The organism is Azospirillum lipoferum 4B (assembly GCF_000283655.1).
Classification (GTDB): domain Bacteria; phylum Pseudomonadota; class Alphaproteobacteria; order Azospirillales; family Azospirillaceae; genus Azospirillum; species Azospirillum lipoferum_C.
The window spans coordinates 284,986-342,656 of sequence record NC_016623.1 but is presented as its reverse complement, the minus strand read 5'-3'; the positions used below and the strand labels follow the sequence as shown (position 1 = coordinate 342,656).

The window sequence follows — 57,671 nt, the reverse complement described above, 5'->3', positions numbered from 1 at the left end:
TCGCCTACCTGCTGACCGGCCGAGGCGTCCGCACCGACGTGATTCCGTGCGAGAAGGTGTTGACCCGGGCCATCGCCAGCCTCGGCACCGATGGCATCGACGCGGTGGTTCTGTCCTCCCTCAACCCTTCGGCGCTCGGTCATTCGCGCCGGTTGCTGCGCCGGCTGCGCCTGCATTTCGGGCCGCGCGTGCCGATCCTGCTCTGCCTGTGGAGTGCTCACCCCGAAGCCGAAGTGCCGGAACGCGCAAGTGCCGAGACCGATGCCGATCTGGTCGCCACCGGGATGGCCGGCGCCCTGGCGCAGCTGGAGGAATTGCAGATCGGCGCCACGGCGCCGGCAGTCGCCGAGCCGCAGGCCGATGCCGATTGAGGAAAGCCGACAGACCGAGGGCTATGCCGCCGCAGCCCACCTGTTCCGTCCGGCGCGCTTGGCGATATAGAGCGCATCGTCCGCAGCCTGGATGCAGTCGTCCGCAGTCCGTCCCGGCCGGTAGGCGGCGACCCCCAGGCTGAGCGTGACGGCGATGCTGTGCCCCTGATGAGCGATGGAATGATGGGCGATCAGCCCGCGCAGCTTTTCCGCCACCGTTTCCGCCTGAATCTGATCGGTGTCGGGCAGAAGGATCAGGAATTCCTCGCCGCCCCAGCGGGCGCACAGGTCATGCCCACGCAGGTTCCGGCGCAACAGCCCGGCAGCCTCCACCAGGACGTGATCGCCCGCGGCATGGCCGAAGGCGTCGTTGACCTCCTTGAAATGGTCGATGTCCAGCATGATCAGGGCGAAGCCACCGCCACCGCTCCGGCGGATTCGGCACAGCTCGGACTCCAGGCGGTCGACCATGTGGCGGCGGTTGGGCAGCTCGGTCAGCGGATCGGTCTGCGAGGCGGCGTGCAGCGCCTGGGCCATCTGCCGCGTGTCGGTCTGCATGCGGTCACTGATCTTGGCGATCTTGGTCAGCTGCCGCATCAGCTTCAGGTGTTCGTCCGCCAGGGCGCGGAATTCCGCCATCAGCGGATGGGCGGCGTAATCCTCGTTTTCCGCGAGGCGGGCGAGCCAGTCCTGGAGCTTCTGTTCCTGCAGCATCATCCCCACCGTCCCCCGCCGCAGTGCCCAACGCCTGGGCAGGCCCGTGACCCTCGCGTCACCGGATTTCACGTCACCGCTCATGACGCCGGTTCCGACATGGACGGCTCCTGCACGGGCGGCTCCGTCGGAACCCCGGCCGAAGCCGCCTGCGCGGGCGCGATGCAGGCGAGCGGCAGGCGGACCGTGAAGGCGGCGCCTTGACCCGGTTGGCTCGCCACCGAGATCCCGCCGCCGTGGGTGTCCACGATGCAGCGGGCGAGATGGAGACCCAACCCGGCGCCGGTGGTGCCGGCGGCGTTGGACGCCCGGAAATACTTGTCGAACAGCCGCGCCGCGTCGGCTGAATTGACGCCGATCCCCTCGTCCATCACCCGCACCGTCACCTGCCCCTCGCCGGTGGAGAGGTCGAGGCGGATCGTTCCCCCGTTCGGCGAGTACTTGACAGCGTTTTCCACCAGGTTGGAAAAAACAACGGCCAAAAGGTCGCGGTCGCCGGGAATGGGAACGGGGCGGTCGAAGCCATGCAGTTCGAACCGGTGCCCCGCCGCCGATGTCCCCATGTCCCGCACCAGACCGCCCAGCATGGCGGCGAGGTCGAACGCGGTGGGCCGTGCGACGGCGGTCCCCAGCCGTTCATCGGTCAGGCAGCGCTCGATCAGATGAAGCATCCGCTGCACCGCGTTGCGGATCTTTCCCACCCGCGGCATGGCCGAGCCCGGCAGCTTCGGTTCCAGCTCCAGCAATTGCGAGGCGCTGTCGATGATCGCCAGCGGCGTGCGGAACTCGTGGCTGACCATCAGCACGAACTGGCGCTGCTGGCGCGCCATGTCCTTGGTCTCGGTCTGCAGCCGGTCGCTGATCTTTGCGACCTTGCGGAACTGTCGCAACAGCTTGCCATGCCGTTCGGCCAGCTTCTGGAATTCCGCCAGCAGTGGATTTCCGGCATTGGCCGGATCCCCGGCCAATCGCTCGATCCATTGACGAAGTTCCTGTTCCTGCGACCGCATCGACATCTCTGGCGCTCAGTTCATCTCGGCTGATTGACGCGTTATCAATGGGCGAGGATCTCGAAGGGCAGGGAGACGTCTTCCGCGAACTCCTCCGCCATGTCGAGAGCGCGGTCGTTGTCGCTGTCGTAATGCCAGCGCACCGATACGGTCCGGCCCTTCTGATGGGCGACGTCCAGCATCTCCAGCACGTCGATCATACATTTGATGCTGCTGGTGTTCAGATAGCTGAGCCCGATGTCCAGCACCACTGCCGGCGCCGGTTCCTGCAAATACTCCTCAAGCCAGCTGAACACCGGCGCGTAGAAATCGAAGGAGTTCTCCGGGTAGGATTCCCCATCGATACGCAGAAGGCCGGCCACTGGATCGAAATCGATCAGGGGCGAGCAGGAGGTTGCCTCGATCCGCAAATTATCCATTATGCGTGTTCCGTGATTTCTTATAACTGGACTTCAAGGCTGAAGAAGAAATAGCGCTCATCCACCGCGCGCAGCGAATAGTCCAGCGGCCGGGTGGCCTTGCGCGCCATGTCGATCAGGCCCAGGCCGGCACCGCTGGCGCCCGATTCGCGCGGCTTGCGCGACTGTTCCTTGTAGGCGGCCTTCAGCCCCGCCTTGTCCAGGCTGCGCAGCCTCTCAAGCATCGCCGACAGGCCGGGAACATCCTCCGCCTCGACCAGATTGCCGGAGCTGACGACGTAATGTTCGTCCTCCTTGCCGATCACGACAATGCCGCTGTTGGCGGGGATCGGTCGGCCCAGCGATTCTCTCGACGCGGTGTAGTTGCGGACGTTCTGCGCCTGCTCCACATAGACGGAGAAGACGTCCATGATCGCCGATTTCTCGATCCGCTCATTTTCCAGGTGGTTGCGGACAGCCTTGCCCAGCTCTTCGATAACGCTGTGACTGAAGGGACCGCTGAAGCAGATCAGCAGCTTCTGCCGCGACAGCAGCTCCTGCAGGTTGAAGAGTTCGTTGCCTTTCATCGTAGCTTGACGACCTGCCTTACGGGTGGATGAACTGGGGGGAGGGGCCGGCGGCCCCGGAAGCCGCTGCGGCCGATGCCGGCGACAGCGAGAAGCCGATCAGCGTGATGTCGTCGCGCTGGGCGCGGTCGCCCTGATGGTCGGCCAGAGCCTGGGCGAAGGCGGCCTTGCGGTCCGCCATGGGGATGCCTTCGTGTTCCAGCAGCATGGCGTTGAAGCGCCGGTTGCCGAACCCGAAACCGCGGGCGCCGCCGGCCTGGTCGAGGAATCCGTCGGTGGTCAGGTAGAAGCTGCGGCCGGAGGCCAGCTCCACCCGGTGGGTGGTGAAGCGGTGGCCGATGTCCGACCGGCGGTAGCCCAGGCTTTGGGCATCGCCCTTCACCTCGCTGACCGAAGCGGTTCCGCCGCCCTGGTCCTCGACTCCCTCGGTATCGACGATGTGCAGCCCGATCCGGCCGCCGGCGAACAGCAGGTCGCCGCGGTCTGGCCGCACCAGGCACAGCCCGATGTCCAGCCCGTTGTCGAAACGCGGGTTGTCCCGCCCGCGGGCCAGCGCCGCGCGCACCATGCGGTTCAGCCGGCCAAGGATCGCCGCGGGATCGCTGTCGGGCGTGTCGGACAGCACATGGTCGAGGATGGCCGACACCGTCATCGTCATGAAGGCGCCCGGCACGCCGTGGCCGGAACAGTCGGCGACACCGATCAGGAAGCGGCCGTCCTCCAGTTCGCGGAAGATGTGGAAATCGCCGCCCACCACGTCGCGCGGTCGCCACAGCACGCAGACACCGTCCAGCCGCCGCGCCATCTCCCGCTCGTCGGGCAGGATGGCGGACTGCAGCAGGCTGGCATACTGGATGCTGTCCATGACCTGACGGTTCACCACGGCCAGCTGTTCGTTGGACTGGCGCAGCTCCTCCGTCCGCTCGGCGACACGCTGCTCCAGCCGTTCGGTGTAGTCGTGGACGGTCTCCGCCATGTGGTTGAAGGCGACGGTCAGCTGGCCGATCTCGTCGGCGCGGCGGTTGCGCAGCCGCACCCGGTAGTCGCCGGCGGCGATGGCGCCGGCCGACCGGGTCAGCCGGGCGAGCGGCGCCAGGACCAGCCGGTTCAGCAGGATGCTGATCATGCCGATGACGGCCAGCAGCGAGAAGAAGACCAGACCGGCCATCGGGGCCAGCGCGGTCATGGTGGCGCTTTCCGCCTCTTCCAGCGAGTAGGTCAGGCGCAGCAGGCCGACCATGGTGCGCTCGCCATTGCTGCCGGAAATGGCGATCTGCCGTTCGACGGTGGCCAGTTCCGCCCGCCCGGCCGGGCGTTCCAGCGCCACCAGCGGATCGCCGTGGCCGCCGCGGCCGCCCGAGGCTGCCCACACCTTGACGCTGCGCACCGCGGCATCCTCGGCCATCAGGCCGCGGATCATCCCTTCCACCGCGCGGGTGTCGAACTCCCAGACCGCCTGGCCCATGGCGGAGGCCTGGAGGGTGCCGACCAGCATGGCGCGATGGGTCACCGCCTCGCGCTGCTGGCGGCCGACCAGGACCGACGAGACGCCCATGGCGACCAGCCCGACCAGCAGGGTGCAGCCGACGATCATCAGGATGACGCGGGTCAGCAGCGACGATCCGCCGGCGCGGACGGCATCCTCGTCCGTGCCGCGGGGGCCGGAGCCGCGGAGCGTATAGGATTCGGTGTCGTCCCATCCCGTGACGCTCATCCACATCCTCCTGACCCGGCTGGCCGGGGCGCGTTCGTTCATGACGGTCTTCACGGCAGCCCCGGTCCGGTCGACCGGGAGTGCGGCAGTCCCACGCCCATCGGAAAATCCACCCCTGCGTGTAGTGCGCCGACAGTCATCGACAAGGGCCGTCGGGCATGATGCGTGTGGCGGATGAACCTATCCATAGCACGGTCGTTTGGGTCAGTCGTGAAATAACATTCGGCAATGGCGCGCTTCATCGTCGGAAAGCCCGGGAAAATAGGAGCGAACGGCAACCGGGGGCGACCAACCTCGTCCAATTGCAACGAACTGTGACGGGTATCGGCGGAACAGTGGCTTCAGCAGAGCCAAGCCGTTGCTTAAAAGGGGATTTTCGGTGTACGGCCGCACAGTTGCCCATGTTACCTTTCCGTCCGCCGCATCCCGTCAGGACGGTCGCGGCCTGGACCGCAACGGTGGAGGGCGAAGGATGGCGTTCGGTGTTCGTGCATTCGGTGCCGCAGGGATCTTTTCCGCCGCGCTCGCCGCCGCCCTTCACATGACGGTGTCACCCGCCGCGGCCCGTCCGGTGACGGTTCTGGCGCCGGAACTGCCGCCGATGATGACGACCGACGGCACCGGGCGGGAGGCCTCCATCATCGCCGAGACACTGGCGGCCTGCGGGCATGAGGCGCGGTTCAAGGTGGTGCCCTTCGGCCGTCATTGGAACGATTTCCGCGACGGTGCCCGGGTCGACGCCGTCACCACCGTGCCGGCGGGCATGGAGATGCCGGGCGCGCGCTCCGCCCCCTATATCCTGTACCAGAACGGCGCGTCGGTGCTGAGGAGCAGCGGCCTGACCGTGACGTCGCTGGCCGATCTGGCGGGCAAGCGGGTGATCACCTTCTCGGGCGCGCCCGATGTCCTGCCGGGCCTGCGCGATGCGATCCCCAGCTTCGGCGACTTCCGCGAGCGCGCCGACCAGATGGTGCATTCCAACCTGCTGTTCGCCGGCCGGGTCGACGCGGTTCTGGCCGACGGGCTGATCTTCGCCGAATACAATCGCCAGCTTCAGGACAAGGCGAAGGCGGGCGGCGGTCTGCCCTTCGACCCGGCCCAGCCGGTGCAGTTCACCGCCATCTTCCCGCCGACCCCCTACAGCATGGTGTTCCGCGACGAGTCGCTGCGCGGCGACTTCGACCGCTGCCTTGCGGAGCTGAAGGGGAAGGGCCGGATCGATGCCATCGACCGGGCCGCGGTGGCGCGCTACTCCGCCACGGTGGGCGACCAGTACCTGTCCCACAGGTGAAGCCGCGGAACCGATCTCGCGCAGCCCCGGTTCGGTCGGATCCTATTGATTGGGTTTGCGTATCCCGACCGGGGGTTTAATATACCCTCATACGAATGTGAATGGGGGCATAGGCGTCGTGGCCCGGATCATTGTGGTCGAGGACGAAGCCGACCTTCGTGACGATCTCGTCGAATATCTCGAACGCTGCGGATTCGAGGTGCGGGGGGCGTCGCGCGGTGCGGAACTGGACCGGTTGCTGGAAAGCGGCCCGGCCGACGTCATCGTGCTCGATGTCAACCTGCCCGATGAGGACGGCTTTTCGGTCGCGCGGCGCATCCGCGCCTCGTCCCATGCCGCCATCATCATGCTGACGGCACGGTCCAGCCTGATCGACCGGGTCATCGGGCTGGAGCTGGGTGCCGACGTCTATCTGGTCAAGCCGGTCGACTTCCGCGAGGTCGAGGCGCAGGTCAAGGCGTTGATGCGCCGGATGCAGAAGGGGACCGCCCCGCTCGCAGCACCGGAGCCGTCGCCCGCTGCGCCGGCGCCTGTGGCCGACGCGCGCAAGGCCTGGGTGTTCGACGACATCGAATGGCGCATCCAGCCGCCGACCGGCGCCGCCGTGCCGCTGACCGCGACCGAGTACAAGTTCCTCTCGCTGCTGGTCACCGTTCCCGGCGAGCCGGTGAGCCGCCAGGATATTTCGGTGGCGCTGACCGGCCGCGACTGGGATCCCTACAGCCGCTCCATCGATTCGCTGGTGCGCCGCCTGCGCATCAAGGTGGAGGAGCGCAGCGGCTGCGCCCTGCCGGTTCAGGCGGTGCACGGCGTCGGCTATGCCTTCGTCGGCCCGGTGGTCAGCAGCGTGGTCGAGGACAGCACGCTCTGATCCCCGCCGCCTGATCTCCAGCCCCTGATACCCGGTCTCGGCACTCGACTCCCGGGCCTCCTTCGGCGATGGTAGCGCCCGCAAGGAAGGGACAAGAGACCATCATGACCGACGCCACCGCTGCCTCCCAGAACGACGCCGCCGGGATCCCCGCCGCCTCCAACGGTGACGGCAGCGGGCTGTATCTGGTCGACGGCTCCGGCTTCATCTTCCGCGCCTTCCATGCGCTGCCGATGCTGACGCGGCCGGACGGCACGCCGGTCAACGCGGTGCTGGGCTTTTCCAACATGTTGCTGAAACTGCTGGCCGACGCCAGGGCGGAAGCGGTGGCGGTCGTCTTCGACAGCAAGCGCCTGAATTTCCGCAACGAGTTCTATCCCGACTACAAGGCCCACCGCCCGGAACCGCCGGAGGAGCTGAAGCCGCAGTTCGCCCTGATCCGCGAAGCAACGGAGGCCTTCTGCCTGCCCTGTCTGGAGCTGGAGGGCTATGAGGCCGACGACCTGATCGCCACCTATGCCCGTCTGGCGCAGGAGGCCGGCCGTAAGGTGACCATCGTGTCGTCGGACAAGGACCTGATGCAGCTGGTCCGCCCCGGTGTGGGCATGTTCGACCCGATGAAGAACAAGGCCATCGGCCCCGACGAGGTGTTCGAGAAGTTCGGCGTTCCGCCGGAAAAGGTGGTGGACGTCCAGGCGCTGGCCGGCGACAGCGTCGACAATGTCCCCGGCGTGCCCGGCATCGGCGTCAAGACCGCCGCCCAGCTGATCACCGAATACGGCGACCTGGAAGCCCTGCTGGCCAATGCCGAAAAGATCAAGCAGCCGGCCCGCCGCCAGAAGCTGATCGAGTTCGCCGAGCAGGCCCGCATCTCCCGCCGTCTGGTCCTGCTGGACGAGAATGTGCCGCCGCCCAAGCCGCTGGACGAGCTGCGCGTGCGCGAGCCCGATCACCAGCGCCTGATCGACTTCCTGAAGGCCCAGGGCTTCCGCAGCATCGTCTCGCGCGTCGAGATGGAGATGCTGAAGGACGGCCGCATTGCCGACGGCGCCGGGTCGTCCGCCGCCCCCGCCTCGGCCGCCCTCGCCTCGGCCGCCCCCGCGGCAAAGGATCCCGCCGCCGCGCCGTCCGACGAACCGGCGGAGCGCCCGGCCCGCAAGACGGTGCTGAATGTGCCGGAGGTGCGTTACGAGCTGGTGCAGGATGCCGACGCCCTGCGCCGCTGGGTCGAGCGCGCGCGGGAAACCGGCGTGCTGGCGGTGGATACCGAGACCGACAGCCTGACCCCGGCCACCGCCACGCTGGTCGGCGTGTCGCTGTCGACCGAGCCCGGCATCGCCTGTTACATCCCGCTTGCCCATGGCGCGTCCACCGCCGCCGCCGGTCAGCTGGACTTCGACGCCCCGCCGCCGCCGGTGCAGATCCCGACCGCCGAGGCGATGGCGATCCTGAAGGACGTGCTGGAGGACTCGTCGGTCCTGAAGATCGGCCACAACTTCAAGTTCGACCACCAGCTGTTCGCCCGCAACGGCATCGCGGTGTCGCCGGTGGACGACAGCATGCTGATCTCCTACGTGCTGGACGGCGGCGCCCACGGCCACGGCATGGACGAGCTGGCGGAGATGCACCTCGCCTACACGCCGATCCCCTTCAAGGAGGTCTGCGGCACCGGTAAGAACCAGATCACCTTCGACCGCGTGCCGCTGGACAAGGCGCTGGCCTATGCCGCCGAGGACGCCGACATCACGCTGCGCCTGTGGACGCTGCTGAAGCCGCGGCTGGTCGACGACCGCATGGTCACCGTCTATGAGACGCTGGACCGCCCGCTGGTCCCGGTGGTGGCGGACATGGAGCGGGCCGGCGTGCGCATCGACAAGAAGGCGCTGTCCGACCTGTCGCAGAGCCTGTCCGTCCGCCTCGCCGAGATCGAGAAGGACGTCCACGCCCTTGCCGGCCAGAGCTTCAACATCGGCTCGCCCAAGCAGCTGGGTGAGATCCTGTTCGACACGCTGAAGCTCGGCACCGGCAAGAAGGGCAAGACCGGCGCCTATTCCACCGACAGCAGCGTGCTGGAGGAACTGGCGGAGCAGGGCCACACCATCGCCCAGCGCGTTCTGGACTGGCGCCAGCTCGCCAAGCTGAAGAGCACCTACACCGACGCGCTGCAGGAGAAGATCTCCCCCGTCACCGGCCGGGTCCACACCGCCTTCGCGCTGGCGGCGACCAACACCGGCCGCCTGTCCTCCACCGATCCCAACCTGCAGAACATCCCGGTGCGGACGGAGGAGGGCAAGAAGATCCGCCGCGCCTTCGTGGCGTCACCCGGCCACAAGCTGCTGAGCGTCGACTATTCGCAGATCGAGCTGCGTCTGGTGGCGGAGATGGCGAACATCCAGGCGTTGAAGGACGCCTTCCGCGACGGCCTGGACATTCACGCCGCGACCGCCGCCCAGGTGTTCGGCATCCCGCTGGATCAGATGACGCCGGACATCCGCCGCAAGGCCAAGGCGATCAACTTCGGCATCATCTACGGCATCTCCGGCTTCGGCCTGGGCCGCCAGCTTGGCATCGCGCCCGGCGAGGCCAACGCCTTCATCAAGACCTATCTGGAGCGCTTCCACGAGCTGAAGGTCTGGATGGAGTCGATCAAGAGCTTCGCCCGCCAGCACGGCTATGTGGTAACGCTGTTCGGCCGCCGCTGCTACATGCCCGGCATCCAGGACAAGAACGCCGCCCGCCGCGCCTTCGCCGAGCGCCAAGCCATCAACGCCCCCATCCAGGGCACCGCCGCCGACATCATGAAGCGCGCCATGAACCGCATGCCCGCAGCCTTGGCCGCGGCGGGGAGCAGCGCGCGGATGCTGCTGCAGGTGCATGACGAACTGCTGTTCGAGGTGCCGGAAGCGGAGGCCGAGGACGCGGCGCGCATCGTGCGCGGGGTGATGGAGGGCGCCGCGCATCTCGGCGTGCCGCTGGTGGCGGAGGCTGGGATTGGGGACAATTGGGAGGAGGCGCATTGAGGGGGAGGCGACACACGCCCCTCATGCGCCGCGCGCAATGCATTGAGTCTGCATAGTTATGTGTGTTAGCCCGAACGGACCGAAAATATCCCTTTGATAAGGAGGGGTTAGCGTGCCGTCCGTTGCCCAGACTGTTGCCTTCGCTCCGGCTGAAACCCGCCGTGCCCTGGTCCATGCCGCATTGTCGCGAAGCCAGGGCGCGATCGCCAAGAAGATGGACGTGGATTCCATCGAAACTTCGATAGACCGTCTCAAGCGGGTGCTGTTTCCCTGGATGGTGCTGGACTTCCGCGCCGAACCGACCAAGACGAAAGCGCTTTGCATCTTCAAGATGTTCTTGGGCGACAAGGACGACGACAGCGCGGCTTATGCGAAGCTCGCCAGCAAAATGGAGACGGTCGAACAGAATTCAAAGCTGGCAAAAAGTATGAGCTGGTTCAAGCGGGTGAAGACGTCCAGCACCCGCACCGTCGACAGCAACATCTTCGACGACATGTTCCTGCTGCATCTGGAAAGCGATCCGAAGAACATACTGCGGTACCAGATGAACCAGGAGCTGTTCGCGCAGATTGTCCGGACGCCGCCGACCCTCAGCCATAGCAAGGAACTGCTGGCCGCCGTCCGCAAGATCCGTCAGACCTGCAAGGAAGCCGGGTTCACTCTGAAAAACCTCGGTTTGGGCGACAGCTTCACCTGATCCGCGGCTCCCACCCCTTGCCGGTTCTCGATTGCCCTGCGCAGCCTCGAAACCGGATACCGCTTTCGGCGTAACTCCGCCGGGCTACGAGGGGGCAGGGCATTGCAGAGGGATAGGAAAGGCCGGAAGGGCGGAGCTTCCGCCGGGCATGGGCGCTTGCTCCAGCTGACCTTGGCCGCGGCGCTTCTGCTAGGCTCCGCGGCCCCGTCCGCCCACGCCGCCGACCGCCTGCAGCGCCTCCTCGACCGCTTCATCGCAGAGGAAGAACTCGACGGCGGCGTCCTGCTGGTGTCCGGCCCCGACCTCCGGCGCGTCGTCGTCTCCGGCATCGCCGACCGGCGCGGCGAGCGGCCGGTGACGGAGGAGACGCGCTTCTACGTCGCCTCCGTCGGCAAGATGGCGACCGCCGCCGCCGTGATGCAGCAGGTGGAGGAGGGGCTGCTCTCGCTCGACCGGCCGGTGCGGGAACTGGCGCCGGACCTGCCGCTGGGCAAGGTCGCCAATGCCAACCGGGCGCGGCTGGTCCATCTGCTCGACCACAGCTCGGGCATTCCCGATTACATCACCGATGCCTATGAAGAGGACGAGGCGGCCAAGCCGGAACGGTTGCCGCGCAGCGGCGCTCTGCTCGCCTATGCGGCGGGGGAGGAGGCGACCGGGCCGGTCGGCGGGCATTACGAGTATTCCAACAGCAACTATGTCCTGCTCGGCCACATCGCGGCGCTGCGCGACGGCGTTCCCTTCGCGCAGGTGCTGCGGAGCCGGGTGCTGGAGCGGGCCGGGATGGGCTCGACCACCGTGGGGGCCGATCCGCGCGACCGCAGCCTTGCCCATGGCTATACCGAGGATGGCGACGTCAGCCGCCGGTCCTGGGCGGCGACCACCGGCGACGGGCCGCTGGTCACCACCGCCGGCGATCTGGAACGCTTCGTCTTCGCCCTGTTCCGCGACAACCGTTTGCTGAAACCCGAGACGGTCCGGCGGATGATGACCCCGTCGGAGAACGAGGAGGGGCAGGGGCTGGGCGTTGCGCTGTGGAAGGACCGCTGGGGGCGCGGCGTCGGCCATGACGGCCGCTATGACGGGTTCGAGGCCGATGTCCGCTATTACCCCGGCCGCCGTACCGCGCTGATCTTCCTGACGAACGGAAACCAGCAGAACGACGAGGCCCTGCTGGATGCCGTGGCGGAGGAGGTGTTCAGGCGGTGAACGGTCAGCCGTGCGTCACCGCCCCCGCCGGGGTGGCGGGAATCTCCGCCGACCGCTCCGTCTTCGCGCCGGCAAGCCGGCGCAGCAGGACGTAGAAGACCGGGGTCAGCACCAGACCGAACAGGGTGACGCCGATCATGCCGGCGAACACCGCCACACCCATGGCGTGCCGCATCTCCGATCCCGCGCCGGTGGAGGTCACCAGCGGCACCACGCCCATGATGAAGGCGATGGAGGTCATCAGGATCGGGCGCAGGCGCAGGCGGCTGGCCTCGATGGCGGCCTGGATTGTGCTGCGGCCCTGCTCCTCCAGTTCGCGGGCGAACTCCACGATCAGGATGGCGTTCTTGGCGGACAGGCCGACCAGAACCATGAAGCCGATCTGGGTGAAGATGTTGTTGTCGCCGCCGGTGATCCACACGCCGGCCAGCGCCGACATCAGGCTCATCGGCACGATCATCAGGATCGCCAGCGGCAGGGTCAGGCTCTCGTACTGCGCCGCCAGCACCAGGAAGACCAGGAGGATGCTGATCGGGAACACCCACAGCGCGGAGTTGCCGGCCAGGATCTGCTGATAGGTCAGGTCGGTCCACTCGAACCGCACGCCGCGCGGCAGCGTCTCCGCCGCGATGCGCTCGGCCGCCGCCTGCGCCTGACCGGAGGAGAAGCCCGGCGCCGGCCCGCCGTTGATGTCGGCGGCGGTGTAGCCGTTGTAGCGCACCACCATCTCCGGCCCGTAGCTGGGCGACACCCGGACCAGCGAGGACAGCGGAACCATGTCGCCACGGTCGTTGCGGGTCTTCAAGAGGCCGATGTCGCCGGACTCCGCCCGGAACGGCGCGTCCGCCTGCACCCGCACCTGGTAGACGCGGCCGAAGCTGTTGAAATCATTGACGTAGAGCGAGCCCAGATAGATCTGCATGGTGTCGAACACCTCGCCGACCGCCACGCCCTGCTGCTTGGCCTTCACCCGGTCGAGGTCGACGTCCAACTGCGGCACGTTGATCTGGTAGCTGGAGAAGGTCGGCCCCAGCTCCGGCGTCTGCATCGCCTTGGTGACGAAGGCGTTGACCGCCGCGTTCAGCGCCTCGTAGCCCAGCGCGCCGCGATCCTCCAGCTGCATCTTGAAGCCGCCCAGCGTGCCGAGGCCCATCACCGGCGGCGGCGGGAAGATGGCGACGAAGGCCTCCTTCAGGCCGGCATAGCGCTTTTGCAGGGTGCCGGCGATTGCGTTGGCAGACAGGGCGGCGTCACCGCGCTCGGCGAAGGGCTTCAGCGTGACGAAGACGATGCCGGCGCTGGAGCTGTTGGTGAAGCCGTTGACCGACAGGCCGGGGAAGGCGACGGCGCTCTGCACGCCCGGCTGCTTGAGCGCGATGTCGGTCATCTCGCGGATCACCGCCTCTGTGCGGTCGAGAGAGGCGCCGTTGGGAAGCTGGGCGAAGCTGATGAGGTATTCCTTGTCCTGGGCCGGGACGAAGCCCATCGGCACCGCGCGGCCCAGCAGAACGGTGGCGCCCAGCAGCAGCACATAGACCAGCATCATCATGCCCTTGTGCCGCACCACCCCGCCGACGCCGCGGCCATAGCCGGTGGAGGCGCGGTGGAACACCCGGTTGAACAGGCGGAAGAAGCCGCCGAACACCCGGTTCATGGCGCGGGTCAGCCAATCCTGCGGCTGGTCATGGCCGCGCAGCAGCACCGCCGACAGGGCCGGCGACAGGGTCAGCGAGTTGAAGGCGGAGATGACGGTGGAGATCGCGATGGTCATCGCGAACTGCTTGTAGAACTCGCCCGACAGGCCGGACATGGCGGCCAGCGGCACGAAGACGGCGACCAGCGTCAGCGCGATGGCGATGATCGGCCCGCTGACCTCCCGCATCGCCTTGTAGGTGGCTTCCTTGGCCGACAGGCCGGACTCGATGTTGCGCTCGACATTCTCGACCACGACGATGGCGTCGTCCACCACGATGCCGATGGCCAGCACCATGCCGAACAACGACAGCGCGTTGATCGAATAGCCCAGCAGAAGCATGAGGGAGAAGGTGCCGACGATCGACACCGGCACGGCCAGCAGCGGGATGATCGACGCCCGCCAGGTCTGCAGGAAGACGATCACCACCAGAACCACCAGCGCGACCGCCTCCAGCAGGGTGTGGATCACCGCCTCGATGCTCGACCGCACGAACTGGGTGGGATCGTAGACGATGCTGAAATCGACGCCGTTGGGCATGTCGGCCTTCAGCTCCGCCATCGTCGCCCGGACATTGTCGGCGATGCTCAGCGCGTTGGCGCCCGGCGCCTGGTTGATGCCCAGCGCCACCGCCGACTTGTTGTCCAGCAGCGAGCGCAGGCCGTATTGCGAGGCCGCCAGCTCCACCCGCGCCACGTCGCGCAGATAGGTGACGCCGCCGTCCTTGCCGATCTTCAGGACGATGCCGGCGAACTCGTCCACCGTCTTCAGGCGGCCCTGCGCGTTGATCGACAGTTGCAGCGGCGTGGTCGGCAGGCTGGGCGAGGCGCCGATGACGCCGGCCGCGACCTGGACATTCTGCTCGCGGATCGCCGCCACCACGTCGGACGCGGTCAGGCCGCGTTCCGCCACCTTGTTGGGGTCGAGCCAGACGCGCATGGAATAGTCGCCGGCACCCCAGACCTGCACCTCGCCGACGCCCTGGATGCGGCTGATCCGGTCCTTGACGTTCAGGATGGCGTAATTGCGCAGGTAGGTCATGTCATAGCGGTCGTTGGGCGACAGCAGATGCACGACCATGGTCAGCGTCGGTGAACTCTTCACCGTCGTCACGCCAAGCCGCTGCACATCCTCCGGCAGGCGGGGCAGGGCTTGGGAAACGCGGTTCTGCACCAACTGCTGCGCCTTGTCCGGGTCGGTACCGAGCCGGAAGGTGACGGTCAGCGCCATGTTGCCGTCGCTGTTGGCCTGCGACTGCATGTACAGCATGTTCTCGACGCCGTTGATCTGCTCCTCCAGTGGAGCGGCGACGGTCTCGGCGATGACCTTGGGGTTGGCGCCCGGATACTGCGCCCGGACGACGACGGAGGGCGGGACCACCTCCGGATATTCGGAGATCGGCAGCTGGAACAGCGAGATCGCGCCTGCCAGGAACAGCGCCACGGACAGGACGCCCGCGAAGATCGGGCGGTCGATGAAGAATTTCGAGATGTTCATGACGGCTCTCCCGGCGGGCGTGGATTACGGCGCCGTGGATGCGGTGCGGATGGGCTCCGGCGTGCCGTTCATCGCGACGGTGCGCGGGCTGACGCGGCTGCCGGGGCGGGCATGCTGCAGGCCGTTCACGACGATGCGCTCGCCGGGCTCAAGCCCGCTCTTCACCACCCGCAGGCCGGCCTGATGGGCACCGGTGACGATGGCGCGGTAGGTGACGGTGCCGTCCTCCGCCACCACCAGGACGAACTTCTTGTCCTGGTCGGTGCCGATGGCCCGGTCGTCCACCATCAGCGCATCGTGCGGTTTGCTGCCGCCGACCTTGATGCGGGCGTAGAGGCCGGGGACCAGCAGCCCGTCGGCGTTGTCGAAGCGGGCGCGCACGCGGATGGTGCCGGACGCCGCGTCCATGCGGTTGTCGACATGCTCCACCGCGCCGTCGCGGGAATAGCCGTCTTCGTTGGCCAGACCCAGCTGCACCGGCACGCCGGATGCGTCCTTCACCCCGGCGATGTGGGTCAGGTAGGTCTGCTCATCGACGTCGAAGGAGGCATAGATCGGCGAGACCGAGACCAGCGTGGTCAACGGTGCCGCCGCGGCCCCGGCCGCCACCACGTTGCCGACCGTCACCTCGGCGCGCGACACGCGGCCGGAGACGGGGGCGCGGACCTGGCTGTGCTCCAGGTCGATGCGGGCGATCTCCAGCGCAGCCTGGGCCGCCTTCAGATTGGCGGCGGCGGAACGGGCCTCGTTCTCCTTGCTCTCCAGAGACTGGCGGGAAATGGTGTCGTCGCGGACCAGACGCTGGGCGCGCTCCAGGTCCGCCGCGGTGAAGCGGACGCGGGCCTGGGCGGCGGCGACCTGCGCCTCCTGCCGGGCGACCTCCGCCGCGAAGGGGCGCGGATCGATGGTGAACAACACGTCGCCCTGGCGGACCAGCGCGCCGTTGCGGAAATGGACGGCGGTGATGGCGCCGGCCACCTGGGGCCGCACGTCCACCCGCTCCACCGCTTCGAGGCGGCCGGAATAGGACTGCCAGTCGGTGATCTTGCGCACCACGACGGGGGCGACGTCCACTTCCGGGGGCGGAGGGGCGGCGGCAGCCGTCTGCGGGGCGTCGGCATGGCCCTGGCTGACGACGATGCCGGCGGCCCCCGCCGCGGCGACCCCGGCGATCAGGAGAAGGGCGAGTTTCGAGCGTGACTTGGTCATGTGGTCTGTCTCCGGATAAGGAGGAAAATGTCAGGTACGCGCGGCGGGCAGCCGGCGGCGCAGGAAGTCGGTGACGGCCTGCAGCGCCGGCCGATGGCCGGGCAGGGCGTCGTGGGAGATGGCGGGAAAGCGGGTGACCTCGGTCGGCACGCCGGCGGCGATCAGGCCGGCGGCATACTGCTCGGCCTCGGTGCGCAGCATGTCGTTCTGGGCGGTGACGATCAGGGCCGGCGGCAGCCCGCCCAGCCGGCGCGATTCCAGCGGCGCGGCATAGGGGTGCAGCCGCTGCGCCGCCTCCGGCAGATAGGCGCGGTAGCAGCGGGCGCAGTCGGCGATGGTGCTGTCGAGCAGGCGTGTCTTGGCGCCGCCCTTGCCATCGGCATCGCCGATCCCGCCGCGGCTGGCGCGGGTCAGGCTGGGGTCCAGCATCGGGCCTAGCAGCGCCTGCGCCGCAAGACTCACCCCGCCCAGGTCGCGGGCCAGAAAGGTCAGGGAGGCGGCGACATGGCCGCCGGCATCATAGCCGACGACGCCCAGCCCGCCGCGGGCGACACCCAGGGACGGTGCCGTCTCGGCGGTCCACAGCGCCGCGCGGTAGGCGTCCTGTGCGGCGGTGGGGAAGGGGTGGGCGGGCGCCAGGGAATAGCCGACCGACACCACCAGCGCCGGGGTTCCGGCGGCGATGGCCGCCGCCGTCTCCTCCGCCTCCTCCAGCGAGCCGGAGGTGAAGCCGCCGCCATGCAGATAGAGCAGCGCCGGGACCGCGAGCCCGATCAGCGGCCGGTAGAGCCGCAGCCGGATGTCCTGGGCATGGCCGGCGATGGTCCGGTCATCGACCGCGAAGGGGCAGGGCGCCATACCCTCTGCCCCGCCGCGCTCCGTACCCGCCCCTTGTGTCCTCGTCGACCGACCCATAGCCGTCCGGTGCCGTGGCACCCCTCCCGCATTGCAGTGCGGTGGAGTGTGGCCCCCGTTGGCATGCGAATAAATACCGGGTCAGCGGCAACACAATTCGGCTGGGACGAACAATCGTCGTCCACTTGTCGGGAAAGGCCGGCGCAGGGCGATCCTCACCGCTCGTTGAAGCTGTCGGACAGGGCGAAGTAGATCGGCTTCAGCAGATATTCCAGCAGCGAGCGCTCGCCGGTGGTCATCTCCACCTGGGTGGTCATGCCGGGCAGGACCGGGTGCTGGACATCGTCGCGGCCGACATGGTTGCGGCTGAGAGCGATGACCGCCTTGTAGTAGGGGCGATGCTGCTCGTCCAGGAAGGTGGTGGCGGAGATACGCTGCAGCGTGCCGGTGACGGCGCCGTAGCGGGCGAAGTCGTAGGTCAGCACCTTGACCGTCGCCTCCTGCCCAACGTGGAGGTGGCCGACGTCGCGCGGGGTGACATGGGCCTCCACCGTCATCTCGTGGTCGACCGGGACGATCTGCATCAGGACGCCGCCCTCCGGCACCACGGCGCCGATGGTGTTGACGCGCAGATCCTGCACCAGCCCGCGCACCGGCGACAGCACGGTCAGCCGCTGGGAACGGTCGTCCAGCTTGGCGCGGGCCTCGCGCAGCTGGGCGATCTCGGCGGTGACGGTGCCCATCTCGGTCACCGCGTCCTGCGCCAGCTTGGCCGTCTGGTCGAGGATGCGGTTGCCGGCTTCGGTGATCGCCTGCTGCGTGGCGATGATCTGCCCCTCGATCCGCCGCTGCTCGCCCATCAGCCGGGACTGCTCGCGCTGGGTCTCCAGCGATTGCAGCTTCGACGACAGGCCCATCGATTCCAGCTTGTTGCGGATGTCGACCGATCCGGTGATGAAGGTGATCTGATCCTTGATGCTGGCGAGCTGCCCCTCATACAGCGCCAGCTCCGCCTCGCGCTGGGAGACCTGGGCGCGCAGCACGGCGATGGCGGTGTCGCGGGCCTGACGCTGGGTGTCGTAGATCAGGCGCTGATCGGCAATCTGTGCTTCGGATTGAGGGGTATCGGCGCCGGCGACGCTGGCGAAATCCGGCTCCCGCCCGGCGGCGAAGGCGCGCAGCCGCTCCGCCCGCAGCTCCAGGGTCAGCAGGCGGGCGTTCATCTGTTCCCGCTCCGCCTGGACCTGCTTTGGATCGAAGACGATCAGCGGCTGGCCGGCTTCCACCAGATCGGTCTCCTTGACCAGGATGGCGGACACGATGCCGCCTTCCAGATGCTGGACCACCTGGGCGTTGCCGGACGGCACCACTTGTCCGGCGGTCACCACGGCCTCCTTGACCGGCATCAGCGTGGCCCAGGCCAGCAGCGCCGCCATCAGCAGGACCAGCACGAGGATGGTGGCGCGGACCAGCGACAGCATCGCATCGTCGGCGCTGAGCGATTTGCCGGTGGGGCGGGCGAGGTCTGAAGCAGCGGCCATGATGAGGTTCACACGGGATCGGAGAGGAATGGGGAAGGCGGCGGATCAGCGCTGGGGCGTGGCGGCGACGCCGGGCGGGCGTTGCAGCCCGATCCCGCCCAGCAGCGCTCCCGCGATGCCGTTGGCGACGCTGTTGCCCCCCGCCGGGCCGGCACCGGGGCCTGAACCCGGACCGACGGGCCGGGGGCCGGGCAGGCCGCCGGCCGAGTTGGCGGGGGCGATCATGCCGGCATCCATGGTCAGCACCGTATCGGCCAGCGTCAGGTGGCTCGGCCGGTGGGTGACCAGGAAGATGGTGCTGTGCCCGCGCAGTGCCGAAAGCGCCGCATGCAGGGCCTTGTCGCCGTCGAAGTCCAGCCGGATGGCCGGCTCGTCGAGCAGCAGGATGCGCGGCCGGCGGATATAGGCGCGGGCCAGACAGATCTTCTGCGTCAGGCTGGGCGACAGGCGCAGCGACTGGTTGTCGCCGATGCGGGTGTCCAGGCCGCGCGGCAGCGCTTCCACCTCGTCCAGGGCGCCGGCCAGCGACAGCGCCCAGCGCAGTTCGGACACGTCGGCGGTCTGGTCGGCGAAGCGGAGATTCTGGGCGATGGTGCCGTAGAACAGGGCGCTGGCCTGCGGGACATAGCCGACCGACTTGCGCAGGTCGATCGGGTCCATCTGGCGGATGTCGACGCCGTCGATGCGCACGTTGCCGGCCTGCGGTGCATAGAGCCCCAGCATCACCTTCAGCAGCGACGACTTGCCGGCGCCGTCCGGCCCGACGATGGCGACGATCTGCCCCGGCTTGACCGTGAAGGACACGCCGACCAGCGCCGGATCGGCATCGTTGCGGTAGCGCAATGAGACGCGGGAGAAGGACACCTCGCCCTTCAGCCTGCGCGGCTGCAGGGTGGCGCAGCGTGGCTCGCGCTCCGGCCGGATGCTCATCAGGCCGTTGATCTGGCGGGCGTTCGCGCGCAGCTGCTCGATGCGCGGCAGCATGGACACGGCGGTCTGCAGCGGCACCATCACCCGCCACAGCAGCATCATCGACGCCATCAACGCGCCCGGCGTCATCGCGCCGGTGAAGACCTGGAGCGCGCCGACGCCGACGGTGGCCAATCCTGCGACCGGCACCACGAGGCCGGCCAGCGCCGCATGGGTGGCCGACAGGTTGGCTGCGGTGTGGCCCGACAATGCCGTGCGGGCGGACAGGCGGTCGTAGCGGTCGCGCCAATGGGCCAGCCCGCCGATGGCGCGCAGCGCCGGCATCTTGGCGACCATCTCCACGAAGAATTCCTGCCGCTCGGTGTCGGCGCGGGCGGTGGTTCCGGTGCGGGCGCGCACCAGCGGGTGGACGGCGGCGCCGATGGCGGCGGTGATCAGCACGGCGGCCAGCGGCACCAACGCCAGCGGCCCGCCCAGCACGGCCATGACGCCCAGGTAGAACAGGGCGAAGGGTACGTCGAACAGCGCTGCGACCTGCCCCTGGCTGATGAAGTCGCGGATCGACTCAAGGTCCTTCACCCGGGCGATCTGCGTGCCGATGGCGGCGCGCTCGCTCATGCCCACCGGCAGCATCAGGATGCGGTCGATGGTGGCGTTGCTGATGGTCCGGGCGATGCGCGATCCGGCATGGGCCAGCGCCCGGCCGCGGATCTGGCGCAGGGCGAAGTCGCCGCCGATCACCAGGGCCGCCCCCACCGCGATGGTGGCGAGCGTGTCGAAGGACCCGGTGGCGATCACTTTGTCGTAGATCGCCATGGTGAACAGCGGCGCGGCGACCGACAGCAGGTTGATGACGGCGCTCAAGCCCAGCACCGCCCACAGCAGCGGCACATAGCCGTGGATGACCGTGCCGACCCAGTTCTGCGTCCCGGCGCCGGCCGTGGTCTCCAGCGCGGTGAAGGCATAGGCGGTGCCCTTGCCGTAATTCAGCGTCACCGTCTCGCGCGACTGGCCGCTGAAGGCGACGACTCCATCGGCATCGGCGGACAGCAGCGTATAGACGCCGCCGTCGCGGCTGCGGAACAGGCAGGGCATCAGCGACGGGTCCGGCCGCGCGAGGTCGATGCGCAGGCTGCGCCCCTCGAAATGCAGGCGCTGGAGGACGTCGCACAGCTCCTCGACCGTCTGAACCTCGGAGAAGTGGGGCAGCGCCTCCGCCAGGGTCTGCGGGGCGCCGCGCCAGCCGAGCGCATCCAGCAGCGGCACCATGCAGGCGCCCACCGCCGAGGCTTCCGCCAGCCGGCGGCGCAGGATGTCGCCGTCGTCATGGGCGGCGCGGATGGGCTCGGCATCCGGTGCGCCGGACCCGCCGGCCACCGATGGCGCCGGGTTGGAGGCGACGAGGGCGGTTGGGCTGCCCATGGTCTCGTTGCCGGACGGGCCGCGGCTGACCGCATGGCCATCGACGATCTGCACCACCCGGTCGGCCAGCGTCAGCAGCGACGGACGGCTGGTGACCAGCAGAATGGTGACGCTGCCGCGCAGCTCTTCCAGCGCGCGGCGGAACAACTTGTCGGATTCGGTGTCGAGGGAGGAGTTCGGCTCGTCCAGCAGCAGCACCGCCGGCTCGCGGACCAGCGCGCGGGCAAGGCAGATCATCTGGCGGGCGCCGCGCGGCAGCGCCTCCTGCGAGGCGTCGCCGACGATGGTTTCGTAGCCCTGCGGCAGGCTGGCGATGCGGCGGTCGAGCCCGAGGCGCCGGCAGACCTCCATCGCCAGATCGGCCCGGCCGGGGTCGAACAACGTCAGGTTCTGCAGGATGGTGCCTTTGAACAGCTCCGGTTGCTCGCCGACATAGACGACGCCGCCGATGCCGATCATGGCGTCGGTTTCCGTGCTGCTGCGCACGCCCACCCGCACCGCGCCGGAGTTCGGCCGCAGCACGCCCAGGATCAGGCGCAGCAGGGTCGTCTTGCCCGTCGAATTGGTCGCCACGACGCCTAGAAACTCTCCCGGCCCGACGCTCAGCGACAGGTCGGTCAGGATCTCCGGCCCGCGGTCATAGGCGAAACGGACCTTGTCCATCTCGATCGTGCCGGGGACGAGCGGTTCCGCCACCGCGCCGGCGGTCGCGGCCCCATCCCCGACCCGCAGCGTGCCGCCGTCGGATCCGACCTCCAGCAGGACATGGCCGATGCGGCGCAGCGACAGCGACACCGACTGATAACGCACCCAGCGGTCGAACAGGGACTGCACCGGCTGGACACAGCGCCCGGCCAGCATCGAGCAGGCGGTGAGCACACCGGTCGTCATCATTCCGTCGATGACGGACACGCTGCCCAGGATGACCACCAGCATCATCGTCGCCTGCGACAGGGTGGTGGCGACGACGGAGGCGGACCCGCTCAGCCGGGCGACGGTGAAGTCCTCCTCGCTGCAGCCCTGCTGAAGGCGCTCGTGCCGGCGCAGCAGGCCGGCTTCCGCCCCCAGCCCCTTGACGGTGTGGACGCCGCTCAGCACCTCGCTGATGAAGTTCAGGCGCCGCTCCTCCAGCACATGGCGGTTCTCCAGCGCCCGGCGCATCCGCCGGCCCAGGACGGCGCCGACCGCCAGGAACAGCGCCAGCACCCCCAGCGGGATCAGAACAAGCCAGCCCGCCAGCAACGCGATCAGGCCCAGGTAGAGCGCGGCGAAGGGGATGTCGATGGCCGATTGCAGCGCTTGACCCGAGTAGAACTCGCGCACCATCTTGATGGCGCGGTAGACCTCGAAATGGGTGCCGATCCCCTGCTGGGAGAAGGCGTTCAACGGCATGCGCATCAGCCGGTCGATCAGCGATGCGCTCGACCGGTGTTCGATCCGGGCGCCCATCCAGGTGGTCAGCGCCGAGCGCGCCACCCGCAGGATCGCCTCCATCACCGCCGCCGCCCCGCAGCCGAGACCGAGCAGCAGCATGGTGCCGTAGGACTCGTTGGGCAGGATGCGGTCATAGACGTGCAGCAACGTCACCGGCAGTGCCAGCCCGAAGACGTTCAGCGCGAAGGAGGCCAGCACCAGCATCGCCCGGTCCCGGCGCGGACCCAGCATGCCGGACAGCAGGCGGCGCGCGGCCTTCTCCGCCGCGCGGTCACGGGCGGCAGAGGACTTTGCCGATGCGGACTTCGCCGATGCGGTCTTCGCCGATGCGGTCTTCGCCGACGCGGTGGCGGCTGACGGTTCGATGCGGGTGGCAGACGGGGATGCGGGCTGCAAAACGACCAACCTGGGCACAGGGTTAACCGAGCAGCCAATCAACAGCATAATTGCTAGTGATAGGTAAATCGACGAATAGCAATAAAAGGCAACCGAGCGACGAAGCTTCCTGCGCGCAGCCCTTTCGAAACTGCGCGGAAGGGGCATTAAACCATGATTCTCAAAAGGCTTTTAGTCGTGCGTATGCATATGAGTGTGGGGGCGGTGGCGGGCGTGATGTCAGCCAAGCTGTTGAAAATCATCACAGGAAGTTGCTTATCACAAGCAACAAAGAACGCTAGAACCTAGGGTCGTGACAAGTCACGTGGCGCGATTTTGCACCCGACTTATGGAGCGGTCCGATGGCTGAGGAAGCGGTTCAGGGCAACACCCCGGCGGTCGACGACCGCCAGATCCTGGACGATCTGACCCTCCTCCAGCAGGTCGACGCGACCCGGTTGGGCGGCGTGATCCACGAGGCCAGTTCCGTGGACCTGCAGCGGCCCGACGATACGCTCGGCTATGTCCAGACCGACTATCGCGGCGCCGAGGATCTGATGATCGGCGGTGCCGTACAGACCGGCGAGGTGGTCGGCGAGACGGTGGCGGTGGCGACCGACCGGGCGGCGATGGCGGCCCTGTTGACCGGCGATGTGCTGCGCACGGAAGGCACGCTGGGTTCCGGTCCGTCCGGACCCGACGGGTCGGGGCTGTCGACGGAGGAGAGCCGCGAAGCGACCGGCGATGCGGTCGAGCGGGCGGAGCTGCTCTCCAATGCACGCACGACCACCGCTTTCACGGAACTGCCGGCATTCCCGTCCGATATCCCCGTTCCCGAGACGCCCGAGCAGATCATCAGCGACGGGACCCTCCCCGCCATCGCGGCGCCCGTCCTTCTCCAGGACGGAGCGGCGGCCGCCGGCGACCTGCCCGCTGCGGCGACCGCGGCCCCGGTGTCGGACGCGCCGAATCTGACGGTGAACGGCGTGTCCGGCGACGAGGACACCGCCATCGCCCTGAACATCGATGCCGCCCTGACCGACACCGGCGGGACGGAGGTGCTGACCGTCACCCTGTCGGGCATTCCGGACGGAGCGGTCCTGCGCGACGCCTCCGGCACCATCCTTACGGTGGTGAACGGCACCATCCTGTTGATCTCCTCGCAGGTTCCCGGCCTGACCCTGACGCCGCCGCCGAACAGCGGCGACAGCTTCACCCTGACCGTCACCGCGACCAGCACCGACGGCACCGCAGCCCCGACCAGCGTCACCGCCACCCTGCCGGTCACCGTCAATCCGGTGTCCGACATCCCGACGCTGAGCGTCGCCGCCACGACTGGGGGTGAGGACACGGCGATTCCGTTGACCATCAGTTCGGCCCTGACGGACACCGACGGGTCGGAGACGCTGAGCATCACCATCGGCGGCATCCCGGCCGGCGCAGTCCTGACCAACGCGGCCGGCGAGACGCTGGCGATTGCCAACGGCTCCATCACGCTGGCACCGGGCCAACTCGCCGGGCTGGCGATCACGCCGCCGCTGAACAGCGATGCCGACTTTATCCTGACGGTGACGGCGACCGGCACCGATGGTACCGCTACACCAGCCAACACCAGCGCCCCGCTGCTGGTCACGGTCAACCCGGCCTCCGACATGCCGACCCTGGCCGTCCAGGCGACGAGCGGCAGCGAGGACAGTGCGATCCCGCTGACGATCAGCCCGGCCCTGACCGACACCGACGGGTCGGAGACGCTGACCATCACCATGTCCGGCATTCCGGATGGGGCGGTTCTGCGCAATGCCGGCGGCGCGCTGGCGGTGGTGAACGGCACGGCGACCCTGACTCTGGCACAGCTTGCCGGGTTGTCGATCACGCCGCCGAACAACAGCGATACCGACTTCACCCTGACCGTCACGGCCACCGCCACCGACGGAACCGCCACCCCGGTCAGCACCAGCGCGCTCCTGCGCGTCACCGTCAATCCGGTGTCCGACACGCCGACGCTGAGCGTCACCGCCGCGGCTGGTGATGAGGACACCGGCATTCCGCTGGTCATCGATCCGGCCCTGACCGACACCGACGGTTCGGAATCGCTGAGCATCACCATCAGCGGCATCCCGGTTGGCGCCAGCCTGCGCAACAATGCCGGCGACACGCTGACGGTCGGCAACGGCTCCATCACGCTGGCGCCCGGCCAGTTGGCCGGCCTGACCATCACGCCGCCGCCGAACAGCGACGGTGACTTCACCCTGACCGTCACCGCCACCGCGCGGGATGGCGGGGCCGATCCCGCCAGCACCGGCGCCCCCCTGCGCGTCACGGTCAATCCGGTCACCGATACGCCGACGCTGAGCGTCGCGGCGGCCACCGGCGGCGAAGACACCAGCATTCCGCTGACCATCGACCCGGCGCTGACGGATCTGGACGGGTCGGAAACGCTGACGATCACCATCGGCGGCATTCCGGCCGGAGCGAGCCTGTCCAACACGGCCGGCGACGCGCTGGTCATCGGCAACGGGACGATCACCCTGACCCCGGAGCAGTTGGCGGGGTTGAAGATCACGCCGCCGCTGAACAGCGACGTTGATTTCGACCTGACGGTGACCGCAACCGCCAAGGACGGCGTCGCCGCCCCGGTGTCGGTCAGCAAGACGCTGTCGGTGAGCGTCAACCCGGTGTCGGACACTCCGGCGCTGACCGTCCAGGCCGCGGCGGGCAATGAGGATACGGCGATCCCGCTGACGATCAGCCCGGCGCTGACCGATACCGACGGCACCGAGGCGCTGACCGTCACCATCGCCGGCATTCCGTCCGGTGCCACCCTCGCCAACGATCTGAACGGGGTGCTGACGGTCACCGCCGGCTCCATCACCCTGACTCCGGAGCAGCTCGCCGGGTTGAAGATCACGCCGCCGCTGAACAGCGATGTCGATTTCACCCTGACGGTGACCGCCACCGCAAAGGACGGGACGGCGGTCGCGGCGGCCAGGACCGAAGCGCTGCAGGTGACGGTGAACCCGGTGTCGGATACGCCGACGCTGACGGTCCAGGCCGCCGCGGGCAATGAAGACACGGCCATCCCGCTGGTCATCGACCCGGCCCTGACGGACACCGACGGATCCGAAACGCTGAGCATCACCATCGCCGGTGTCCCGGCGGGGGCGATCCTCAGCGCCGGCACCTCCGTCACTCAGCCGGACGGCACCACCGCCTGGACTCTGACTCCGGCCCAGCTGGCCGGCCTAACAATCACGCCGCCGTCGAACAGCGATGTCGACTTTACGCTGACCGTCACCGCCATCGCCAAAGACGGCACGGCGACCGAGGCGACCAGGAGCGAGACCCTGCGCGTCACCGTCGCCCCGGTCACCGACATGCCGACGTTGACCGTAACCGCTGCGACCGGCAACGAAGACACCGCCATTCCGCTGACGATCAATCCGGCCCTGACGGATACGGACGGCTCGGAGGTGCTGAGCATCACCATCGCCGGGGTTCCAGCCGGTGCGACGCTCAGCGCCGGAACATCCGTCATCCAGCCGGATGGCACCACCACCTGGACGCTGACTCCTGCGCAGCTGGCCGGCCTGACCATCACGCCGCCGTCGAACAGCGACGTCGATTTCACGCTGACCGTCACCGCCATCGCCGAGGACGGCACCGCCGTTGCCGCGACCAAGCGCGAGACGCTGCGCGTTACGGTCGATCCGGTGACCGATACGCCGACCCTCAGCGTCGCCGCTGCGACCGGCAACGAGGACGCCGGCATTCCGCTGACGATCAATCCGGCCCTGACGGATCCGGACGGGTCGGAAACGCTGACGATCACCATCGGCGGCATCCCGGCCGGAGCGAGCCTCAGCAACACGGCCGGCGACGCGCTGGTCATCGGCAACGGGTCGGTCACCCTGACGCCGGCGCAGCTGGCGGGCCTGAAGATCACGCCGCCGCTGAACAGCGACGTGGATTTCGACCTGACGGTGACCGCCACCGCCAAGGACGGCAGCGCAGCCGAGGCGACCAGGAGCGAGACACTGCGCGTCACCGTCGCCCCGGTCACCGATACGCCGACGCTGAGCGTCCAGGTCGCCACGGGCAATGAAGACAGCGCCATCCCGTTGACGATCAGCCCGGCCCTGACCGACACCGATGGGTCCGAGGCGCTGAGCATTACCATCGCCGGGGTTCCAGCCGGTGCGACCCTCAGCGCCGGCACCTCCGTCACCCAACCGGACGGCACCACCACCTGGACGCTGACTCCTGCACAGCTGACCGGCCTGACCATCACGCCGCCGCCGAACAGCGACAGCGACTTCACGCTGACCGTCACCGCCATCGCCAAGGACGGCGTCGCCACTGCCGTGCCGGTGAGCCAGACCCTGCGCGTCACCGTCGATCCCGTGTCTGACACGCCGACGCTGACTGTCCAGGCCGCCACCGGGAACGAAGACAGTGCGATCCCGCTGACGATCAGCCCGGCCTTGACCGACACCGACGGGTCCGAGGCATTGAGCATCACCATCGCCGGGGTTCCGACGGGGGCGACTCTCAGCGCCGGCACCTCCGTCACCCAGCCGGACGGCACCACCATCTGGACGCTGACTCCTGCCCAGCTGGCCGGCCTGACCATCACGCCGCCATCGAACAGCGATGTCGACTTCACGCTGACCGTCACCGCCATCGCCAAGGACGGCAGTGCAGTCGAGGCGACCAGGAGCGAGACTCTGCGCGTCACGGTCGATCCGGTCACCGACAGGCCGACGTTGACCGTCACCGCTGCGACCGGCAATGAAGACAGTGCCATTCCGCTGAGCATTACTCCCGCCCTGACGGATCTGGACGGGTCGGAAACGCTGACGATCACCATCAGCGGCATCCCGGCCGGAGCGAGCCTCAGCAACACGGCCGGCGACGCGTTGGTCATCGGCAACGGGTCGGTCACCCTGACGCCCGCGCAGCTGGCGGGCCTGAAGATCACGCCGCCGCTGAACAGCGATGTCGACTTTACGCTGACCGTCACCGCCACCGCCAAGGACGGCAGCGCAGTCGAGGCGACCAAGAGCGAGACTCTGCGCGTCACCGTCGCCCCGGTCACCGATACGCCGAGGCTGACGGTTCAGGCTGCGACCGGCAACGAAGACAGCGCCATTCCGCTGACGATCAATCCGGCCCTGACCGATACGGACGGCTCGGAGGTGCTGAGCATCACCATCGCCGGTGTTCCAGCGGGCGCGACCCTCAGTGCCGGCACCTCCGTCAGCCAGACTGACGGCACCACCACCTGGACGCTGACCCCGGCGCAGTTGACCGGCCTGACCGTCAGGCCGCCGCCGAACAGCGATGTCGATTTTACGCTGACCGTCACCGCCATCGCCAAGGACGGGGCGGCCGTCGCGGCGACCAGGAGCGAGCCGCTTCTGGTGACGGTGAACCCGGTGTCGGACGCGCCGACGCTGACCGTCCAGGCTGCCTCCGGCAACGAAGACACCGCGATTGCGCTGACGATCGATCCGGCCCTGACGGACGCCGATGGGTCCGAAACTCTGAGCATCACCATCGCCGGGGTGCCTTCGGGCGCAACGCTCAGCGCCGGCACTTCCGTTACCCAGCCGGATGGAACCACCACCTGGACGCTGACCCCGGCCCAGTTGGCCGGTCTGACCATCACGCCGCCGTCGAACAGCGATGTCGACTTCACGCTGACCGTCACCGCCATCGCCAAGGACGGCACGGCGACCGAGGCGACCAGGAGCGAGACCCTGCGCGTCACCGTCGATCCGGTCACCGACAGGCCGACGCTGACCGTCCAGGCTGTCACTGGCAACGAAGACAGTGCCATCCCGCTGACGATCAGCCCGGCCCTGACCGACACCGACGGGTCCGAGGCATTGAGCATCACCATCGCCGGCGTGCCTTCGGGTGCGACGCTCAGCGCCGGAACCTCCGTCACCCAGCCGGATGGCACCACCACCTGGACGCTGACGCCTGCCCAGCTGGCCGGCCTGACCATCACCCCGCCGTCGAACAGCGACGTCGATTTCACGCTGACCGTCACCGCCATCGCCGAGGACGGCACCGCCGTTGCCGCGACCAAGAGCGAGACGCTGCGCGTTGCGGTCGATCCGGTGACCGACATGCCGACGCTGACCGCTGCGGCGGCTGCCGGCAACGAAGACAGTGCCATTCCGCTGGTCATCACGTCGGCGCTGACGGATACGGACGGGTCGGAGACGCTGAGCATCACTATTGCCGGGGTTCCAGCGGGCGCGACTCTCAGCGCCGGCACTTCGGTTGCCCAGCTGGACGGCACCACCACCTGGACGCTGACCCCGGCCCAGTTGACTGGCCTGACCATCACGCCGCCGTCGAACAGCGATGTCGACTTCACGCTGACCGTCACCGCCATCGCCAAGGACGGCAGCGCAATCGAGGCGACCAGGAGCGAGACCCTGCGCGTCACCGTCGATGCCCTGTCGGACACCCCGACGCTGACGGTCCAGGCCGTCACCGGCAACGAAGACAGCGCCATCCCGCTGACGATCAGCCCGGCCCTGACCGACACCGACGGGTCGGAGGTGCTGACCATCCGCATCGGCGGTATCCCGGCCGGCGCCACGCTTGCGAACACGCTGAACGGCACCCTGACGGTCACCGGCGGGTCGATCACCCTGACGCCGGCGCAGCTTGCCGGGCTGACGATCTCGCCGCCGCCGAACAGCGATGTCGACTTCACGCTCAGCGTGACCGCGGTCTCGAAGGACGGCAGCGCGGTCGAGGCGACCAGGACCGAACCCCTGGTTGTGACCGTCAGGCCCGTCACCGATACGCCCACGCTGGACGTCGATCCGGCGAGCGGCAATGAAGACACCGCGATTGCGCTGAACATCACCTCCGCCCTGACCGATCTGGACGGGTCGGAAGCGTTGAGCATCGTCATCAGCAGCATCCCCACCGGCGCGACGCTTACCAACACGCTGAACGGCACGCTGACGGTCACCAACGGCTCGATCACTCTGACGCGGGAACAGCTGGCCGGTCTGACGATCAGGCCGAAGCAGGACAGCGGCGACGATTTCACCCTGACCGTCACCGCGACCGCCAAGGACGGGGATGCCACCGCGGTCGTCGTCCAGAAGACGCTGGCGGTGACCGTCGTCGCGGTCGCCGATACGCCGACGCTCACCGCCGGCAACGTCACCTACAATCTGGCGAGCGGCCAGAACGACACGCTGTCCGGAACCGCCGGCAACGATACGCTGTCGGGCGGGTCGGGCAACGACACCATCCAGGGCAGCGGTGGTGACGACGTCATCTATGGCGACGGCACCGGGACCTTCACCACCGCATTGTCGATCACCTCCACGCTGGCCGACACCGACGGGTCGGAGTCGATCTCGAAGGTGACGATCTCCGGCGTGCCGGCGGGTGCCAGCCTGAGTGCCGGCACCTTTGTGACGGAAGCGAACGGCACCACCACCTGGACCCTGACCAAGGCCCAGTTGACGGGCCTCACGCTGACCGCCAAGGAAGGTGACAGCACCCACCCGATCACCCTGACCGTCGTCGCCACCTCTGCGGAGTCCGAGAACAGCAGCACCGCGGACAGCGCGGCCAAGACGCTGACCATCAGCTTCACCAACACGCCGCAGGGCAACGACAGCCTGGACGGTGGCGACGGCAACGACACCCTGTTCGGCGGCGCCGGCAAGGATACCCTGATTGGCGGGCTGGGCGACGACAGCCTGGACGGTGGAACCGGCGACGACCTGCTGGCCGGTGGTTCCGGCAACGACACCATCGACGGTGGCGACGGCAACGATACGGTGACCTATGCCTCCTCCGCCGGTCCGGTGACTGCCAATCTGGCGACCGGTGTCGGCACCGGCGACGGCACCGACGTTCTTCGCAAGCTGGAGAACGTCACCGGCTCGGCCTTCGACGATGCGATCACCGGAAACAGCGTCGCCAACAGCCTGATCGGCGGCGCCGGCAACGATACCATCACCGGCGGGGCTGGCGCCGACACCGTGCGGGGCGGGGCGGGCGACGATCTGTCGATCTTCACCGTGGGCACAGACGGCGGCACCTCGTCCAAGCCCGACCTTCAGGACGGCGACACCGGCATCGATACCTTCCGGGTGATGCTGACCGCCAGCCAGCTGTCCGATCCGTCGATCCTGGCCGATTTGCGCACCCTGCGCGACCGGATCGAGACGGCGGCGGCCAGCCCGACGGCGGCGACCACCGACACGAATGTCGCCAGCACAGACATCCTGTCGGCCCTCGGCATCAAGGTGGCGGATTTCGAGAAGCTGGAGCTTTACGTCGATGGCCAGCCGGTCAGCGTCCGCACCGCGCTGAACCATGCCCCGTCCGCCACGGCGGCCATCACCTCGACGAACGAGGACAACGCCGTCACCGGCACCCTGCGGGCGACCGACCAGGACACGGTCAACGGCCGCACCGACGACACGCTGACCTACAAGGGGCCCGGCGATAACGGACAACCGGTGCGCCTGTCGCACGGCACCCTGGTGGTGAATGCCGACGGCAACTTCTCCTACACCCCGGACGCCGATTTCAGCGGAACGGAGACCTTCACCTTCACGGTGACGGACGCCTTCGGCGGCACATCTACCGCCGTGCAGACGATCACGGTCGCCCCGGTCGCCGACCCGTTCCAGATCACCACGCTCAACGCGCGCGGCAACGAGGATGCGGCGGGCGGCATCGCGCTCGCCCCCACCATCACGGTGAGCGACGTCGATGCCGCCAGCCCAGAGACGGTGGAAAGCATCACCCTGCTGATCCCGTCGTCCCAACTTGATGCCGGCGGCGCCAAGCTCTACCTCGACGGCGTGCTTCTGACGCGCAGCGGCCCCACCGGCGGCAATTACAGCTGGACGATCCCGACCTCGGCATTGCAGGCCGACGGTACCACCGCCGGGGTCTGGACAATCCGGGGCCTGAAGATCGTCACCGATCCCCATTCCGATGCCGACCTCGAATATACGCTGAAGGTCGGGACGATTGACGGCAGCGGCGCCACTGCGAGCCGCCGCGAGCAGACGGCGACCGGCACCATCACTGTGGACGCCGTCGCCGATGCTCCCACGGTCACGGCCGCCGCTGCGGCGACGGACGAGGACAGTTCGGTCCTCCTGACCATCACGCCGGCCCTGACCGATACCGACGGCTCCGAGTCCATCAGCCTGATCACCATCAGCGGTGTGCCGGCAGGGGTGAGCCTCAGCGCCGGCACGGTGGCGAACACCCAGCCGGACGGCAGCACCACCTGGACGCTGACCCCGGCGCAGCTGGCGGGCCTCCGCCTGACTCCGCCGCGCGACTTCTCCGGCACCATCACGCTGGGCGTCGTCGCCACCTCCAGCGAGCGGGAGAACGGCTCCACCGCCAATTCGGCCCAGGCGAACCTGACGGTCACCGTCACCGGCGTGGCCGACGCCCCCATAGTCACCCCGCAGGCCGCTTCGGGGACCGAGGACAGCGCCATCGCGCTGGCCATCGATGCCCGGCTGTCCGACCTGACGGGGGAGACGCTGGACCGCATCACCATCACCGGCGTCCCGGAAGGGGCGACGCTGTCCGCCGGCATCCACAACGCCGACGGCAGCTGGACGCTGACGCCGGCCCAGCTGAGCAACCTGACCTTCACGCCGCCGTCCAACTGGTCCGGCGCGGTGACGCTGAAAATCGCCGCCACCTCGGTGGAGGGCGCGACCACGGCCACCTCGACGCCGGTTTCCCTGGTGGTGACCGTCGCCGCGGTCGCCGATACGCCGGTTCTGTCGGCCTCCGACGCGGTCGGGCGCGAGGATACCGCGATTCCGCTGTCGGTGGTCGCCGCCCTGACCGACCGCGACGGGTCGGAGACCCTCAGCATCCTGGTCGGTGGCGTGCCGGCCGGCGCCACGCTGAACCATGGCCGCTACGATGCCGCCCTGGACAAATGGGTGCTGACCCAGGCCGACCTGACCGGCCTGACCATCACCCCGCCGGCCAATTCCAACACCGGCTTCAACCTGACCTTCACCGCCCGGGCGACGGAATCCTCGAACAGCAGCGTCGCCGATGCCGCCGCGGTGACCGTCCATGTCGAGGTGCAGGGCGTCGCCGACGCCGTCACGCCGAACGGCGCGCTCAGCGCCCGCGGCAGCGAGGACACGGCGATCAACCTGCGCCTCGGCGATCTGGTGATGCTGGACGATGACGGGTCGGAGCGGCTGTCGCTGGTCGTCAGCAACCTGCCGGCGGATTCCTGGCTGTCGCTGGCGGCTGGGCACGAGAGCGGGCTGGTCTATCTCGGCAACGGCCGCTGGTCGGTGGATGTCGCCTATCGCGACGAGCTGACCCTGACCACGAAGAAGGACTTCGCCGGCACCGTGTCGCTGAAGGTGGATGTCATCACCACCGACAGCAACGGCGCGCCGATCGTCACGGTGAATGGCGTGACCTCCGGCGGGGTGTTGAAGGACACCCGCGACCTGATCGTCACCGTCGATCCCAAGGCGGACGAGCCGCGGGTCTCCATCGGCGCCAGCGCGCAGGAGGACGCCGTCGGCGGCATTCCCCTGAGCATCTCGGCGCTCACCAGCGACGTGGACAATTCGGAGCATATCTCCGCCATCGTCATCTCCGGCTTGCCGGCCTGGGCGACGCTGACCAGCACGGATGCCGGCGCGCTGACCGCCAATGCCGACGGCAGCTGGACCGTCGATCCGGCCAAGCTCGGCAACCTGCGGCTGATCGTGCCGGCCAACACTGCCGACGACTTCACCATCACCGTGACGGTGACGGTGGTCGACGGCACCGACAGCCTGACCAGGACCTACGCCCCGAAGGTCGTCGTCACAGCGGTGGCCGACGCGCCGGTGTCGCATGCGGCCGACGGATCGGCGGTGCCCTACCATGTCGACGACCATACGGTGACGGGGGCCGTGCCGACCGATCTCGTGCTGAACCTGAACGCCTTCCTACAGGATACGGACGGGTCGGAAAAGCTGGCGGTCACCATCTCCGGCGTTCCGAAGGGCACGGTGCTGTCACGCGGCCTCGACAACGGCAACGGCACCTGGACGCTGACCGCGGACGATTATGCCGCGGCGCTGGCCGAAGGCGGATTGAAGCTGACCGTCAAGGATGTCAATGCCGCCGGCATCGCCCACAGCGTCGATTCCGGCACCAACATCGACACGGCCAGCGTGACGCTGACGGTCAAACCCTACAGCATCGAAAGCGAGGGCGACCGCAACACCAGCGTGTCCGACAGCTTCGTGCTGAGCTGGACCACCTCGACCGGTTCCAACGGCGGCGGCTCGACCGATCCGGGCGGTTCGAACGGCGGGAACAACGGCGGCGGCACCAGCCCTCCGCCGCCCCCGCCGCCCCCGCCCCCGCCACCACTGGACCCCAGCGTCGGCAGCGACCGGCCGGCCGCCGTGACCACCGCCGAGGATTCGGCGGTCGCCCTGGGCATCGAGGCCGGTCTGGCAAACTGGCAGACTGTGACCGCCGTCACCCTGTCCGGCATCCCGGCAGGGGCCAGCCTGACCAATACGGCCGGTGACACGCTGACCATCACCGGCGGCTCCATCACGCTGACCAAGGCGCAGCTGGCCGGCCTGACGTTGAAGCCGCCAGCCAACAGCGATGCCGATTTCAGGATCACCCTCGATGTGACGTCGGGCAGCAGCAACGCCCACACCACGCTGACGCAGGACGTGACCGTCACCGCCGTCGCCGACAGCCCGCTGTTGACCGTGCAGCCGGCCACCGGCAACGAGGACACGGCCATCGCGCTGAACATCGCCGCTGCGCTGGACGACACCGACGGCTCGGAAATCCTGGCCAGCGTCGTCATCGAAGGGCTGCCGGCCGGCGCCACGCTGTCGGCCGGATATCTGGATTCCACCACCGGACGCTGGGTGCTGACACCCAACCAGCTTGCCGGGCTGAAATTCACCCCGCCGGCCGACGCGAGCGGCACCTACCAGCTGAGCGTGACCGCCGTCGCGCGGGAAACGAGCAACGCCGACCGTGCGACTGCGACCAGGACCCTGACCGTCGATGTGGCGCCGGTCAGCGACGCCCCGTCCATCTCCGCGAGTTCGGTCACAGTGCAGGAGGACCACGCCGCCAGCCTGTCGATCTCCGCCGCGGTCACCGATCTGGTCGGCGGCGGCGAGGCGATCACCGCGCTCAGGGTGACGGTTCCGGCCGGCTTCACCCTTTCGGCGGGCACGTCGCTCGGCAACGGCGTCTACGACCTGTCCGGCCTGACACCGGCGCAGCGTTCCGCCCTGACCCTGACGCCGCCGGCCAACTTCGCCGGCACGGTGACGCTGACCGTCGATGCTGCCGCCAAGGACGGCGCGGCGGCGGAGGCCTGGTCGTCCAAGACCCTCAACGTGACCTACACCGCCGTCGCCGACGCGCCGAACGTCACCGTCCAGAACACGACGGGGGCGGAGGACACCGCCATTGCCCTGAACCTGTCGGCCAACCTCATGGATACCGACGGGTCGGAGACGATGGCGGTCATCCTGTCCGGCTTGCCCGATGGCGCGGTGCTGAACAAGGGCTCCAACAACGGCGACGGGTCCTGGACGCTGAAGCCGTCGGAACTGTCCGGCCTGACCGTCACGCCGCCGCGCAACTATTCCGGCGGCATGGACCTGACTCTGACCGCCACCAGCCTGGAAAGCTCCAACAAGAGCACCGCCACCACCACCGCCACCATTCATGTCGACGTCACGGCGGTGACCGACGCGCCCACCGTCATCGTCGCCAATGCCTCGGGCGACGAGGACACGGAAATCGTGCTGAACCTGAGGGCGTCCCTGGTCGATACCGACGGGTCGGAGACGATGGCCATCGTCCTGTCCGGCCTCCCCGCCGGCGCGGTGCTGATCGATGCGAACGGCAACAGGCTGACGCCCACCGCCGGCGCGGTCGACCTGACCGCGGCGCAGCTGAGCGGGCTGAAGCTGCTGCCGCCCGCCGACAGCGGCACCGACTTCAACCTGACCCTGACCGCGACGACGAAGGAGCAGTCGACCGGCGTCACCGCCACCACCAGCCAGCTGTTCCGCGTCAGCGTCGATCCGGCCGCCGACCAGCCCATCGTCACCGCGGGCGCATTGACCGGGACGGAGGACACCGTCCTGCCGCTGAACCTGTCGGTCGCCCTATCCGATATCGACGGATCGGAGCGCCTGGGGCTGGTGACCATCGCCGGCGTGCCGGCCGGCGCGCTGCTGTCGGCCGGCACCCGCAACGGCGACGGCAGCTGGACCCTGACGCCGGCCCAGTTGAACGGCCTGTCGCTGACCCCGCCGGCCAACAGCGACGTGGACTTCACGCTGACCGTCACCGCCGTCAGCATCGAATCCAACGGCAGCACCGCGACGAAGGTGGTGGCCGTGCCGATCACGCTGAACGCGGCGTCCGATACCCCGACCCTGACCGTCACCGCCGCCAGCGGAAACGAGGACTCGGCGATTGCGCTGACGATCAACCCGGCGCTGACCGACACCGACGGATCGGAGACGCTGAGCATCACCATCAGCGGCATTCCCGGCGGCGCCACCCTGACCAACAGCGCGGGAGAGGCTCTGACCATCACCGGCGGCAGCATCACCCTGAACCCCGGCCAGCTTGCCGGTCTGGCGATCACCCCGCCCCCCGACAAGGACGATGATTTCACCCTGACCGTCACTGCCACCGCCGCCGATGGAACCGCAACTCCGGTCAGCACCAGCGCGCAGCTGCCGGTCACCGTCGCGCCGGTGACCGACACCCCGACCCTGGATGTTCTGCCCGCGACCGGGGACGAGGATGCCCGGATCCCGATGTCGATCAGCGCACTGCTGGGCGACACCGACGGGTCGGAAACGCTGACGATCACCATCAGTGGCATCCCCAGCGGTGCAAGCCTGACCAACACCGCCGGCGACACTCTGACCATCGGTGGCGGCAGCATCACGCTCAATCCGGGACAGCTTGCCGGTCTGGCGATCAAGCCGCCGTCGAACAGCGACAGCGACTTCACCCTGACCGTCAAGGCCACCGCCAAGGATGGCGGCGCCACTGCGGTTCAGGTGAGCAAGACGCTGTCCGTAACGGTCGACCCGCTGTCCGACACGCCGACCCTGACCGTGGCCGCCGCCTCGGGCAACGAGGATGCGGCGATCCCGCTGACCATCGACGCCGCCCTGACCGACGGTTCGGAAACGCTGAGCATCACCGTCAGCGGCATCCCCGCCGGTGCGCAGCTGACCAACACCGCCAACGGCACGCTGACGGTCGTCAACGGCAGCGTCACCCTGACCGCGGCGCAGCTCTCCGGTCTGGCGATCAAGCCGCCGCCGAACGACGACGGCGACTTCACCCTGACCGTAACCGCCACTTCCACGGATGGCAGCGCCGCGCCGGCCTCCATCGTGGCGCAACTGCCGGTCACGGTGACCGCCGTCTCCGATGCGCCGACCCTGGCTCTGCTGCCCGCCACGGGGGTGGAGGACGGGACGATCCCGCTGTCCATCGCTCCGGCGCTGACCGACCTTTCGGAGACGCTCACCGTCACCGTCAAGGACATCCCGGCCGGAGCCACCCTGACCAACACGGCCGGGGACACGCTGACCCCGTCCAACGGGTCGATCACGCTGACGCCGGACCAGCTGGCCGGGCTGGCGATCAGGCCGGCGCCCGACAGCGGCACCAGCTTCACCCTGTCCGTCACCGCCATGTCGACGGACGGCAGCGCGGCGGCGGCGACCACCTCCGGCACGCTGGCGGTGACGGTGACCCCGATGGCCGACACCCCCGACCTGACCGTGGTCTCGGCTGTCAATGGGCATGAGGATACGGCGATTGCATTGACGATCACCGCAGCCTCCACCGACACCGACGGGTCGGAGACGGTTGGCGTGCGGATCGCCGGCATGCCCGCGGGCGCCAGCCTGAACCACGGCACCCACAATGCCGACGGCAGCTGGACCCTCACCACCGCGCAGTTGGCGGGCCTGACCTACACCCCGCCGACCGACGCGGCCGGACCGGTCACCCTGTCGGTCACGGCGACCGCCCGGGACGGGGCCGACAGTGCCGCGGTGACGCGGACCGTGACGGTGACGGTCGATCCGGTGAACGACAAGCCGACCCTGACCGCCGGCCACGCCACCACCGTCATCGCCGCCGATGCCGCCAGTCATCCGGCGGTGGCCGCCGATGCGACGGTCGCCGACGTGGACAACAGCGTCATGTCCGGCATGTCGATCCGCATCGCGGCCGGCTCGCAGACCGGCGACACGCTCGATCTGGCCGGCCTGACCATCGACACCGATCCGGCCACCGGCCACAGGACCCTGTCCGGCACGGGAATCGAGGTCAGCTGGAACGACGCCACCCACCAGCTGTCACTGGCCGGAAACGCCTCGACCGCCACCTACACCGACATCCTCCGCCATCTCGCCCTGACACCCGGCGGCACCGGCGCGCGGACGCTGGAGGTGACGGTCAGCGACGGCCAGGGGCTGTCCAGCGACCCGATGGCGCTGGAGGTGCTGGTTTCGGGCGATACTACGATGACCGGAAGCGCGGGCGCCGACATCCTCCATGCCGGCAGCGCCACGACCGGCATGTCGGGCGGCGATGGCGACGACCTGTTCATCTTCGCGCCGCGCAACGGCGATCTGACCATCGACGGCGGCGTCGGCGTTGGCTGGACCGATGTGGTCGAGGTCGGCGCCTTCGTCGCCAATGTCGGCGGCAACTGGCTGCAGCAGCTCGACGCCCAAGGGATTGCCTACACCGTCGACCCCTCGGGCCATGGGCTGACCTTCAACACCGACACGACGGTCACGCTGGAGGACCAGAACCATCACCAGCTGGTTCTGCAGAACATCGAAAGGCTGACCTACTGAAGCAGCGGTGCGGCGGGTGCGGACGGTCGGCGCGTCCGTCGCCTCAGGCGACCGGCGGGCGCTCCGCCCTGCCTTCCGCCTCGGGCTCTGCCTGCATGTGGGCGATGATCCGCTTCATCAGGCGGCCCAGCATCGCCCGCTCGTCCTCCGCCAGTCCGGCGATGGGCGGACCCAGCGAGTGGCGCAGCGGGTCGCGGTCGAGCAGCGCCCGGCCCTCCTCGGTCAGGTCGAACAGCCAGCCGCGCTTGAAACCCGGATGCGGTCGGCGGGCGAGCAGCCCCTTGTCCACCAGGGTGGAGACGGTGCGCGAAACCGGGGCGAGGTGGATCCGCTGGAACCGGGCCAGCGCCGTCAGGGTCCGTGCCGGTTCCGGCGAGTCGTGGAAATAGCGCAACGCCACCCACTGCGCCGGGAAAAGCCCGTCGGCGAAACCGATGCCATAGACAAGCCTGCTGACATGATCCAGCAGAGTGACCAGATCATCGTCGGCAGTCCACCCGTCGCCCCGTGGCGTTTCCAACACGCACGTCTCCCACTTCCAGCACCACGCCGAATCGGCCGGTCGCGAGCTTTGCCGGGGACTGTATCGGAGTCAACCCGCCAGCGGAAGCGGCCGTATTCGCGCAGGCGTAGTGCAAGGGGTGGTGAAGTTCGCCCGGATTATCTGTGAGGAAAATCCATTGCGACCGGTCGCAATTCTTTGGCGAAGCGTGGCTGTCGCCCCCACGTCTGTTCCTGTCGGGCATGCCGGCTTCGGCGATCTTGCCCAGCCAACCGATGGACCAGAGGGACATGACCAGTTTTCCCCACATGACCAACGCCTTCCTGTTCGACCTGGACGGGACGCTGACGGACACCGTGTATCAGCATGTGCTGGCCTGGAGGGAGGCCCTGGACGAGGAGGGCATCGCGCTGTCGGTGTGGCGCATCCACCGCAAGATCGGCATGAGCGGCGGGCTGTTCACCAACATGCTGCTGCGCGAGACCGGGCTTGCCATCGACCAGGATCTTCTCGACCGGCTGCGGCGGCGCCATGCGGACGCTTACAAACGGCTGGCCGCCGGAGTCGTGCCGCTTCCCGGCGCGCGGGACCTGCTGGACGCGCTGACCGGCATGGGCATCCCCTGGGCGATCGCCACCAGCGGACGGATGGAGACCGCGAGGCCCGCGCTGGAAAAGCTGGGTGTCGATCCCGGCCGCGCCGCGGTGGTGACCCGTGACGAGGTCCAATATGCCAAGCCGGATCCGGACCTGTTCCTGGCCGCCGCCGCCCGAATCGGCGTGGACATCGCGAGCGCCTTCGTCGTCGGCGACAGCATATGGGACATGATCGCGGCCAAGCGTGCGCGTGCGCTCGGCATCGGCCTGCTGTCGGGCGGCTATGGCCGGGAGGAGCTGGAACGATCCGGCGCCCTGCGCGTCTACGAGGATCCGGCCGACATGCTGACGCATCTGGACGAGGTCGGCGGGCGTCGCTGAGCCACCGCCGTCCGAATGTCGCTTCTCCCGCCGTAGAGCGGGCAAAAAAAGAGCCGTCGGGAAACCGGCGGCTCTGAAGTCCGAGAGGAACGTCCAACAAGTTGTGCCGCGATCAGACCACGGCGCATCCAGCGGTACGAAGACTAATATATTAATATCTCATTCGCTTGGCAAGCATGTTCGGCAACCGGTTGGTTTTTTGTGCAGCTGCCGCTCGACCGGGGCGCAAACGAAAAGCGCCCCCCGGCTTCCGGGCCGGAGGGCGTTTCGGATCGCGGAACCGCCGGATGCTCAGTCCGCCGTGCCGGTGGCGGGGCTCGGGACCGATGGGGCGGCGTTCTTGCCGCGCTCGCCCAGGACCAGGGCGACGATCACGAAGGCGGTCAGGTCGAACACGGTCAGGCAGGCGAACAGCGGCTCGTACCCGATGGTGGTGGCGAGCTGGCCGATGATCAGCGAGAAGATCATGCCGCCCATGTAGCCGGCCATGCCGCCGAAGCCGGTCGCCGTGGCGACGTCCTGCTTTTCGAAGGTGTCCGTGACCAGGGCGTAGAGCAGGCTCGACAGCATCTGATGGGCGAAGGCGCCCAGCGAGAACAGGAAGATGGCAGTGATCGGGCTGGCGGAGAAGCCGATCAGGGCCGGGCCGACCATGCACACCGCGCCGATGCCGACGCCGGCGATGCGGGAGTTGACCAGGGACATCCTGAAGCGCTTCACGAAGAAGGGCGACAGGTAGCCGCTGAGGATGCAGCCGAGATCGCCGAACAGGAAGGGCAGCCAGGCGAACAGGGCGAACTGCTTGATGTCCATGCCACGCGTGGTGACCATGTACAGCGGGATCCAGAAGCTGAAGGTCTGCCACGCCGGCTCGGTCAGGAAACGGGCGGCGGCGATGCTCCAGAACTTGCCCTTGCCCAGCACGCGCTTCACCGACGGCTTCGGCAGATCGACATGCTCCTGGCCTTCCAGGATGTAGGCGTGCTCTTCCTTCGTCAGGCGCGGATGGTTCTCGGGGTTGCGGTACAGCATGAACCACAGGGCCGACATGCCGATGCCGAGCAGGCCGGTGACGAGGAAGGCTTCCTGCCAGCCATAGGTCAGCGACAGCCAGATGACGAAGGGCGGGGCGACCATCGCGCCGATCGAACTGCCGGTGTTGAACCAGCCGGTGGCGATCGAACGTTCCTTGGCCGGGAACCACAGGGTGGAAGTCTTCACGCCCGACGGCATGGCGGCCGCCTCGCTGATGCCCAGCAGGCCGCGGAAGAAGGCCATCGACTGCCAGCCGCCGGCCAGCGCATGCATGGCGGCCGCGGTGCCCCAGACGAAGGCGAACATGGCGTAGCCGAGCTTCAGGCCGATCAGGTCGGTGATGTAACCCGCAATCGGCTGCATCAGGCTGTAGCAGAGCTGGAAGGCGCTGACGATGAAGGAATACTGCTCGGTGGTGAAATGGAGCTGTTCCTTGAGCGTCGGCGCCAGGATGCCCAGCGTGTTGCGGTCGATGTAGTTGACCACGGTGCCGAGCATCATCAGGGCAAGGATTTGCCACCGCAAACCACGGATCTTCTTCATTTTTTCCTCACAAGCCTGCTTCGGCAGGCGCCGGTGCGCAACGTACAGGCCCTGGACGGCTTTCCTTGGCCGGGATGCCTTGCCAGCGGGTGTTCGGTGCCGGGCGACGGGTACGCTTCCGCTTGATTTCAAGAGGGCGGGAGCAGCGTTGAAGGCGTTATATTAATATATCAGTGAAGGCATCAAGTGGTTTTCCCGGACCGCCTGCGGCCTCAGCGAAAATGTCGCAGGCTGATGGTGCGGTGCGCTGATTTCTTCGCAATTGCAGCATAATCGGGGCCGGTGCCGACGGCCTTTGCTTTGCTGCGATGCAACTTTTCCAGGGGTTGAAAGGCTGGTCTTTCTGTTCGGATTTCCGAGAAAGGACCGTCGGTCTTCCTCATCCGCATGTAGGATGGCCATGGCGGCCGGCGGTGATAAATGATCTAGATCAATGGGCTGTGCGCGCTTGGCGCCCGCGCGGACTGCAGGCTTCGGGGGCCCGCACCGGAGATTTCCCATAGCACCCCTGGACGGCGGCGCATGTTGCGGTGCGACAAATTGAGACCTTCCTTGCAAAAGTAATATATCAGACCGTTGTGCAGCGCAGAGCGGCGGCGGGCGGAAAATCCGTGACGGACTGACACGCGTCATTGCGTCGTTCCATCGGGCAGCAGACCCTTTCCCAGGTCGACCGCCGTTTCCTGCAGCGTTTTCCGCCGGCTGCCGCCACCGCCGGCCCAGTGCATCAAAGACGCCTCACGGAGACGACCGTCGCCACGCAGAAGGACTTTTCCGGCATGACCCAGGCCCCGACATCGACCGCTTCCACAGAGGCCGCTTCCACCCAGGCCGCATCGCGCTCCGCCCCGTCTTCCGCCCGGATCATGGACGGCAACGAGGCGGCGGCATCGGTGGCCTACCGCGCCAGCGACGTGATCGCGATCTATCCCATCACGCCGTCCTCGCCGATGGGGGAGTTCGCCGACGAATGGTCGGCGGCGCGCCGTCCCAACCTGTGGGGAAGCGTCCCCGACGTGGTGGAGATGCAGTCGGAGGGTGGTGCGGCCGGCGCCGTCCATGGCGCGTTGCAGGCCGGCGCGCTGGCGACGACCTTCACGGCGTCGCAGGGCCTGCTGCTGATGATCCCCAACATGTACAAGATCGCCGGGGAACTGACGCCCTTTTGCATGCATGTGGCGGCCCGCACGCTGGCAACGCACGCGCTGTCGATCTTCGGCGACCATTCCGACGTGATGGCCTGCCGGCAGACCGGCTTCGCCATGCTGGCCTCGGCGGATGTGCAGGAAGCGCACGACATGGCGCTGGTCGCCCATGCCGCCACCCTGCGGGCGCGGGTGCCGTTCCTGCATTTCTTCGACGGCTTCCGCACCTCGCACGAGTTCAATTGCGTCGAGACCCTGACGGACGAGGATCTGCGCGCGCTGATCGACGACGCCTGCGTCGATGCCCACCGCCGCCGCGGCCTGACGCCGGACCATCCGGTGGTCCGCGGCACCGCGCAGAATCCGGACGTCTTCTTCCAGGCCCGCGAGGCTGCCAACCCCTATTACGACGCCTGCCCGGCCATCGTGCAGGAGATGATGGACCAACTGGCCACGCGCACCGGCCGCGCCTATCGCCTGTTCGACTATGCCGGCCATCCGCAGGCGGAGCGGGTGGTGGTGGTCATGGGCTCCGGTGCCGAGACCTGCGCCGGAACGGTCAGCCGACTGGTGGCGGAGGGGGAGCGGGTCGGCTGCCTGACCGTCCGCCTGTTCCGCCCCTTCGCCATCGCCGACTTCGTCTCGGCCCTGCCGCCAAGCGTCCGGCGGATCGCCGTGCTCGACCGCACCAAGGAACCGGGCGCCGTCGCCGACCCGCTCTATCTCGACGTGGTCGCCGCGCTGGCGGAATCCCGCGCCGCCGATCCGGCGCTTGCCGAGCCGATGGTGATCGCCGGCCGCTACGGCCTGTCGTCGAAGGATTTCACCCCGGCGATGGCGAAGGCGGTGTTCGATGAGCTGAAGCGGGACCGTCCGAAGCGCCGTTTCACCGTCGGCATCACCGACGATGTCACCCACCACTCGATCCCCTGGGATCCGGCCTGGGGCATGGAGGAACCGGGCGTTTCCCGCGCGGTCTTCTTCGGGCTCGGCGCCGACGGCACGGTGGGCGCCAACAAGAACTCGATCAAGATCATCCAGGCGCACAGCGGAAGTCACGCCCAGGCCTATTTCGTCTATGACAGCCGGAAATCCGGCTCCACCACCGTGTCGCACCTGCGCTTTTCCAAGGATCCGATCCGCGCGCCCTACCTGATCGGCCAAGCGCAATTCGTCGCCTGCCACCATCTGCCGCTGATGGAGCGGGTGGAGGTGGTGGAGATGGCCGCCCCCGGCGCCACCGTGCTGCTGAACGCCCCCGGCACGCCGCAACAGGTGTGGGACGCCCTGCCGGCGGAGGTGCAGCGCATCTGCATCGAACGCAAGCTGTCGCTCCATGCCATCGACGCCGGCACTGTGGCGCGCGAGGTCGGGCTCGGCCGCCGCGTCAACACCATCATGCAGACCTGCTTCTTCGCCCTGTCGGGCGTGATGCCGGTCGAGGACGCAATCGCCGACATCAAGGCCGCCATCGTCAAGACCTACTCCCGCCGCGGCGAGGAGGTGGTTAAGCGCAACATCGCCGCCGTCGATCAGGCGCTCGCCCATCTCCGGGCCGTGCCGGTGCCCGATCACGTCACCGCCGACCACGACCGCCCGGCCCCGGTGCCGGAGACGGCGCCCGACTTCGTCAAGCGCGTCACCGCCATGATGATCGCCGGCCATGGCGACCGGCTGCCCGTCTCCGCCTTCCCGGTGGACGGCACCTGGCCGACCGGCACCTCCAAGTATGAGCATCGCAGCATCGCGGCGGAGGCGCCGGGCTGGAACGCGGACCTCTGCATCGAATGCAACAAATGCGTGCTGGTCTGCCCGCACGCGGCCATCCGCGCCACGGTGGTGCCGGAGTCGGCCCTGGCCGACGCGCCGGCCGGCTTCGAGACCATCCCCTACAAGGGCCGCGAGTTCCCCGGCGGGCGCTATCGCCTGCAGGCCTCGCCGGCCGACTGTACCGGCTGCACCCTCTGCGTCGCCGTCTGTCCCGCATATGAGAAGGGCGGTTCCGGCCGCAAGGCGCTGGAAATGCGTCCGATCCAGGCGTTGGCCGGCGAGCAGGAGGCCTTCGACTTCTTCCGCAGCCTGCCGGCCATCCCGCGCGAGTCGGTGCCGGCCACCGTCAAGCATACCCAGCTGCTGGAGCCGCTGTTCGAATTCTCCGGCGCCTGTGCCGGCTGTGGCGAGACGCCCTACATCAAGATGCTGACCCAGCTGTTCGGCGACCGCATGGTGATGGCGAATGCCACCGGCTGCTCGTCGATCTATGGCGGCAACCTGCCGACCACGCCCTACACCACCGATGCCAGCGGCCACGGCCCGGCCTGGGCCAACTCGCTGTTCGAGGACAATGCGGAGTTCGGGCTCGGCCTGCGCGTCGCCATCGACCAGATGGCCGAACAGGCGCGCGACACGCTGGCGCTTCTGTCCGCACAGCTGGAACCCGGTTTGGTGACGGAGCTGCTGCAGGCCGAACAGACCGACCCGGCCGGCATCGCCGCCCAGCGCGGCCGTGTCGCCGCCCTGATGGGGCAGCTCGCCGCGGTGAAGGACCCGTTGGCCCGCCGGCTGGAGCAGTTGGCCGACTATCTGGTCCGCAAAACGGTGTGGATCGTCGGCGGCGACGGCTGGGCCTACGACATCGGCTATGGCGGGCTCGACCATGCGCTGGCGTCGGGGCGCGACGTCAACATCCTGGTGATGGATACGGAGGTCTATTCCAACACCGGCGGCCAGCAGTCGAAGGCGACGCCGATCGGCGCCTCCGCCAAGTTCGCCACCGCCGGCCGGTCGGCGGCCAAGAAGGATTTGGGCCTGATGGCAATGGCCTACGACCATGTCTATGTCGCCCGCACCGCCTTCGGTGCCCGCGACAGCCACACGCTGAACGCCCTGATGGAGGCGGAGGCCTACCGCGGTCCGTCCCTGGTCCTCGCCTACAGCCATTGCGTCGCCCATGGCTTCGAGCTGTCGCACGGGCTGGAACATCAGAAGCTGGCGGTGGACAGCGGCCACTGGTCGCTCTACCGCCGCGACCCGCGCCGGCTCGCCGACGGCAAGACCGCCCTGCAGTTGGACAGCGGCGCCCCCTCCGCTGGCCTTGCGGCGTTCATGGCCGGCGAGTCGCGTTTCAGCGCGGTGGAGCGCAGCAACCCCGAGCGCTACCACGCCCTGCTGGACGAGGCCGAGGCGGAGATTCGCCGCAAGCGCCACCTGTTCGAACATATGGCGGGGTTCAAGGAGTAGTTGCGGCGGATGCCCCCTCCCTAACCCTCCCCCGCTTTGCGGGAGAGGGGACTGTTGTCGCCTTGGCAACCGCTGCACCCTGACAAGCGTCCTACCCCCTCTCCCGCGGATCGGACCGGCCTTCGGCCGGCCGAGAGCGGGGGAGGGATGGGGAGGGGGCAGTCCCGCAGCACCCCCCAACCACATTGCCGCACCCTTTTCCCCTTGCGCCCAAGATTAATATATTAGTATATTTTTTCATCGCCCGTGCCTGTTCCGATGGCGCCGGCCCAGCCTTTCTGCTCCTGTAAGGATGCCCAGTCATGCGTTCCCTGACCCGTGACCAGCTTGCCGGTGGCGCGTTCGACGTCGCCCATACCGGCGGTGCGCCGACCCTGCCCGTGACCATCCTTCAGGTCGGCGATGGCAATTTCCTGCGCGGTTTCGTCGATTGGATGGTCGATGTCGCCAACGGCCAGGGCCTCTGCAAGGCCGGTGTCGCCATCGCCCAGCCGCTCGACCAGGGCATCGCCAACCTGCTGAAAGCGCAGGACAACCTCTATACGGTGCTGCTGCGCGGCATCGAAGGCGGGCGAGAGGTCGAATCCCGCCGCGCCGTCTCCTGCGTGTCCGAGGCGCTGAACCCTTATGCCGACTGGGCGCGGATGGTGGAGCTGGCCTGCTCGCCGGCTCTGCGCTTCTTCGTTTCCAACACGACGGAGGCCGGCATCGCCGACCGTGAGGAGCCCTACACCCCCGGCACCTGCCAGGACAGCTTCCCGGCCAAGGTCGCGGCCCTGCTGCATGCCCGCTACAAGGAGCTGGGCGGCAGTGCCGACAGCGGTCTCGTCTTCCTGCCCTGCGAGCTGATCGAGGCCAACGGCGCCAACCTGAAGCGCATCGTGCTGGCCCATGCCAAGCGTTGGGGCCTGGAGGCGGGCTTCGCTGACTGGGTGGAGGTGCACAACCATTTCCTGAACACGCTGGTCGACCGCATCGTCCCCGGCTATCCGAAGGACGAGGCCGCCGCGCTCAGCGCCAAATGGGGCTATGAGGACCGGCTGGCCGTCGCCGCCGAGCCCTTCCATGTCTGGGTGATCGAGGGGCCGGCCCATCTGGCCGAGGAACTGCCGCTGCACAAGGCCGGCCTGAACGTGGTCTGGACCGACGACCTGCAGCCCTACCGCACCCGCAAGGTCCGCATCCTCAACGGCGCCCACACCGCCAGCGCACTGGCCGCCTATTGCGCCGGGCTCGACACCGTCAAGTCGATGATGGACGACCCCACCGTGTCGGCCTATCTGAACACGGTGATGTTCGAGGAGATCGTCCCCTATGTGCCGCTGCCCGAGGCGGAGCGGCAGGACTATGCCCGCACCATCATGGAGCGCTTCGGTAACCCCTATATCCGGCACGAGCTGATCTCCATCACGCTCAACTCGGTGTCGAAGTGGCAGGTGCGCGTGCTGCCCAGCCTGAAGGATGCTGTGGCCCGCAACGGGCAGGCTCCGGCCGGCCTGTCCTTCTCGCTGGCGGCGCTGCTGCGCTTTTACCGCGGCACGCTCGCCAACGGCGCCTGCACCGGCGAGCGCGACGCGGGATCCTACCCGATCAGCGACAATGCCGAGGTGATCGCCGCCATGAGCGCCGCCTGGGCTGCCAATGCCGGCGATCTGCCGGCGCTGGTGGCGGCGATCCTGTCGGACGTCCGGCTGTGGAAGGAAGACCTGACCGCCATCCCCGGCCTGGCCGCCCGCGTCGCCGACAGCCTTGCCGCCATCGAGGCGAAGGGCATGAAGGCCGCCATGGCCGATCTGGTTGGCGCGGAATTGGTTGCCGGCTGATCCGGCTCGCGTGATTGCAGAGCGGGGCGTGACCGTTTGGACGCGTCCCGCAAGGCACGACTTCGATGACACCGACATTGACCCTTCGCATCGCAGAATTGGAGCTCGACGCGGCGGTGCTTCGCCATCGCCTGTTGCATATCCCCCTGGCTCTGCAGGAAGATTGCGGCCTGTGGGCGAGCCACAGGACGATCGGGCGACAGGCGTTGACCCTGTTCCGGGCCGTCCGGCAGGAAACCCGCGACAGTGGCGACGAGACCGAATGCGATCAGGCGCTCAGCCGGATCGAAGCGGCCTATCAGCTCGTCCATGACGCGATCCAATCCCTGTCCGAGCTGGCTCTCGCAGACCTGCCGACCCGCCACTGACGGGCAGCGATTTACGACGCGTGAGGAAGACCGACGATGCAGACGACCGAAACGAGGAAGCGGACACGCCGCGGCACCCAACGGGTGACCATGACCGACGTGGCGAACGCCGCCGACGTGTCGCCCAGCACCGTGTCGCTCTATCTCCGCCGCCCGGGGGCGGTATCCCGCCATCTCGCCGAGCGGATCGCCCGCGTCATCGACGAGATGGGCTATGTGCCCAATCTGGTGGCCGGCAGCCTTGCCGCGGCGCGCAGTCGCACCGTCGGCGTCATCCTGCCCTCCATCCTGAACTCCTTCTTTGCCGAGACCTACAACACGCTGCAGGGCATGTTCCAGGCGGCGCATTACCAGACCCTGCTGGGCGTCAGCGAGTTCAGCCCGGAGGAGGAGGAAAGCCTGATCCGCGCCTTCCTCGCCTGGTCGCCCGCGGCGATGGTGGTGACCGGCTTCCACCACACCGAGCGGACGCGAGCCATGCTGGCGTCCTGCGGGGTGCCGGTGGTGGAGATGTGGGACATGCCGTCCCATCCGGGTGAGGCGGTCGGCATCAGCGTCGGCTTCTCGCATTTCGAGGTCGGCCGCATGCAGACCAGCCACCTCTATGACCAGGGCAGCCGCAAGGTCGCCTATATCGGCGCCGCCGCCCATCAGGACCTGCGCGTGCGAAGCCGCACCGACGGTTATGATGCGGAGGTTCTGCGGCGCGGCCTGCACGAGCCCATCGACTTCACCGTGCCCGACGCCGCCACGACGGAGGTCGGCCGCTGGCTGATCGACGAGATCCTGACGCGCCACCCCGACATCGACGGCGTGGTCTGCTCCAACGATGCGCTGGCGCTGGGCGTTCTGTTCGAGGTGACCCGCCGCGACCTGCGGGTGCCGGAGGATCTGGCGGTGGTCGGCTTCGGCGATCTTCCCTTCAGCAACTCCTGCCCGCCGCCGCTGACGACCGTCCGTCCGCCCCAGCGCGAGATCGGCCGCCTCAGCGCGACGCAGATTCTCGCGGCATTGGATGGTGCCCGCATCGCGCCCCAGCACCACAATCTCGACTGCGAACTGGTGATCCGCGGCAGCACCCGGCCGGTGGGGAAGCGGTAAGGGACCGGGAAATCTCCGTCTTTGAAGAGGGCGAAAGAGCATTTTCCATATGCTCCTGCGCGTGCGGTTGACGCTGTTTGTTATCATTAGGATAATAAGCAACATAAAACACAACCCGCAAAGCAGGATGGACTGGCTCATGGCGCTCGGACTGCATTCATCACGTCGCAACTTCCTTGTCGGCGCCGGCCGTTTTGCGGGGGCGGCCGCCGCGGTGCGACTGATGCCGGGTTCCGCCTTCGCGGCGGAAGCGGGTGGGGCGTACTGCCCGCCGCCCTCGGCATGGTCCGATCTGGCGAAGGCGGTGAAGGGCGGGGTGCTGCGGCCGGAGGATCCGTTCTTCGCCGATGTCTGCCGTCCCAACAACCTGCGCTACGGCGCCACATTGCCGGCCGGCATCGCCCGCTGCGCAAGCGCCGCGGATGTCCAGGCCTGCATCCAGTGGGTGAAGCAGCAGGCCATGCCCTTTGCCGTGCGCTCCGGCGGCCATAGCTACGCCGGCTTCTCCACCACGCCCGGCCTGCTGATCGACATGACCAGGATGGCGGGAGCGGAACTGCTTCCGGGCAAGGACGGGCTGGTCAAGGTCCTGGGCGGCACGCTCAACTCCGCCGTCTACAAGCAGATGGAACGGCTGGGCCGCACCATCACCCATGGGCGCTGCGATTCGGTCGGTGCCGCCGGTTTCCTGCTGGGCGGCGGCATCGGCTTCAACATGCGCAAGTACGGCATGGCCTCCGACCTGCTGAATGCGACCGAACTGGTGACGGCCGACGGCAGCCACGTCAAGGCCGATGCCGGCACCGACTCCGCCCTTTATTGGGCCTGCCGTGGCGGTGGCGGCGGCAATTTCGGCATCAACACCTCCTTCACCTTGGAAACCCGGCCGGCGGAGGCGGTGACGGTCTTCAACCTGACCTGGACCGACAAGCTGCCGAAGGTGCTGAAGCTTCTGCTGATCGAACTGGCGACTGCGCCCGACGATTTCGGCAGCAAGATCAACGTCACCATTCCCAGCCGGCAGGAGCAGTGCGACAAGGTGCCGGTCAGCGTCTCCATCCTCGGCCAGCTCCACAAGTCGAAGATGACGCTGAAGGAAATCTTCAAATCCACCTGGGAATGGATCGACTGGTCCAAGTCGAAGGTGATGGAGGACGTGCCCTATTGGGCGGCACAGGACTTCCTGGTCGAGACGACCTTCCCTTACTATTATCAGGAAAAGTCCAGCTACATGAAGGCGGCGGACATCGGCGACGAGGCCATCGCCGCGATGTTCGACTGGGCGGCAAAAATGCCCGCCACCTCGATGCCGGTGGCCTTCAAGTTCTTCCAGGTCGGCGGCGCCATCAACCGGGTCGGCCCGACCGAGACCGCCTATGTCCACCGCGGCTATGATTGGCTGTTCTCGGTCGAGGCCAACTGGTGGCGGCCGACGGATTCGGCCCTGCTGATCGAGCAGGCGCTGGAGTGGCAGCAGCGCTTCTACGACGACGTGAACCGCCGGACCAAGGCGCAGGGGGCGTTCCAGAACTTCCCCGACCCGTCGCTGGCCGATTGGCAGCGCGCCTATTACGGCGAGAATCTTGCGAAGCTGGCGGAGGTGAAGAAGGCGGTCGATCCGGCGATGCTCTTCACCTTCGCGCAGGCGATCCGCCCGGCCTGACGCCCGGCGGTCGCGGCATCCGGCCCGGATACCGGCGGCCATCATCGATGAGCGCCGGTATCTGCAGGTTTGCCCGGATCGGACCACGAACGGTCCGATCCGGACAACCCTGATAGCCCAATGATTTCGCGGGAGTTCCGAGCCCGCCGGTTTGTGGGCGGGGATCGGAAATCCTGTTCAGCGCGGCGGCTGGATGGCCAGCGGATCGACGTAGGTCGGCAGCGTCAGCCGGTAGACCAGCAGCATGGTGTCGACATCGGCCCCGGCATCATAAGGGGCGCCGGCTTGATAGCCGTTGCGGGTCAGGAAATCGTTGTCGTTGCCGACGAAAAGGAAGAAATCGTTGGGCCGGTCGGCGTCGAGCGCCGGCAGCAGCCCAATCGCCTCCCATTTCTCCGACAGTAGGTTGGAATCCTGGGCGCCGCCATTGTGCAGCCCGAACTTCGCCAACTGGCCGTTGTCGTTGAGGCTCAGGAACGGGGTGTAGGACGCGGGCGTCACTGACGCCGCCAGATTGCCGCCGGGGGCGACAGGGGTGGTGTCCTCATAGACGGTGCCGACCAGATTTGTGGCGTTCGACACGTCGACGATGTCGATGCTGCGGTAGAGCGAGTCCGTGCCGTCCATCCCCTGGCCGTTGTTGCTGTCGCGCGACAGGACGAGGAACTGCTTGTCGGTCAGCGCCAGCATCTCGCTCTGCGCCGCCACCAGCGTCTTGTTTCCCGACTGGAAGGTGGGGAGCGGCACGACGTAATGGCCGATCAGCGTCGGGCTGTCCGGGTTGCGGGACACATCGTAGATCAGCAGACGGGTGTTGCGCCGGGTGGCGCTGCCGCCGCCGGTACCACCGTCCTGGCGGGTGGCGCTCTGCAGCAGGGCGGCCAGCTTGGTCTTGTCCGGCGTCAGCGACAGGCCTTCCAGCCCCTGGTTGTTCTGCCGTCCGCTGACCGGGTTGGCCGGGGTCGGCGCCGGCTGGCCGGCGGCCGGGTTGTTGGAGGAGAAATCGAGCCCGCCGTTGCGCACCGGCAGCAGGGCCGCGGGCGGCTGCACCGCCGAGATCATCCGGCCGGTTGCGGAGAAATGGTAGATGTAGGGGCCGTATTCGTCGCTGATGTAGAAGCTGCCGTCGGCCAGCCGGGCGATGCCCTCGGTGTCGAGGCCGATCTTGCCGTTGTAAGCCTGCGGCAGCGGCGGCAGGCCCTTGGCCGCAGCCCGCACGCCGCTGCCCGGCTGCGGATCCAGGCCGGTGGTGACGGCACCGTCCGCGTCCGTCAGCAGGGTGGTGTCGATCAGGTTCATCGTGATCTGCGACTGCTGCCCGGCGCCGGCGGCCAGTGCGGCACTGCCGTAATAGGGCGTCAGCGTCAGGGCCAGCGTGTTCAGGCGGGGCCGGTAGTCGGTCGTGCCGGTGACGTTGTAGCCGCGGTCGGGCAGGGCGAACATGATGCCGTTGTAGCTGTCGCCGTTGCGCCGCCAGGACTTCGCGTCGAAGGTCAGCCCCGACATCGAGCCGAAGGTCTCGCTATGCTTGTCGCGAATGTCGGCCCCGATCCGGCCGACGCCGACCAGGCCCTGGTTGATGAAGCTGGAGCCTCCGACGGTCATACTGTCCGCGGTCTGGGCGGAGGCGACCCCCATCGCGACCCCGAAGATGGACAGGCTGAGGGAGGTGAGGCCGATGGCGGACAGCAGCGCCGTCCTCAGCTGTCCCTCGCGGTGTGTCGTCCCCATTGAACGGTCCCCCCAATTGAAACCCGAACGAATTCCAAAGGGGCTATTAGGCGTGGGTGCGTGACGGCGTCATGTTGTTGCCGTGACGCTTCGATGACGTTTCGATAAAGGCTCGCGATCAGTCCGCCCGCAGCCCCCGTGCCCGGAACTGCCCGCGCACCCGCTCCACCAGCTCGCGTGACGGCGGCTCGGTATCGGTCAGCATGTATTTGCGGCCCAGCGCCTTCCATTTGTGTTCGCCCATCTTGTGGAAGGGCAGAACGTCGACCCGGTCGACGACGCCGAGGCCGGCCACGAATTCGGCAAGCCCGTCGATCTCGGCCGCATCGTCGGTCAGGTTCGGGACCAGCACATAGCGCAGCCAGATGCGCTTGTTCAGCCCCGCCAGCCGTTCGGCGAATTCCAGCGTCGGGCGCAACGGCACGCCGGTCAGGTGGCGATAGGTCTTTTCCGAAAAGGCCTTGATGTCGAGAAGGACGAGATCGACGTCCTCAAGCAGATGGTCGTCGGCGTGGTTGCCGAGGAAGCCGGAGGTGTCGAGCGCGGTGTGCATGCCCAGCGCCTTGGCCCCGCGCAGGATGGCGGCGGTGAATTCCGGCTGAACCAGCGGCTCGCCGCCGCTCAAGGTCAGCCCGCCATGGGCGCGCTTCAGGAATTCGGCATAGAGCGCGATGTCAGCGAGCACCTCGGTGGAGGTCGTCCGCGTCCCGTCATGCATGTGCTGGGTGTCGGGATTGTGGCAGTAGAGGCAGCGCAGCGGGCAACCCGACATGAACAGGACATAGCGGATTCCCGGCCCGTCCACGGTGCCGCCGGTTTCGACGGAATGGATCCAGCCGGAAACCGGCCCCACGCCGGTGGGGGGGCGGGGCGGGGGGTAGGCGTTCGTCATTGCGGAATGTCCGTCTGAATATCTGTCGTCCACATGGGACCGCATTCCGATTCCACCACCCCCGCCGGTATGGCGGGGATGACGGATCGGAGTTCCTGGCCGTTGGACGAACTGTCCGGACGGTTTTCAGTGCTTGTCGTGGAACGTGCGGCTGATGACGTCGAGCTGCTGTTCGCGCGTCAGCTTGATGAAGTTCACCGCATAGCCGGACACCCGGATGGTCAGTTGCGGATACAGCTCCGGATGGTCCATGGCGTGCAGCAGCGTCTCGCGGTCGAAGACGTTGACGTTGATGTGGTGACCGCCCTGGGCGGCATAGCCGTCCAGCATGCCGACCAGATTGCTCACCCGCTCGTCTTCGGTCCGGCCGAGAGCGCCGGGGACGATGGTGAAGGTGTAGCTGATGCCGTCCTGCGCATGGGCGTAGGGCAGCTTGGCGACACTGGCCATCGACGCGACGGCACCCTTCTTGTCCCGCCCGTGCATCGGGTTGGCACCCGGCGCGAAGGGCTGGCCGGCCTTGCGGCCGTCCGGCGTGTTGCCGGTCTTCTTGCCGTAGACCACGTTCGACGTGATCGTCAGCACCGACTGGGTCGGCAGCGCGTTCCGGTAGGGCTTCTGCTTGCGCAGCGCCGTCATGAAGCGCTCGACCGCCCACACCGCGATGTCGTCCACCCGGGCGTCGTTGTTGCCGAAGGCCGGATAGTCGCCCTCGATCTCGAAATCGGTGGCGAGGCCGTTCTCGTCGCGGATGACCTTCACCTTGGCATGTTTGATCGCCGACAGGCTGTCCGCCACCACGCTGAGGCCGGCGATGCCGCAGGCCATCGTGCGCAGGATGTCGCGGTCGTGCAGGGCCATCTCCATCCGCTCGTACATGTACTTGTCGTGCATGTAGTGGATGGCGTTCAGCGCGTTCATGTAGACCTTGGCCAGCCACTCCATCATCGGCTCGAAGCGGGCCATGACCTCGTCATAGTCCAGCACGTCGCCGGTGATCGGGGCGAAGGCCGGGCCGACCTGCTCGCCGGAAACCTCGTCCTTGCCGCCGTTGATGGCGTACATCAGCGTCTTGGCCAGGTTGGCGCGGGCGCCGAAGAACTGCATCTGCTTGCCGATGCGCATGGCGGACACGCAGCAGGCGATGCCGTAATCGTCGCCCCAATAGCCGCGCATCAGGTCGTCGTTCTCGTACTGGACCGAGCAGGTCTTGATCGAGGTGTCGGCGCAGAAGCGCTTGAAGCCTTCCGGCAGCTTCTCCGACCACAGGACCGTCAGGTTCGGCTCCGGCGCCGGGCCCAGATTGTGCAGGGTCTGCAGCATGCGGAAGTTGGTCTTGGTGACCAGCGTCCGGCCGTCCAGCCCCATGCCGCCCAGGCATTCGGTGACCCAGGTCGGGTCGCCCGAGAACAGCTGGTCGTATTCCGGCGTGCGCAGGAAGCGGACCAGACGCAGCTTCATGACGAAGTGGTCGATCATCTCCTGGGCCTCGGCCTCGGTGATGACGCCGTCGCGCAGGTCGCGATCGATGTAGATGTCGAGGAAGCTGGACACGCGGCCCAGCGACATTGCGGCGCCGTTGGCTTCCTTGACCGCCGCCAGATAGGCCAGATAGGTCCACTGCACCGCCTCGCGCGCCGTCGCGGCCGGACGCTTGACGTCGAAGCCGTAGGAGGCGGCCATCTGGACCAGTTCCTTCAGCGCGCGGATCTGCTCGGAGATCTCCTCGCGCAGGCGCAGCACATCCTCGTCGATGCGGCTGACTTCCAGCGAGGCCAGCTGGGCCTTCTTGTCCTTGATCAGGAAATCGGCGCCGTACAGCGCCAGCCGGCGATAGTCGCCGATGATGCGGCCGCGGCCATAGGCGTCGGGCAGGCCGGTGATGACGCCGGACTTGCGGCAGCGCAGCATCTCGGGCGTGTAAACGTCGAACACGCCGTCATTGTGCGTCTTGCGCAGGCTGGGGAACACCTCCTCCAGCTTCGGCGACGGGGTGAAGCCGTAGGCTTCCAGGCCGGTCTTGACCATGCGCCAGCCGCCGAACGGCATGATCGCGCGCTTCAGCGGCTTGTCGGTCTGCAGGCCGACGATGACCTCCAGCTCGCGGTCGATGTAGCCGGCCGCGTGCGAGGTGATCGAGGCGAAGATTTCGGTGTCGGCATCCAGCACGCCGCCCGTGGCGGCGCGTTCCTGCTTCAGCAGGTCGGTGACCTTGGCGAACAGCGCGGTGGTGCGGGCGGTGGGGCCGGCGACGAAGCCTGCATCGCCTTCATAGGGGCACAGGTTGCGCTGGATGAAATCGCGGACGTCGACCGAGCGGCGCCAGACGCCCGGGGCGAAGCCGCGCCAGGGGTCGGCGGCGGACTGCTGCTCCGTGGCCTGGGCAAGTCCGTCCATCAGCAGGGTGTCCATGATGACTCCTCAGAGATTTAGCCGTCGGCGCGGGTCGAATGCCGTGTCGGCGGTCTCGTGGTGCCCGCGAACCGCGCGGGACGATTGGAAGCATAGGCGCGATCGGCGCCAAAATCGTTGATACACGTCATATCTTCAGACCGGGCGGGGCTCGGCGATTGCCGTGTTTGCGCCCGCTCTGTAGTTTTACTACATACTCCCGGACGGTCTTCCGGACAAGGCGAACAGGCTCGACATTTTGTCGCAGGGCAAGGCGCAGCAAGTTGGAAACGCATGGAAAGCGCGCATCGGCACCGCGACGGAATCGGTCGTTCGCAGCGCTGTATATGTAGCTTTGCTACATGTGCTAGGCTGACCCACATTCAGAAGGGAGCGACCCCCACATGCTGGCGAGAATCGCCGCCGTCCGCGACCAGATCCGGCCTTCGGAACGCAAGCTGGCGGACTATGCGATGGCCCATCCGGGCGATGTCATCAACCTGTCCATGGCCGAATTGGCCGACCGCGTCGGGGTGAGCGAGCCGACGGTGGCGCGCTTCTGCTCGGCGCTCGGCTGCCGCGGCTTCCGGGAATTCAAGATCAAGCTGGCGCAGGACATCGCCGGCGGCATGCCATTCCTGCACCAGGACCTGTCGGTGGGCGGGGAATTGGATGCCGATGGCAAGGTTCCAGGGGGAGTGCCGGGGGCGGTGCTGGCCGGCAAGCTGTTCGACCGCACCATCGCCACGCTGATGCAGGTGCGCAACAACCTGCCGGCCGACGCGGTGGACCGTGCCGCCGACGTGCTGGCCGCCTCGCGCCGGATCGAGTTCTACGGTTCCGGCAATTCGGGCACGGTGGCGGAGGACATCCAGCGCAAGTTCTTCCGGCTGGGCATTCCCACCGTCGCCTACACCGATTCACACATCTATTTCGCGTCCGCCCTGACCCTGACGAAGGGCGACGCGGTGGTGGCGGTGTCCAGCACCGGCCGGACCCGTGACATCCTCGACGCCGTCCAGAACGCCCGCAAGGCCGGCGCCGACGTGATCGCCCTGACCCGCTCCGGCACGCCGCTGGCGGAAATGGCGACGGTCAGCCTCGTGGCCGACATCGCCGACGATTTCGACATCCACTCCCCCATGACCGTCCGCATCGCGCATCTGGTGCTGGGCGACATCCTGTCCATCGCCGTGGCGCTTCGCATGGGCGACACCCTGCAGGAGCGCCTGAAGCGCCACGACCGCGCCGTGGATGCCCATGTGTCGGAAAAGGCGGCTGAGCGATAGGCGACCGGATCAGCCTTGCCGGAGGCGGGCCGCCCTTCCGGCCAGGAAATTCATCACAAGATGGGCTGCGGATTGGGCGGTGATCCCGCCGGCGTCCAGCGGAGGGCTGACCTCGACGATGTCCAGGCTGGCATGGTCGGCGCTGCGCGCGATCTCGAACACCGCATCTGCGACGTCCCACAGCATCAA

At 67.9% G+C, this 57,671-nt stretch carries 30 protein-coding genes (2 of these 30 only partly in view); 14 read left to right on the top strand and 16 right to left on the bottom strand.

The window, feature by feature from the left end; genetic code table 11:
• A protein-coding gene (locus AZOLI_RS23025; RefSeq protein ID WP_014249594.1) for an AI-2E family transporter crosses the window boundary here: on the top strand, positions 1–371 show its final stretch. 1,516 nt of this gene lie to the left of the window's left edge; the window shows 371 of its 1,887 coding nt (coding positions 1,517–1,887); its start codon lies beyond the left edge, outside the window; its stop codon occupies positions 369–371.
• Positions 372–392: 21 nt separating this feature from the next.
• On the opposite strand, the gene AZOLI_RS23020 is transcribed toward AZOLI_RS23025, so the two are convergent.
• The 5 genes from AZOLI_RS23020 to AZOLI_RS23000 form a co-directional block, all read right to left on the bottom strand.
• A complete protein-coding gene (locus AZOLI_RS23020; protein ID WP_244442623.1) occupies positions 393–1,088 on the bottom strand; it encodes a diguanylate cyclase in 696 nt (231 codons plus the stop codon).
• Positions 1,089–1,165: 77 nt separating this feature from the next.
• Entirely contained in the window at positions 1,166–2,101 is a 936-nt protein-coding gene (locus tag AZOLI_RS23015; RefSeq protein ID WP_014249592.1) for a sensor histidine kinase, read from the bottom strand.
• A 38-nt stretch (positions 2,102–2,139) separates the two neighbouring features.
• Complete coding sequence (siaC, locus tag AZOLI_RS23010; RefSeq protein WP_014249591.1) at positions 2,140–2,514, bottom strand: biofilm regulation phosphoprotein SiaC; 375 nt, start codon at positions 2,512–2,514, stop codon at positions 2,140–2,142.
• Between the two features lie 20 nt (positions 2,515–2,534).
• The gene (locus tag AZOLI_RS23005) at positions 2,535–3,080 is read right to left on the bottom strand and encodes a SiaB family protein kinase (protein ID WP_014249590.1); all 546 of its coding nucleotides are present in this window, start codon (positions 3,078–3,080) and stop codon (positions 2,535–2,537) included.
• A 19-nt stretch (positions 3,081–3,099) separates the two neighbouring features.
• Complete coding sequence (locus tag AZOLI_RS23000; RefSeq protein ID WP_014249589.1) at positions 3,100–4,794, bottom strand: SpoIIE family protein phosphatase; 1,695 nt, start codon at positions 4,792–4,794, stop codon at positions 3,100–3,102.
• Between the two features lie 472 nt (positions 4,795–5,266).
• On the opposite strand from AZOLI_RS23000, the gene AZOLI_RS22995 reads away from it, so the two are divergent.
• The 5 genes from AZOLI_RS22995 to AZOLI_RS22975 all read left to right on the top strand — a co-directional run bounded on the left by AZOLI_RS22995 (position 5,267) and on the right by AZOLI_RS22975 (position 11,882).
• Positions 5,267–6,085: a substrate-binding periplasmic protein gene (locus AZOLI_RS22995; RefSeq protein WP_048816564.1), complete on the top strand. Its 819-nt coding sequence runs from the start codon at positions 5,267–5,269 to the stop codon at positions 6,083–6,085.
• A 118-nt stretch (positions 6,086–6,203) separates the two neighbouring features.
• Positions 6,204–6,956 (top strand): response regulator transcription factor, encoded by a 753-nt coding sequence (locus tag AZOLI_RS22990; protein WP_044552838.1) that lies wholly within the window; start codon positions 6,204–6,206, stop codon positions 6,954–6,956.
• A gap of 104 nt (positions 6,957–7,060) precedes the next feature.
• Positions 7,061–9,976, top strand: coding sequence for a DNA polymerase I (gene polA / locus AZOLI_RS22985; protein WP_014249586.1), 2,916 nt, complete (start codon positions 7,061–7,063; stop codon positions 9,974–9,976).
• Positions 9,977–10,088: 112 nt separating this feature from the next.
• Positions 10,089–10,673: a hypothetical protein gene (locus AZOLI_RS22980; RefSeq protein WP_014249585.1), complete on the top strand. Its 585-nt coding sequence runs from the start codon at positions 10,089–10,091 to the stop codon at positions 10,671–10,673.
• A gap of 156 nt (positions 10,674–10,829) precedes the next feature.
• A complete protein-coding gene (locus tag AZOLI_RS22975) occupies positions 10,830–11,882 on the top strand; it encodes a serine hydrolase domain-containing protein (RefSeq protein WP_014249584.1) in 1,053 nt (350 codons plus the stop codon).
• Between the two features lie 4 nt (positions 11,883–11,886).
• Here AZOLI_RS22975 and AZOLI_RS22970 read toward each other — a convergent pair whose 3' ends face one another.
• The 5 genes from AZOLI_RS22970 to AZOLI_RS22950 form a co-directional block, all read right to left on the bottom strand.
• Positions 11,887–15,072, bottom strand: a complete 3,186-nt coding sequence (locus AZOLI_RS22970; protein ID WP_014249583.1) for an efflux RND transporter permease subunit — start codon at positions 15,070–15,072, stop codon at positions 11,887–11,889.
• A 24-nt stretch (positions 15,073–15,096) separates the two neighbouring features.
• Positions 15,097–16,281, bottom strand: coding sequence for an efflux RND transporter periplasmic adaptor subunit (locus tag AZOLI_RS22965; protein WP_014249582.1), 1,185 nt, complete (start codon positions 16,279–16,281; stop codon positions 15,097–15,099).
• Positions 16,282–16,311: 30 nt separating this feature from the next.
• The gene (locus AZOLI_RS22960) at positions 16,312–17,139 is read right to left on the bottom strand and encodes an alpha/beta hydrolase (protein WP_044552835.1); all 828 of its coding nucleotides are present in this window, start codon (positions 17,137–17,139) and stop codon (positions 16,312–16,314) included.
• Between the two features lie 212 nt (positions 17,140–17,351).
• Positions 17,352–18,677: an HlyD family type I secretion periplasmic adaptor subunit gene (locus AZOLI_RS22955; RefSeq protein WP_014249580.1), complete on the bottom strand. Its 1,326-nt coding sequence runs from the start codon at positions 18,675–18,677 to the stop codon at positions 17,352–17,354.
• 45 nt (positions 18,678–18,722) lie between these two features.
• On the bottom strand, positions 18,723–22,859 hold the full coding sequence (locus tag AZOLI_RS22950) for a peptidase domain-containing ABC transporter (RefSeq protein WP_244442643.1): 4,137 nt from the start codon (positions 22,857–22,859) through the stop codon (positions 18,723–18,725).
• A 341-nt stretch (positions 22,860–23,200) separates the two neighbouring features.
• Here AZOLI_RS22950 and AZOLI_RS22940 point away from each other — a divergent pair, with 341 nt between their 5' ends.
• The gene (locus tag AZOLI_RS22940; protein WP_014249578.1) at positions 23,201–38,782 is read left to right on the top strand and encodes a beta strand repeat-containing protein; all 15,582 of its coding nucleotides are present in this window, start codon (positions 23,201–23,203) and stop codon (positions 38,780–38,782) included.
• Positions 38,783–38,825: 43 nt separating this feature from the next.
• Here the strand turns inward: AZOLI_RS22940 and AZOLI_RS30525 are convergent, their stop codons facing one another.
• Complete coding sequence (locus tag AZOLI_RS30525) at positions 38,826–39,305, bottom strand: MarR family transcriptional regulator (RefSeq protein ID WP_014249577.1); 480 nt, start codon at positions 39,303–39,305, stop codon at positions 38,826–38,828.
• Positions 39,306–39,574: 269 nt separating this feature from the next.
• On the opposite strand from AZOLI_RS30525, the gene AZOLI_RS22930 reads away from it, so the two are divergent.
• A complete protein-coding gene (locus AZOLI_RS22930; protein ID WP_244442641.1) occupies positions 39,575–40,261 on the top strand; it encodes an HAD family hydrolase in 687 nt (228 codons plus the stop codon).
• 291 nt (positions 40,262–40,552) lie between these two features.
• Here AZOLI_RS22930 and AZOLI_RS22925 read toward each other — a convergent pair whose 3' ends face one another.
• A complete protein-coding gene (locus AZOLI_RS22925) occupies positions 40,553–41,839 on the bottom strand; it encodes an MFS transporter (protein ID WP_044552826.1) in 1,287 nt (428 codons plus the stop codon).
• Positions 41,840–42,705: 866 nt separating this feature from the next.
• Here AZOLI_RS22925 and nifJ point away from each other — a divergent pair.
• From nifJ to AZOLI_RS22900, 5 genes are all read left to right on the top strand, one after another.
• Positions 42,706–46,224 (top strand): pyruvate:ferredoxin (flavodoxin) oxidoreductase, encoded by a 3,519-nt coding sequence (gene nifJ / locus AZOLI_RS22920; protein WP_014249572.1) that lies wholly within the window; start codon positions 42,706–42,708, stop codon positions 46,222–46,224.
• A gap of 302 nt (positions 46,225–46,526) precedes the next feature.
• Positions 46,527–48,047 (top strand): tagaturonate reductase, encoded by a 1,521-nt coding sequence (locus AZOLI_RS22915; protein ID WP_014249571.1) that lies wholly within the window; start codon positions 46,527–46,529, stop codon positions 48,045–48,047.
• Positions 48,048–48,124: 77 nt separating this feature from the next.
• Positions 48,125–48,415: a hypothetical protein gene (locus tag AZOLI_RS22910; protein WP_162488388.1), complete on the top strand. Its 291-nt coding sequence runs from the start codon at positions 48,125–48,127 to the stop codon at positions 48,413–48,415.
• A 36-nt stretch (positions 48,416–48,451) separates the two neighbouring features.
• Positions 48,452–49,516, top strand: a complete 1,065-nt coding sequence (locus tag AZOLI_RS22905; RefSeq protein WP_014249569.1) for a LacI family DNA-binding transcriptional regulator — start codon at positions 48,452–48,454, stop codon at positions 49,514–49,516.
• Between the two features lie 139 nt (positions 49,517–49,655).
• Positions 49,656–51,179 (top strand): FAD-binding oxidoreductase, encoded by a 1,524-nt coding sequence (locus AZOLI_RS22900; protein ID WP_044553048.1) that lies wholly within the window; start codon positions 49,656–49,658, stop codon positions 51,177–51,179.
• 177 nt (positions 51,180–51,356) lie between these two features.
• Here AZOLI_RS22900 and AZOLI_RS22895 read toward each other — a convergent pair whose 3' ends face one another.
• The 3 genes from AZOLI_RS22895 to pflB all read right to left on the bottom strand — a co-directional run bounded on the left by AZOLI_RS22895 (position 51,357) and on the right by pflB (position 56,214).
• Complete coding sequence (locus tag AZOLI_RS22895) at positions 51,357–52,910, bottom strand: esterase-like activity of phytase family protein (protein ID WP_014249567.1); 1,554 nt, start codon at positions 52,908–52,910, stop codon at positions 51,357–51,359.
• 118 nt (positions 52,911–53,028) lie between these two features.
• The gene (gene pflA, locus AZOLI_RS22890; RefSeq protein ID WP_044552823.1) at positions 53,029–53,802 is read right to left on the bottom strand and encodes a pyruvate formate-lyase-activating protein; all 774 of its coding nucleotides are present in this window, start codon (positions 53,800–53,802) and stop codon (positions 53,029–53,031) included.
• 126 nt (positions 53,803–53,928) lie between these two features.
• Entirely contained in the window at positions 53,929–56,214 is a 2,286-nt protein-coding gene (pflB, locus tag AZOLI_RS22885) for a formate C-acetyltransferase (RefSeq protein WP_014249565.1), read from the bottom strand.
• 383 nt (positions 56,215–56,597) lie between these two features.
• Between pflB and AZOLI_RS22880 the strand changes: the two genes are divergently transcribed.
• Complete coding sequence (locus AZOLI_RS22880; RefSeq protein ID WP_014249564.1) at positions 56,598–57,482, top strand: MurR/RpiR family transcriptional regulator; 885 nt, start codon at positions 56,598–56,600, stop codon at positions 57,480–57,482.
• Positions 57,483–57,491: 9 nt separating this feature from the next.
• Here the strand turns inward: AZOLI_RS22880 and AZOLI_RS22875 are convergent, their stop codons facing one another.
• Positions 57,492–57,671: the 3' end of an agmatinase family protein gene (locus AZOLI_RS22875; RefSeq protein WP_014249563.1), read on the bottom strand. Its footprint extends 786 nt past the window's final position; the window shows 180 of its 966 coding nt (coding positions 787–966); its start codon lies beyond the right edge, outside the window; it ends in the stop codon at positions 57,492–57,494.

Bases quoted from the DNA above. Each gene is read 5' to 3' on its own strand.
- AZOLI_RS23020 (WP_244442623.1), bottom strand. From the start codon at position 1,088: ATGATGCTGCAGGAACAGAAGCTCCAGGACTGGCTCGCCCGCCTCGCG.
- AZOLI_RS23015 (WP_014249592.1), bottom strand. From the start codon at position 2,101: ATGTCGATGCGGTCGCAGGAACAGGAACTTCGTCAATGGATCGAGCGA.
- siaC (WP_014249591.1), bottom strand. From the start codon at position 2,514: ATGGATAATTTGCGGATCGAGGCAACCTCCTGCTCGCCCCTGATCGAT.
- AZOLI_RS23005 (WP_014249590.1), bottom strand. From the start codon at position 3,080: ATGAAAGGCAACGAACTCTTCAACCTGCAGGAGCTGCTGTCGCGGCAG.
- AZOLI_RS23000 (WP_014249589.1), bottom strand. From the start codon at position 4,794: ATGAGCGTCACGGGATGGGACGACACCGAATCCTATACGCTCCGCGGC.
- AZOLI_RS22995 (WP_048816564.1), top strand. From the start codon at position 5,267: ATGGCGTTCGGTGTTCGTGCATTCGGTGCCGCAGGGATCTTTTCCGCC.
- polA (WP_014249586.1), top strand. From the start codon at position 7,061: ATGACCGACGCCACCGCTGCCTCCCAGAACGACGCCGCCGGGATCCCC.
- AZOLI_RS22970 (WP_014249583.1), bottom strand. From the start codon at position 15,072: ATGAACATCTCGAAATTCTTCATCGACCGCCCGATCTTCGCGGGCGTC.
- AZOLI_RS22965 (WP_014249582.1), bottom strand. From the start codon at position 16,281: ATGACCAAGTCACGCTCGAAACTCGCCCTTCTCCTGATCGCCGGGGTC.
- AZOLI_RS22960 (WP_044552835.1), bottom strand. From the start codon at position 17,139: ATGGCGCCCTGCCCCTTCGCGGTCGATGACCGGACCATCGCCGGCCAT.
- AZOLI_RS22955 (WP_014249580.1), bottom strand. From the start codon at position 18,677: ATGGCCGCTGCTTCAGACCTCGCCCGCCCCACCGGCAAATCGCTCAGC.
- AZOLI_RS22940 (WP_014249578.1), top strand. From the start codon at position 23,201: ATGGCTGAGGAAGCGGTTCAGGGCAACACCCCGGCGGTCGACGACCGC.
- AZOLI_RS22930 (WP_244442641.1), top strand. From the start codon at position 39,575: ATGACCAGTTTTCCCCACATGACCAACGCCTTCCTGTTCGACCTGGAC.
- AZOLI_RS22925 (WP_044552826.1), bottom strand. From the start codon at position 41,839: ATGAAGAAGATCCGTGGTTTGCGGTGGCAAATCCTTGCCCTGATGATG.
- nifJ (WP_014249572.1), top strand. From the start codon at position 42,706: ATGGACGGCAACGAGGCGGCGGCATCGGTGGCCTACCGCGCCAGCGAC.
- AZOLI_RS22915 (WP_014249571.1), top strand. From the start codon at position 46,527: ATGCGTTCCCTGACCCGTGACCAGCTTGCCGGTGGCGCGTTCGACGTC.
- AZOLI_RS22905 (WP_014249569.1), top strand. From the start codon at position 48,452: ATGCAGACGACCGAAACGAGGAAGCGGACACGCCGCGGCACCCAACGG.
- AZOLI_RS22900 (WP_044553048.1), top strand. From the start codon at position 49,656: ATGGCGCTCGGACTGCATTCATCACGTCGCAACTTCCTTGTCGGCGCC.
- AZOLI_RS22895 (WP_014249567.1), bottom strand. From the start codon at position 52,910: ATGGGGACGACACACCGCGAGGGACAGCTGAGGACGGCGCTGCTGTCC.
- pflA (WP_044552823.1), bottom strand. From the start codon at position 53,802: ATGACGAACGCCTACCCCCCGCCCCGCCCCCCCACCGGCGTGGGGCCG.
- pflB (WP_014249565.1), bottom strand. From the start codon at position 56,214: ATGGACACCCTGCTGATGGACGGACTTGCCCAGGCCACGGAGCAGCAG.
- AZOLI_RS22880 (WP_014249564.1), top strand. From the start codon at position 56,598: ATGCTGGCGAGAATCGCCGCCGTCCGCGACCAGATCCGGCCTTCGGAA.